52 protein-coding genes, 1 tRNA gene and 4 pseudogenes (2 of these 57 only partly in view) are annotated in these 56,310 nt (G+C 70.3%); 36 read left to right on the top strand and 21 right to left on the bottom strand.

Going from position 1 to position 56,310, the window contains the following annotated elements; all coding sequences use genetic code 11:
• Positions 1-410, top strand: the 3' portion of a protein-coding gene (locus tag DIZ27_RS10405; protein ID WP_109378051.1) for a SigE family RNA polymerase sigma factor. The gene continues 106 nt to the left of window position 1, outside the view; only the last 410 of its 516 coding nucleotides appear in the window; the start codon falls outside the window, past its left edge; the stop codon is at positions 408-410.
• On the top strand, positions 400-1,119 hold the full coding sequence (locus DIZ27_RS10400; protein WP_109378050.1) for a hypothetical protein: 720 nt from the start codon (positions 400-402) through the stop codon (positions 1,117-1,119). Before DIZ27_RS10405 ends, DIZ27_RS10400 begins: the two co-directional genes overlap by 11 nt.
• 122 nt (positions 1,120-1,241) lie before the next feature.
• Here DIZ27_RS10400 and DIZ27_RS10395 read toward each other — a convergent pair whose 3' ends face one another.
• Genes DIZ27_RS10395 through DIZ27_RS10385 form a run of 3 tightly spaced genes read right to left on the bottom strand, consistent with a single transcriptional unit; the run spans position 1,242 to position 4,389 of the window.
• A complete protein-coding gene (locus DIZ27_RS10395; protein WP_109378049.1) occupies positions 1,242-2,102 on the bottom strand; it encodes a carbohydrate ABC transporter permease in 861 nt (286 codons plus the stop codon).
• Positions 2,099-3,037, bottom strand: coding sequence for a carbohydrate ABC transporter permease (locus tag DIZ27_RS10390; protein ID WP_109378048.1), 939 nt, complete (start codon positions 3,035-3,037; stop codon positions 2,099-2,101). The genes DIZ27_RS10395 and DIZ27_RS10390 overlap by 4 nt, the downstream gene beginning before the upstream one ends.
• On the bottom strand, positions 3,037-4,389 hold the full coding sequence (locus DIZ27_RS10385; protein ID WP_258308319.1) for a sugar ABC transporter substrate-binding protein: 1,353 nt from the start codon (positions 4,387-4,389) through the stop codon (positions 3,037-3,039). The genes DIZ27_RS10390 and DIZ27_RS10385 overlap by 1 nt, the downstream gene beginning before the upstream one ends.
• Before the next feature lie 170 nt (positions 4,390-4,559).
• Between DIZ27_RS10385 and DIZ27_RS48410 the strand changes: the two are divergent.
• Positions 4,560-4,952 (top strand): annotated as a pseudogene (locus DIZ27_RS48410) (methyltransferase domain-containing protein); the annotation flags it as partial.
• A gap of 384 nt (positions 4,953-5,336) precedes the next feature.
• Here DIZ27_RS48410 and DIZ27_RS10375 read toward each other — a convergent pair.
• From DIZ27_RS10375 to DIZ27_RS46940, 6 genes and pseudogenes are all read right to left on the bottom strand, one after another.
• Positions 5,337-5,993 (bottom strand): dienelactone hydrolase family protein, encoded by a 657-nt coding sequence (locus DIZ27_RS10375; RefSeq protein WP_109378046.1) that lies wholly within the window; start codon positions 5,991-5,993, stop codon positions 5,337-5,339.
• A 28-nt stretch (positions 5,994-6,021) separates the two neighbouring features.
• A complete protein-coding gene (locus DIZ27_RS10370) occupies positions 6,022-6,363 on the bottom strand; it encodes a DUF6343 family protein (RefSeq protein WP_219933604.1) in 342 nt (113 codons plus the stop codon).
• Between the two features lie 12 nt (positions 6,364-6,375).
• On the bottom strand, positions 6,376-6,801 hold the full coding sequence (locus tag DIZ27_RS10365) for a CBS domain-containing protein (protein ID WP_109378045.1): 426 nt from the start codon (positions 6,799-6,801) through the stop codon (positions 6,376-6,378).
• Positions 6,802-6,914: 113 nt separating this feature from the next.
• Positions 6,915-7,169 carry a hypothetical protein gene (locus DIZ27_RS10360; RefSeq protein ID WP_109378044.1) on the bottom strand — a complete coding sequence of 85 codons (255 nt, stop codon included), beginning with the start codon at positions 7,167-7,169 and terminating at the stop codon, positions 6,915-6,917.
• Positions 7,170-7,273: 104 nt separating this feature from the next.
• A pseudogene (locus DIZ27_RS46945) lies at positions 7,274-7,369 on the bottom strand (DNA-binding protein); the annotation flags it as partial.
• Positions 7,358-7,437, bottom strand: a pseudogene (locus tag DIZ27_RS46940) (DUF899 domain-containing protein); the annotation flags it as partial. The pseudogenes DIZ27_RS46940 and DIZ27_RS46945, both read right to left, overlap by 12 nt.
• 183 nt (positions 7,438-7,620) lie before the next feature.
• Between DIZ27_RS46940 and DIZ27_RS10355 the strand changes: the two are divergent.
• Together DIZ27_RS10355 and DIZ27_RS10350 are read left to right on the top strand one after the other, a co-directional pair.
• The gene (locus DIZ27_RS10355) at positions 7,621-8,301 is read left to right on the top strand and encodes an endonuclease (RefSeq protein ID WP_109378105.1); all 681 of its coding nucleotides are present in this window, start codon (positions 7,621-7,623) and stop codon (positions 8,299-8,301) included.
• A 324-nt stretch (positions 8,302-8,625) separates the two neighbouring features.
• The gene (locus DIZ27_RS10350) at positions 8,626-10,167 is read left to right on the top strand and encodes a M28 family metallopeptidase (protein ID WP_109378043.1); all 1,542 of its coding nucleotides are present in this window, start codon (positions 8,626-8,628) and stop codon (positions 10,165-10,167) included.
• Positions 10,168-10,415: 248 nt separating this feature from the next.
• Here the strand turns inward: DIZ27_RS10350 and DIZ27_RS10345 are convergent, their stop codons facing one another.
• The 4 genes from DIZ27_RS10345 to DIZ27_RS10325 all read right to left on the bottom strand — a co-directional run bounded on the left by DIZ27_RS10345 (position 10,416) and on the right by DIZ27_RS10325 (position 14,029).
• Positions 10,416-10,772 (bottom strand): carboxymuconolactone decarboxylase, encoded by a 357-nt coding sequence (locus DIZ27_RS10345; RefSeq protein WP_109378042.1) that lies wholly within the window; start codon positions 10,770-10,772, stop codon positions 10,416-10,418.
• A 202-nt stretch (positions 10,773-10,974) separates the two neighbouring features.
• Positions 10,975-11,502, bottom strand: coding sequence for a hypothetical protein (locus tag DIZ27_RS45120; RefSeq protein ID WP_146228924.1), 528 nt, complete (start codon positions 11,500-11,502; stop codon positions 10,975-10,977).
• Positions 11,503-11,729: 227 nt separating this feature from the next.
• Positions 11,730-12,080, bottom strand: a complete 351-nt coding sequence (locus DIZ27_RS10335) for a DUF5958 family protein (RefSeq protein ID WP_219933603.1) — start codon at positions 12,078-12,080, stop codon at positions 11,730-11,732.
• Positions 12,081-13,294: 1,214 nt separating this feature from the next.
• Positions 13,295-14,029, bottom strand: a complete 735-nt coding sequence (locus DIZ27_RS10325) for a serine hydrolase (RefSeq protein ID WP_181383464.1) — start codon at positions 14,027-14,029, stop codon at positions 13,295-13,297.
• Positions 14,030-14,882: 853 nt separating this feature from the next.
• Here DIZ27_RS10325 and DIZ27_RS45635 point away from each other — a divergent pair.
• A pseudogene (locus tag DIZ27_RS45635) lies at positions 14,883-15,053 on the top strand (site-specific integrase); the annotation flags it as partial.
• A 91-nt stretch (positions 15,054-15,144) separates the two neighbouring features.
• On the opposite strand, the gene DIZ27_RS10320 reads toward DIZ27_RS45635, so the two are convergent.
• Positions 15,145-15,891 carry a hypothetical protein gene (locus tag DIZ27_RS10320; RefSeq protein WP_109378038.1) on the bottom strand — a complete coding sequence of 249 codons (747 nt, stop codon included), beginning with the start codon at positions 15,889-15,891 and terminating at the stop codon, positions 15,145-15,147.
• Positions 15,892-16,154: 263 nt separating this feature from the next.
• A tRNA-Arg gene (locus tag DIZ27_RS10315) sits at positions 16,155-16,226 on the bottom strand.
• A 114-nt stretch (positions 16,227-16,340) separates the two neighbouring features.
• Between DIZ27_RS10315 and DIZ27_RS10310 the strand changes: the two genes are divergently transcribed.
• The 26 genes from DIZ27_RS10310 to DIZ27_RS10185 all read left to right on the top strand — a co-directional run bounded on the left by DIZ27_RS10310 (position 16,341) and on the right by DIZ27_RS10185 (position 44,839).
• Positions 16,341-16,850 carry a response regulator gene (locus DIZ27_RS10310; RefSeq protein ID WP_109378104.1) on the top strand — a complete coding sequence of 170 codons (510 nt, stop codon included), beginning with the start codon at positions 16,341-16,343 and terminating at the stop codon, positions 16,848-16,850.
• A gap of 95 nt (positions 16,851-16,945) precedes the next feature.
• On the top strand, positions 16,946-18,031 hold the full coding sequence (gene nrtL / locus DIZ27_RS10305) for an ArgS-related anticodon-binding protein NrtL (protein ID WP_109378037.1): 1,086 nt from the start codon (positions 16,946-16,948) through the stop codon (positions 18,029-18,031).
• A 15-nt stretch (positions 18,032-18,046) separates the two neighbouring features.
• Positions 18,047-19,438 carry a diaminopimelate decarboxylase gene (gene lysA / locus DIZ27_RS10300; RefSeq protein WP_109378036.1) on the top strand — a complete coding sequence of 464 codons (1,392 nt, stop codon included), beginning with the start codon at positions 18,047-18,049 and terminating at the stop codon, positions 19,436-19,438.
• A gap of 168 nt (positions 19,439-19,606) precedes the next feature.
• Complete coding sequence (locus tag DIZ27_RS10295; RefSeq protein WP_109378035.1) at positions 19,607-20,899, top strand: homoserine dehydrogenase; 1,293 nt, start codon at positions 19,607-19,609, stop codon at positions 20,897-20,899.
• 6 nt (positions 20,900-20,905) lie between these two features.
• Positions 20,906-21,964 (top strand): threonine synthase, encoded by a 1,059-nt coding sequence (gene thrC, locus DIZ27_RS10290; RefSeq protein ID WP_109378034.1) that lies wholly within the window; start codon positions 20,906-20,908, stop codon positions 21,962-21,964.
• Between the two features lie 419 nt (positions 21,965-22,383).
• Complete coding sequence (gene thrB / locus DIZ27_RS10285) at positions 22,384-23,301, top strand: homoserine kinase (RefSeq protein WP_109378033.1); 918 nt, start codon at positions 22,384-22,386, stop codon at positions 23,299-23,301.
• Between the two features lie 401 nt (positions 23,302-23,702).
• On the top strand, positions 23,703-25,730 hold the full coding sequence (rho, locus tag DIZ27_RS10280) for a transcription termination factor Rho (protein WP_109378032.1): 2,028 nt from the start codon (positions 23,703-23,705) through the stop codon (positions 25,728-25,730).
• Positions 25,731-25,898: 168 nt separating this feature from the next.
• The gene (locus DIZ27_RS10275; protein WP_109378031.1) at positions 25,899-27,707 is read left to right on the top strand and encodes a trypsin-like serine protease; all 1,809 of its coding nucleotides are present in this window, start codon (positions 25,899-25,901) and stop codon (positions 27,705-27,707) included.
• A gap of 233 nt (positions 27,708-27,940) precedes the next feature.
• Entirely contained in the window at positions 27,941-29,047 is a 1,107-nt protein-coding gene (locus DIZ27_RS10270; RefSeq protein WP_109378030.1) for an LCP family protein, read from the top strand.
• A gap of 182 nt (positions 29,048-29,229) precedes the next feature.
• The gene (gene rpmE, locus DIZ27_RS10265; RefSeq protein ID WP_109378029.1) at positions 29,230-29,451 is read left to right on the top strand and encodes a 50S ribosomal protein L31; all 222 of its coding nucleotides are present in this window, start codon (positions 29,230-29,232) and stop codon (positions 29,449-29,451) included.
• Positions 29,452-29,561: 110 nt separating this feature from the next.
• On the top strand, positions 29,562-30,638 hold the full coding sequence (prfA, locus tag DIZ27_RS10260; protein WP_109378028.1) for a peptide chain release factor 1: 1,077 nt from the start codon (positions 29,562-29,564) through the stop codon (positions 30,636-30,638).
• A gap of 69 nt (positions 30,639-30,707) precedes the next feature.
• Entirely contained in the window at positions 30,708-31,547 is an 840-nt protein-coding gene (gene prmC / locus DIZ27_RS10255; RefSeq protein ID WP_109378027.1) for a peptide chain release factor N(5)-glutamine methyltransferase, read from the top strand.
• A gap of 55 nt (positions 31,548-31,602) precedes the next feature.
• A complete protein-coding gene (locus DIZ27_RS10250; protein WP_109378103.1) occupies positions 31,603-32,250 on the top strand; it encodes an L-threonylcarbamoyladenylate synthase in 648 nt (215 codons plus the stop codon).
• The gene (locus DIZ27_RS10245; RefSeq protein ID WP_109378026.1) at positions 32,247-32,924 is read left to right on the top strand and encodes a protein-tyrosine-phosphatase; all 678 of its coding nucleotides are present in this window, start codon (positions 32,247-32,249) and stop codon (positions 32,922-32,924) included. The genes DIZ27_RS10250 and DIZ27_RS10245 overlap by 4 nt, the downstream gene beginning before the upstream one ends.
• Positions 32,925-33,205: 281 nt before the next feature.
• Positions 33,206-34,450, top strand: a complete 1,245-nt coding sequence (gene glyA / locus DIZ27_RS10240; protein ID WP_109378025.1) for a serine hydroxymethyltransferase — start codon at positions 33,206-33,208, stop codon at positions 34,448-34,450.
• Between the two features lie 193 nt (positions 34,451-34,643).
• A complete protein-coding gene (locus tag DIZ27_RS10235; protein WP_109378024.1) occupies positions 34,644-36,020 on the top strand; it encodes an MraY family glycosyltransferase in 1,377 nt (458 codons plus the stop codon).
• A gap of 370 nt (positions 36,021-36,390) precedes the next feature.
• Complete coding sequence (locus tag DIZ27_RS10230; protein ID WP_109378023.1) at positions 36,391-36,840, top strand: hypothetical protein; 450 nt, start codon at positions 36,391-36,393, stop codon at positions 36,838-36,840.
• Positions 36,841-37,065: 225 nt separating this feature from the next.
• Positions 37,066-37,887, top strand: coding sequence for a F0F1 ATP synthase subunit A (atpB, locus tag DIZ27_RS10225; protein ID WP_109378022.1), 822 nt, complete (start codon positions 37,066-37,068; stop codon positions 37,885-37,887).
• 70 nt (positions 37,888-37,957) lie between these two features.
• Positions 37,958-38,188, top strand: a complete 231-nt coding sequence (atpE, locus tag DIZ27_RS10220; RefSeq protein WP_055695635.1) for an ATP synthase F0 subunit C — start codon at positions 37,958-37,960, stop codon at positions 38,186-38,188.
• A gap of 44 nt (positions 38,189-38,232) precedes the next feature.
• Positions 38,233-38,778 carry a F0F1 ATP synthase subunit B gene (locus DIZ27_RS10215; RefSeq protein WP_109378021.1) on the top strand — a complete coding sequence of 182 codons (546 nt, stop codon included), beginning with the start codon at positions 38,233-38,235 and terminating at the stop codon, positions 38,776-38,778.
• A complete protein-coding gene (locus tag DIZ27_RS10210) occupies positions 38,775-39,590 on the top strand; it encodes a F0F1 ATP synthase subunit delta (protein ID WP_109378020.1) in 816 nt (271 codons plus the stop codon). The genes DIZ27_RS10215 and DIZ27_RS10210 overlap by 4 nt, the downstream gene beginning before the upstream one ends.
• Before the next feature lie 182 nt (positions 39,591-39,772).
• Positions 39,773-41,365: a F0F1 ATP synthase subunit alpha gene (gene atpA, locus DIZ27_RS10205; RefSeq protein WP_109378019.1), complete on the top strand. Its 1,593-nt coding sequence runs from the start codon at positions 39,773-39,775 to the stop codon at positions 41,363-41,365.
• A 23-nt stretch (positions 41,366-41,388) separates the two neighbouring features.
• Entirely contained in the window at positions 41,389-42,309 is a 921-nt protein-coding gene (locus tag DIZ27_RS10200) for a F0F1 ATP synthase subunit gamma (RefSeq protein WP_109378018.1), read from the top strand.
• Positions 42,309-43,745 carry a F0F1 ATP synthase subunit beta gene (gene atpD / locus DIZ27_RS10195; protein ID WP_109378017.1) on the top strand — a complete coding sequence of 479 codons (1,437 nt, stop codon included), beginning with the start codon at positions 42,309-42,311 and terminating at the stop codon, positions 43,743-43,745. Before DIZ27_RS10200 ends, atpD begins: the two co-directional genes overlap by 1 nt.
• A gap of 110 nt (positions 43,746-43,855) precedes the next feature.
• Complete coding sequence (locus DIZ27_RS10190; protein WP_109378016.1) at positions 43,856-44,230, top strand: F0F1 ATP synthase subunit epsilon; 375 nt, start codon at positions 43,856-43,858, stop codon at positions 44,228-44,230.
• A gap of 162 nt (positions 44,231-44,392) precedes the next feature.
• Complete coding sequence (locus DIZ27_RS10185) at positions 44,393-44,839, top strand: DUF2550 domain-containing protein (RefSeq protein WP_109378015.1); 447 nt, start codon at positions 44,393-44,395, stop codon at positions 44,837-44,839.
• Positions 44,840-44,993: 154 nt separating this feature from the next.
• Here DIZ27_RS10185 and DIZ27_RS10180 read toward each other — a convergent pair whose 3' ends face one another.
• The 3 genes from DIZ27_RS10180 to DIZ27_RS10170 all read right to left on the bottom strand — a co-directional run bounded on the left by DIZ27_RS10180 (position 44,994) and on the right by DIZ27_RS10170 (position 48,803).
• A complete protein-coding gene (locus tag DIZ27_RS10180; protein ID WP_109378014.1) occupies positions 44,994-46,817 on the bottom strand; it encodes a glycoside hydrolase family 18 chitinase in 1,824 nt (607 codons plus the stop codon).
• Between the two features lie 127 nt (positions 46,818-46,944).
• A complete protein-coding gene (locus tag DIZ27_RS10175; RefSeq protein ID WP_109378013.1) occupies positions 46,945-47,586 on the bottom strand; it encodes a response regulator transcription factor in 642 nt (213 codons plus the stop codon).
• Positions 47,583-48,803 (bottom strand): sensor histidine kinase, encoded by a 1,221-nt coding sequence (locus tag DIZ27_RS10170; protein WP_109378012.1) that lies wholly within the window; start codon positions 48,801-48,803, stop codon positions 47,583-47,585. Before DIZ27_RS10170 ends, DIZ27_RS10175 begins: the two co-directional genes overlap by 4 nt.
• 163 nt (positions 48,804-48,966) lie before the next feature.
• Here DIZ27_RS10170 and DIZ27_RS10165 point away from each other — a divergent pair, with 163 nt between their 5' ends.
• Positions 48,967-49,560 (top strand): hypothetical protein, encoded by a 594-nt coding sequence (locus DIZ27_RS10165; protein WP_109378011.1) that lies wholly within the window; start codon positions 48,967-48,969, stop codon positions 49,558-49,560.
• A 52-nt stretch (positions 49,561-49,612) separates the two neighbouring features.
• On the opposite strand, the gene DIZ27_RS10160 is transcribed toward DIZ27_RS10165, so the two are convergent.
• Both DIZ27_RS10160 and DIZ27_RS10155 read right to left on the bottom strand, forming a co-directional pair.
• On the bottom strand, positions 49,613-50,185 hold the full coding sequence (locus DIZ27_RS10160) for a cob(I)yrinic acid a,c-diamide adenosyltransferase (protein ID WP_109378010.1): 573 nt from the start codon (positions 50,183-50,185) through the stop codon (positions 49,613-49,615).
• Between the two features lie 141 nt (positions 50,186-50,326).
• On the bottom strand, positions 50,327-51,061 hold the full coding sequence (locus tag DIZ27_RS10155) for a D-Ala-D-Ala carboxypeptidase family metallohydrolase (protein ID WP_109378009.1): 735 nt from the start codon (positions 51,059-51,061) through the stop codon (positions 50,327-50,329).
• Positions 51,062-51,362: 301 nt separating this feature from the next.
• On the opposite strand from DIZ27_RS10155, the gene DIZ27_RS10150 reads away from it, so the two are divergent.
• From DIZ27_RS10150 to DIZ27_RS10140, 3 genes are all read left to right on the top strand, one after another.
• Positions 51,363-52,211, top strand: a complete 849-nt coding sequence (locus DIZ27_RS10150; RefSeq protein ID WP_109378008.1) for a 3-hydroxyacyl-CoA dehydrogenase family protein — start codon at positions 51,363-51,365, stop codon at positions 52,209-52,211.
• Between the two features lie 197 nt (positions 52,212-52,408).
• Positions 52,409-52,732, top strand: a complete 324-nt coding sequence (locus tag DIZ27_RS10145) for an anti-sigma factor antagonist (protein ID WP_109378007.1) — start codon at positions 52,409-52,411, stop codon at positions 52,730-52,732.
• 299 nt (positions 52,733-53,031) lie between these two features.
• Complete coding sequence (locus DIZ27_RS10140; RefSeq protein ID WP_109378006.1) at positions 53,032-55,614, top strand: ATP-binding protein; 2,583 nt, start codon at positions 53,032-53,034, stop codon at positions 55,612-55,614.
• 100 nt (positions 55,615-55,714) lie between these two features.
• Here DIZ27_RS10140 and nucS read toward each other — a convergent pair whose 3' ends face one another.
• Positions 55,715-56,310: the 3' portion of an endonuclease NucS gene (gene nucS, locus DIZ27_RS10135; protein WP_109378005.1), read on the bottom strand. The gene runs 76 nt beyond the window's last position; the window shows 596 of its 672 coding nt (coding positions 77-672); the start codon falls outside the window, past its right edge; the stop codon is at positions 55,715-55,717.

The following is a 56,310-nucleotide window of genomic DNA, read 5'->3' as shown; positions in this document are numbered from 1 at the left end:
AGGAGGCGTTCGTACGGGCCTGGGACCGGCGTCACAAGCTCCAGGCCGACGGGGCGCCCGAGGCGTGGGTCCGTACGGTCGCCATGCGGCTGGCGGTCAGCCGCTGGAGACGGGCGAGGCGTTGGCTGGAGCTGGTGCGCCATTCCGCACCGCCGGAGTCGACCCCCGGCCCCGGCCCCGAACGCACCGCGCTGGTGGCCGCGTTGCGCCGACTGCCGGAAACCCAGCGCATGGCCGTCGTCCTCCACCATCTGTGCGACCTCACGGTCGAGCAGGTAGCCTCCGAGACCGGCGCGCCCGTGGGGACGGTCAAGACCCGGCTGTCCCGGGGGCGAGCGGCACTGGCCAGGGAGCTGGCGGTGGACGAGGCCGCTGACCCGGCCTGGAGGGAGGGCGGCCGTGTCGGATGAACTCGCCACCGCTTTGCGCGAGTTGGCGGCGGACCACGAAGCCCCGCCGCCCGTGCCGGCCGCCGAGGTGCGCATCCGGGCGCGGCGCCGCGCCCGGCGCCGCCGGACCGCGGTCGCGTTCGGCACGGTGACCACGGCGGCCTGTGTGCTGACGACGATCGGACTCACCGTGCACGCCGAGGAGCCCGGCCCGAACCGTCACATCCCGGCCGCCTCGGCCGGCGCCCAGGCATCCGGCACTCCGACGACCTCCGGCACGTCGGCGCCCACCCGCTCGGCCTCCGCCACGGACGGCTTCCTGGACCTGGGCCGCCGCACGCTCACGATCGGCGGCCACGTCATGCGTGTCGACTCGCACGCCGTCGCCGCGCTGCCTGCCGGCCACCGGCTGACCGTGCGCGCCAAGCACGAGGCCATGACGCTGCCGGGCGACCCGAGGGCCGAGAACCGCCGTGGCGCCAAGGTCCCGTACGTGGTGGAGCTGCGTACCGGCAACCGGATGCCGGTCTACGCGGGCGCCCTGGCCGGCGGCGCCAAGCACCTGGGCGCCCTCGGTGCGAAGACCGGCTGGCTGGGCCTGAGCGTCAAGGACGCACGGTGGTTCTACGCCCGCGTCCGGCAGGGCGAACTCATCGAGATCACGTCCACGCCCGTCCCGGAACCGGGTGCACCGGCCCCACCGACCCGGTCGGCGGCCCACGCCGGCTGAACGGCCGCAGTCCGGGCGGCCCGCCCGGTCAGCCCGCCAGGTGCCGGAGTCCGGAGCGGGCCGGCTCCCCGTGCCTGTCCCTGTCTGCGTTCCTGTCTCTGTTCTTGTTCTTGTTCTTTTCCCTATCCCTTGACCGCCCCCGACGTCAGCCCCCGGATGAACGAGCGCTGCAGTGCCAGGAAGGCGAGCACCGACGGCAGCATCGCCAGGAACGCGCCCACCAGCAGCACCCCGATGCCCACCTGGTCGTCCGAGCGCAGGGAGCGCAGCGCCAGCGGCAGGGTGTACTGGGCCGGGTCGGTGGCGACCAGCAGCGGCAGCATGTACTGATCCCAGATCATCGTGAACCCGAAGATGCCGATCACGCCCAGAGCGGGGCGGCAGAGCGGCAGTACGACCTGCCAGAAGACGCGGAACTCGCCCGCGCCGTCCAGCTTCGCCGACTCCTCCAGCTCCTTGGGGATCTCCTTCATGAACTCGGTCATCACCAGGATCGAGAAGCCCCACGCCGCCACCGGCACGATCATGCCGACCAGCGAGCCGACCAGACTGATGTGCAGCACCGGCAGGTCCGCCAGCAGCACCGACAGCGGTACGGCCAGCACCTCCTCCGGCAGCATCATCGTCGCCAGGATGAACACCAGCACCGCCGCCGAACCGCGGAAGCGCTTACGGGCCAGGGCGTAGCCGGCGAAGACGCTGACCAGGACCTGCAGGGCCAGCCCGCCGCCCACCACGATGAACGAGTTGAGGAGATGGTCCAGGACGTTCCGGTCGATCGCCCGTTCCAGGTTGTCCAGCGACAGCCGGTCGGGGAGCAGGGTGAACTGCGTCGGGTCCACGGTCGGGGTGAAGGCGCCGACCATCAGCGCCAGCAGCGGTCCCGCGAAGATCCCGAAGAGGACGGTGTACAGGACGAACCGCAGCGCCCGGGCCCACGGCCCGCGCGCCTCCTGCAGGCCGAGCGCGGTGTCGTTCCTCATCGGGTCTCCCTCCGGCGCAGTCGCGACGCGACGGTCAGCACCAGCAGCACCAGGAACAGCAGGACGGTTCCGGCCGCCGCGACCCCCAGCTCGTTGCGTTCCAGCCCGAGCTTGTACGTGAGTGTCAGCAGTACCTCCGTCGAGCCGTCGGGCCCGCCGTTGGTGAGCAGGAACACCTCGGTGAAGATCCGCAGCCCCCGGATCGCGGCCAGGGTCAGCAGAATCGCGAACACCGGCCGCAGCCCGGGCAGGGTGACGTGCCAGATCCGGCGGAAGCGCGAGGCGCCGTCGACCGCCGACGCCTCGTACAGCACCCGGTCCACGCCCGCCAGCCCCGCCAGGAAGATCATCATGTCGTACGGGGCGCCCCGCCAGATGCCCACGAAGGCGATGGACGCCAGTGAGCTGTCCGGCGAGTTGAGGAACTCGCTGGGCCCCAGACCGAAGAGGGAGAGCACCGAGTTCAGCGCACCGCCCTGGGCCGGGTAGTACATGACCCGCCACACCTCGGCCACCACCGCCATGGCCGTGACCACCGGCAGGAAGATCGCCGACCGGACGAACCACAGGGACCGGGTCCGGCCCTCCAGCAGCAGAGCCAGGACCAGTCCGAGCACGATCGAGCCGGCGGTCGTGGCCACGGCGAGCACCACCGTGTGCCACACCGCGGCCCCGAAGTCGGCGCTCCCCGCGATCTCGGAGTAGTTCGCGCCGCCGACATAGGTGTTACCGAGGAACGGCCGGACTTCCTCGAAGCTCATCCGCACGGCCTGGGCCATGGGAATGAACTTGAAGTAGAGGAAGAGCAGCAGGGCCGGGGCCAGGAAGAGCCATGGCGTCGCGGCCCGGCGCAACCGTGCCTTCACCGGTGGTCCCGTACGGAGCGGACGCCGGGTGTCGGGCCCTGGTGACGTCCGTGCCTCGGTCACCGTCATCAGCCCTTGGCCTCCTGCTTCTCGAGCTCCGCGTCGAACTCGTCGGCCAGGTCGCCCATCGCCTTGGTCACGTCGCGCGCGCAGTCGGAGACGACGCCGTTGAGGCCCTCGGCGGAGATCTGCCGGATGGTGGCCCAGTTGGGCAGGGCCGGCGCGTTGCGGCCGGACTCGTTGTAGACCTGCTGGAAGGTGTCCCAGCGCGGATCCTTCCGTTCGGTGGCTCCGTCCACCTTGGTGTTGACGGGCAGCCGGACGATGATGCCGCCGTTGTCGACCCCGAGGCCGATCTTCTGGCCCGCCGGGGAGGCGGCGAACTCGGCGAACTCCTGCTGGCCCTTCTCGTTGGCCGAGCCGGCCATCATGTAGACGTTCTCGCCCTCCGCCAGGACGGTCTCGCCGCCGGCGCCCGGCGGGGGCGCGACGACCTCGTACTTGTCCTTGCCGAGCGCCCCGTCGAAGCGCGGCAGCATGTAGGGGCCGGTCAGATAGATGCCGCCCTTGCCGCTTTCGAAGACGGTGTGCGTGGTGGAGGAGTCGGCGGTACTGGCGCCGGGCTGGGCGACCTTGGAGTCGCAGAACATCGCCTGCAGCTTCTCGACGGCCTTGACCGACGCGGGCTCGTCGATCGCGGGCACGTAGCCGTCGCCCTGCTTCTTGACGAAGTCGCCGCCCTCCGACCACAGCATGGTGGAGAACCACCAGGTCAGATAGCCGCGGGTGGTGGTCCCCGGTATCACCATGCCGGCGGTGTCGTCCTTGCCGTTGCCGTCCGGGTCCTCCTTGGTGAACTTCATGGCCAGCTCGGTGAGTTCGTCCCACGACCCGGGTGTCTCCGCGCCCACCTCCTCCCGCCAGTCCTTGCGTATCAGCAGCGCGAAGGCCTGTGAGTTGAAAGGCACGCCGTAGTACTTGCCGTCGTAGCCCTGCGCCGCCTCCCAGGCCCGGTCGGCGAGATCGGCGCTGCCGGCCACGCCCTCGCGGTCGACCTCACGGACCAGCCCCTGGGTCACCAGGTTTCCCAACTGACCGGTGTCGTTGATGACGATGTCCGGCAGGTCCTTCTGTGCGGTGCGCTGTTGGAGCTTGGTCTCGAAGTCCGTCACACCGACGGCGACCAGTTTCGCCTTGACACCGGTCTCCCGGGTGAACGCCTTGGTGAGAGCCTCGGCCGATTCCGCGGAGGGGCTGCCGGCGTCCTGCCGGATCCAGACCTCCAACGGCTGTGACTCGTCCTGCTGTTGGCCTGTCCCGCCCGAGGAGCACCCGGTGGCGGTGGCAGCGGCTACGGCAAGAACGGCGGCGATGGTGCCGAACTGCCGCCCTCCTCTTGGCTTACGGAGTTGTTTCGACACGGGTGGCTCCGTCCAGTCCGTACGGGCGAGGTGAACGGACTCTACGCACAGACACTCCGCTCATCAAGGCAGTGAACGCTATTTATATACATGAACTCCAGGGGTGTGACCGGAGGTCCGAGCGGGACGCCACGGACCGCCCGGACGCCTTGTGCGGCACCACGGAAGGTATGGCCGAGAACCGGGTCGTGATCACCCGTCAGTCCGAGGCGTGGAACGGCTACGAGGGCCGGCACCGGGCCGGACACCGGTCGCGCCACGACGCACTCAACGACCCTCGCCAACACCCTGCTCCTGGACGCCGCCCGCATCCAGGACACGGACAGGGTCCTCGACATCGGCTGCGGCACCGCACACCTGACCCGGCCGGCCGCCGCACCGCGGACCGTGCTGTCGGCGTCCACCTGTCCGCGCCCATGCTGGAGCGGACTCGCGCGAGCGTCGCCGCGGAACACCTCGACCACGTCTCCCCCCTCCAGGCAGACGTCCAGGTGCACCCGTTCGAGGACGCCGCCTCCGACGTCGCCCTGAGCCGTTTCGGAGTCATGTCCTTCGCCGATCCGGTCACCGTGTTCGCGCACATCGGACACGCCCTGCGGCCGGGCGGACGGCTCGCCTTCGTCCGCCCGCGGTCCTTCGACCGGACGGACCAGTCGGTGATCTTCGCAGCCGTCGCCGAGCACGTGCTCCTGCCCGATCCGTCCGAGGAGACGGAGGCCGGCCCCGCCTCCTTCGCGGACCCCGCACGCACCACACACGTCCTGCGTGACGCCGGCTTCGACGCGGCCGTCGCCGCGCCGGTCGAAGTGCCGCAGATGTGGGGCGGACGCGGAGGACGCCGCCGGCTTCCTCTTCGGCCGGGGGCCTGGGCGCCACTGGCTGCGCGACGCGGCCCCCGAAGCCGTCGACCGGGCCCGGATCCGAGGTGGACGGCTGTCCCGGGCCCCTCAGCCGGCCGCGGCCCGCAGCTGTTCGTCGCACCACCGGCGGGCGGCCTCGGCGACCTGTTCCAGCGCGCCGGGCTCCTCGAACAGGTGGGTGGCACCCGGCACGATCCGCAGGGTGTGCGGACCGCTCAGCCTGCGGGCCGCCTCCTGGTTGAGCCGTATCACCTGGTCGTCCCGTCCGCCGACGATCAGCAGGACCGGCATCCGTACGGCTTCCAGGGCGTCGCCCGCCAGGTCCGGCCGTCCGCCGCGCGACACCACGGTCAGCACCCGGGCGGGCCGCTCGGCGGCGGCGACCAGGGCCGCGCCCGCACCGGTACTGGCGCCGAACAGGGCGACGGGAAGGCCCCGGGTCTCGGACCGGACCTCGAGCCAGTCGATCGCGGCCACCAGACGGCGGGCCAGCAGGGCGATGTCGAAGCGATGCTCGCCGGTCGCCGTGTCACGCAGCTCCTCCTCCTCGGTGAGCAGGTCGATCAGCAGGGTGCCGAGCCCCGCGGTACGCAGTTCGGCGGCGACCGCACGGTTGCGCGGGCTGTGCCGGGAGCTGCCACTGCCGTGCGCGAACAGCACGACCGCCCGCGCGGGCGTCGGCACGTCGAGGTCGCCCGTCAGCTCGATGTCGTCGGCGGGCACCGTGCACACTCGGGAGAACATCCGCCTCACCCTTTTCCTCACTGCCCCGCTACCTTGAGGCGCCTGCTTCCCGCTCGCGCCGCAGCCGACGGATCACGACCCACAGATCGGCCGCCGCCGACAGGGCGAGCACACCGCATACGACCGTGATCACGACCAGCTCGCCGCGGCCGGGGCTGTCGCCGGGCCCGGATTCCGCCGCCCAGAGGCCGAAGAGCACGGCCGCCGCGGTGAAGAGCGGCAGGAAGGCACCCGCCAGCAGCAGCCGCAGCCGGAGCGGACTGCGGGCGGTGATCGGTTCGGTACCCGTTCGCGGCCAACGCCGGCCGATCGACCCGGAGCGCGCCCTCGGGGCCTCCCGTGTCGTCACGTCGGGCTCTTCGTCGCGCACGTTGCACCTCCGTCAACGGTTGGGGGCGGCCCTGCTGACATCCGCCAGGGCCGAGTGCGGGTCGTCGGTGGTGGCGAGGTCGCCGAGACTGACGATGCCGACCGGGCAGCCACCGTGCTCCACCACCGGCAGGCGACGCACGGCGTACTGCCGCATCAGTTCGATCGCGTGATCGGTGGTGTCGTCCGGCGCCAGGGTCACCACCGGCGGGCGGGTGCACACCGAGCCGACGGACGTGACGGCGGGGTCGAGGCCCTCGGCGAGGGTCCGGATCACGATGTCCCGGTCGGTGAGCATGCCGAACAGATCACAGTCGTACGTCACCAGGACGTCGCCGATGTCCTGCTCACGCATCAGCCGGGCGGCTCGCGCCACCGTGGTCATGGGCTCGACGGCGGCCGTGCCGGGCGACATCACGTCACGTATCCGCGTGGTCATGGGAACCTCCGGGTCCTGCGTCGGCGGTATGTCGCACCGCCCGCGTAGCCCGCACCGCCGACGGTAAACCGTTCGGGAGGGACGCGGTGCCGCCGCAGGAACTCACCCCTCCGTCATGAGCGCCGGTTCGAGCGTCGGCGCACGGTGAAGAGGCAGGCGAGCATGCCGAGGCCCCAGGCGATCAGGAGGGCGCCCCACAGCAGCATGGTCACCATCGGAATGAGAAGCCGGATCTCGACAGTCGTGCGGTTCTCGAAGATGAAGATCAGAGCGATCGCGGTGATCAGGACGAACGGCGTGAGGCGGCGGACGCCGGGGCGGGAAAAGAACGGTGTGTGCGCCTTGCGGCTTGTACTGGTCCGAGTCATGGGGTCTCTCCATCACGTCGCTCCTGCATCCAGCGTCCTCTTCCAGCAGGTGGTGCGCCACCGAACGATCCGCGAAGCCGTGCGACCCCTTCGGGATGTCGGCGTCAGACCATGATGACGGTGATGCGAGAGCCGCACGGGGCGATGGGATCCCCGGGGTCCGAGGTGAGAACCGTCGTCGGGCCCGGGGCAGCGAGGGCGTCGCCCTCGCGGGTGTGGCCTTCTCCCGGACCAGCAGCTCGTCCCGGAGGGACTGCCAGGTGGCCAGGTCGGCGACGGGCGGGCGGCGTCGTACGACGTCCTGTGACGCTCACCGGAACAGACCCGCGACCCGGCAGGAACTCATCGAACGAGGAGGGGTACTCGAACGAGGTGGGTGACGCCTCCCATGGGAAAGCCGGGGGACCGACTCACCGGTGAACCGCTGAACCGTCGAATGGGTGACCGGACGATGACTACGAAAACCACGGGGAAGGCCGGTGAAAAGACGGCCGGCGCGACGGACGAAGCCGTGGCGCGCGCACTGCTCGACCGGCAGCGGCGCACCTATGCGGCGCAGGCGGGCATCCGGCTGCGCAACACCCCGGCGCCGCTGTACCAGACGCTCGTGCTCGCGATCCTCCTCAGCGCTCCCATCAGGTCCGGCACCGCGGTGGCGGCGGCCAGGGCGCTGTTCGACGCCGGCATGCGCACCCCGCGGGCGATGGCGGACGCCTCCTGGCAGCAGCGCGTCGACGCACTCGGCGAGGGCGGCTACCGGCGCTACGACGAGCGGACCTCCACGATGCTGGGCAAGGGAGCCGAACTGCTGCTGGAGCGCCACGGCGGCGATCTGCGCCGGCTGCGTGAGGAACCCGACCCGAAGAAGGCCCTGATGGGCATACCCGGGATCGGGCCCACCGGGGTCGACATCTTCCTGCGTGATGTGCAGGGCGTGTGGCCGGAGTACGCGCCGTACATCGACCGCAAGGCACTGGACGGCGCCCGGCGGCTCGGGCTGCCGGCCTCGCCCGACAGGCTGAGCAGCCTCGTTTCCGCCCGCGAGATGCCCCGGCTGGCGGACGGCCTGGTCCACGCGGCCCTCGACAAGCCGCTGGCGGACGAGGTGCTCACCGCCGCCGGGGCGGCCTGACAGAACCCTCCGCAGGGAACAGGGCACGGCAACCGGGTGACACACCGCCACGGGGCGAACGTCGCCCGGTGTGGCACTGGCCGGTGCCGGTGACTTCCAGTCAACTTCGCCGGGCCGGCGGCCGATCGGTGCGTACGGGTGGTGTCGGCACCGAAGATTCCCGTCAACCCATTACCAAGCGTTTAGTGAGCAGATACCTTTCTCCTTGCCGGTGGCAGGGGCAGAGCGATCCAGCCATCCCTGCCTGTCCGGAGTACCGCCGCACGTCGTTCGGCCTGTTTCGGTTTTACGCCCATTTCTCATGGACCGCCGGAAGGAAGCGCTTTGAACGCTCGGAACCGCCGCACCACGGTAGTCGCCGTATCCGTCGCAGGGCTCATAACGCCGCTGCTGCTGATCGGTTCGGGCACCGCCTCCGCCCACAGCAACCCTGCCAAGGAGGCTGCCAAGCTCGCGAATAAGCTCGTCAAGAAGAGCGACGCCAAGGATGCCCACGAGCATCTGAAGCAGTTCCAGCGGATCGCCGACAAGAACGGGAACACCCGGGTGGCCGGGTCGGAGGGACACCGGAAGTCGGCCGAGTACGTCGAAGGCCTGCTGCGGAAGGCCGGGTACTCGGTGACCCGGAACGAGTTCGACTTCCCGTTCACCGAGACGCTGGCGCAGAGCATGCGGGTGGTGTCGCCGCAGCAGCAGGACGTCCCGGTGACCGCCATGACGTACTCCGCCAACAGCCCGGTGGGCGGCATCACCGCCCCGGTCGCGGTGGTGCCGGTCGACGACACCACCGGCTGCGAGCCGGGGGACTACGCCCCCGAGACGTTCACCGGCAAGATCGCGCTGATCAAGCGCGGCGGCTGCACCTTCGCGGAGAAGCAGGAGACCGCCGCCGGTGCGGGCGCGGTCGGCGCGATCATCTACAACAACACCGAGGGCGCGCTCAACGGCACCCTGGGAGACCCCGCCGTCGCCAAGATCCCGACAGGCGGCGTCACGCAGGCGGACGGCGAGGCGCTCGCGGCCAAGGCCGCTGCCGGCGCGGTGACCGTCAACCTGGAGATCCGCACCTTCTCGGAGACCCGGCGCACCTACAACGTGATCGCCGAGACCAAGGGCGGCGTCGCCGACAACGTGGTGATGTTCGGCGCCCACCTGGACTCGGTGGCGGACGGCCCGGGCATCAACGACAACGGCTCCGGCTCCGCCGGCATCCTCGAGGTGGCCCTGAACCTCGCCCACGAGAAGACCAAGAACAAGGTGCGCTTCGCCTGGTGGTCGGCTGAGGAGTTCGGCCTGCTGGGCTCGGAGGCGTACGTCGACAGCCTCTCGGCGGCGGACCGTGCGAAGGTCAAGCTGTACCTGAACTTCGACATGATCGCCTCGCCGAACTACGCCCAGTTCGTCTACGACGGCGACGACTCCGACCAGGTCGGTGCCGGCCCCGGCCCGGAGGGCTCGGCGCAGTTGGAGCGGCAGATCACCGACTACCTGGACAGCCGGCGCATCCCGCACGAGGGCACCGACTTCACCGGCCGGTCGGACTACGGGCCGTTCATCGAGGTGGGCATCCCCTCGGGCGGCACCTTCACCGGCGCCGAGGGCATCAAGACGGCCGAGCAGGCGAAGGCGTACGGCGGCAAGGTCGGTGTCGCGTACGACGCCTGCTACCACGCCGCCTGCGACAACCTGAAGAACATCGACATGAAGGCGTTCGACGTCAACATCGACGTCATCGCCAACGCGGCGGGCCAGTACGCCTGGGACACCAGCCTTCTGAGCAAGCCGGTGGCGCCGCGGAACACCAAGGGCTCGGCGGGCAGTGGCGGCGGCCTGCACGAGGGCCACGACCACGAGGTCACCGAGTAACTCCCGGCACACACAGGGGAGGGCCGGACAGTCCGGCCCTCCCCTCGCCGCTGAGACCCCTTGCGGTGGGAGCCCCGGCCGGGTGCTCCCACCCTGCGGCAGACGCACCGCACCCGCCACCACAGGTCCTTCGCACCCTCCACGGCAGGCAGCGCCGCGTCGGTCGGGTCGGTCGAATCGGCACGAAATCCCAGGCCACAGTCACCACCCGGAGTCTCGACCAAACCCGGAACGGTTCACGGGACCGTCTAGGAGGTGCTGCGGCTGTCGGCTTCGGCTTGGGCTATGGCTTCGGCTTCGCTGTCGGCCAGTGCGAGTGTGACACCGAACGCCCGGGCGATGTGGCCCGCCGCCGACATGACGCGCGCTGTCCCCACGACGGGGGCGATGGCGACGAGGAGGTCCTGCAACTGTTCGACCGTGAAGTCGGCTTTGATCGCGGGGTTGATGTGGGCCAGGTAGGAGACCGCCGGTGCGTCCATCGCCACAAGTGCGGCAATGCGAGCCTGGATGAGCGTTCGCTCGTCCATGTGGCAGTGCTCGATGGAATCGATCGTCATGGCGGCGATCGTGTCGAGTACAGGGGTCTCGGATGCAGTGGCCATGGCTGGACCGCCTTCTGGTGCTGTAGAGAGCTGAACCGCCACCCGCTCAATGCGGAACCCCCCGCCTGCCCGGCGGCTACCACTCAAGCGTAGGCACTCTCAGGTGGTGGCGCGCGGTGAGCCGGTCGGCCGTATCCGGCGTGCTGATCCTGCCCCACCGTGTCAGCGCGCCCCGTGTCCTCCTCCTCGATCGTGGAAGCATTCATTGATCGCAGGAAATCTCAGCCAACCATTCTGGGGTGTAGCACTCAGCGAACGACCACTTCTGGTCCGAGTAGCGGTCGTCCGTGCTGTCGGTGTACACCTCAAGCCTGCCTTGCGGCGTCAAGCGGTGGTACTCGCGAATCGGGTCACCCTCCACAGTGGGGTAAGTCACCTTCAGTTCTGCGCTCTCACCGCTCTTCAGAGCTCGCCGGAGACAGGCGATTTCCCGCACCGCCTGCTTCTGTATCTCCTCACCCTGAGCCAAGCTCACTTCGCCACAACTTGAAAGCTCAGCTCTGGACTCCCAGCGGTCCTCGACCGGATCGTCCAGCATGCCGCAACCTGCAGCCAGCAAGAACGTGGCCGCTACCGCGACGAGCCGCGCGCGGACCGAAACAGCCGCCACACAGCGACGACAGGCCCTACTCCGACCTGTCGTCCGCGCCGGGTCCGCCGGCCCCACCCGCCGCGACTGGTCCGCCACGTCGTCATCGAGGTACACGAGCGGATGCGTCTTCGCTCCCAAAGCCCCTCCCCGAACCCCATGCTTGATCGCGGCCGCACCATACCCGCCGGCTCCGAAATGAGATGCGCCGATTCCGCTCCTCCGGGCCGTCCCCGGGCCGTCCGAGGTCGCTCGCTACCACCCGACGGCGACCGACAACGACCATTTGTCCACGGGCCCACGCCTCCCCGACCGGCAAAGATCCAGCCCACTGAGACCGGGGACAAGACCCAGGGCGAGAAGTCACCTCAGGTTGCGCCCCGTGGCGGATCCGGCAGATTGTGCCGCGCGTGACCGCGTTCTCCGGCGCGGTACGGCGTCCGCCTGCGGGTGTCCGCGATGCTGAAGAGGGCGACGAGCAGGCGGAAGGACTCGGCGAGTTCGTAGGCCGGAAGTCCTTCCATCCCGAAGCACCACTTCGTGAGCCGCACCGCCGGCGTGTGAGTAGAGCGAATGCCGGAACGCGCAATGCTCTCCGGCACGTCCTCCTCGCAGGCGCGGGCCTTCCCGCAGACAGGCAGGTCGCGCCGAGTGCGTGTCCCACTGCGTGACAACGCAGATGAACAGCGGCGGACGAGCGCGGACGCCTGTGCACCCATCGCACCAGGTGAGAGGCGCTCCGGCCCGAGGTCGGAAGCCCACCCGAGTTGCTTCGGACGAAGAGGTCGCCGGGCCTTCCGCGATGATTGGCCGTCCGGTCGTGGCCGACAGTTTGAGCGGCACTCATCCAGCTCCCGCGGCCATCCTCTGGCCAAGACAGACCGGACCAAGTGAGTGAACCGTCCTGGCTGCGATGTCACCGTGGGTTCACATCCCACCGCCTCCGCGCGATGCACAGTGAGAACAGCCCCTGGCCTGGGTGTTCGGTCGGGGGCCGTTCTTGTGTCCGGCTACTGTGACTGCCCGGTGTTCCCCGTGGTTTCCTGCTGGATCGGGCACGCTGGGGCACGGGCGGCTCTCCTGGCTCTCCGGGGGAGGGAAGGCCAGGGGGGCCTCGTCGGGTCTAGGCGGCGGTCACGCGGTTGTCTGCGACCGTCGGGCTGATACCGCACTCACCGCAGAGCCGCAGACCAGGACTGCTGACAGCGCGATCAAGTTGGTCAGAACGTCTTGGATCTGTGCGACGGGGACGTAGACGACCACGATGACGACGAGGACGGCAGCCCAGTCTCGCAGCCGGGGGATTGAAAGTCGGTTTGCCGAGGTCACACTCATAGCAGTACCTCCTGGGTGCCCGCCCGCCGATCGCTGCTCGTGCCAGGAAGCCTGCGCAGCGATCGGTGGGCTTTCGGGTCGGGCCACTGTGATGTAGGTCTCCCCTCGGCGCGCAGTGAAGTAACGGTGCGTAAGGGTGATCTGACCCATGGTCACGAGGTGTGGGGGTGTGCGAAGTCACGACATCCGCGATGGGGGTGGCAAGGCTCGCCCGGCGGCCCGATAGTCGGATGTCTGTTCGATGACCGGACGGTGAGGTGCGCCCGACAAGGTCGACGGAGTCTCCATGGCCGAGTCAAGCCGACGGGGCGCCGCTCCTCGGTTGAGCGGCGCCCCGCCTGGAACAGGTTCGACCCTCATCCCCATCAGGTCGATCACGGGACGCTGCGGCCCCCGTAACCCGCTTCGGGCCCCTGCCGGCCAGCCGCTGATGTACTGCTGACCTCCCTCACTTACGCGGGCGGCTACGACCGGGCGAGTGGACACCGGTGCTCGTGAGGTCCGGTCCTGGCAGGGGAGAACGGCAAGACGACCGGCGCCCACCAGGCCCTCCTTCTCCATGGGCAGTAGATGCGGCCTCGGGTCGACAGGAAAGAGGTCAGTGGATGAGCGGGGACACAGGAGGGGCGGTACTGCGAAGGGCGTGTACGGCTGTTCGCGCTGCTCGCTCCACCGTGGAGATGCCGTGAGACATGCTCGGGCTGCCGTGAGAGAGGATGACGACGTAGAACGTGCTCCCGTGTGCTTCGACTCGGCCCATGCTGTTGATCACCCAGCGTTGCGATTGGGAGCGCTGCAGCCAGCCGTTCTTGAGTTGCCAACGGCTGCCTTCCGCAGACACTCCCCAGTCCTGATCGGCGTCGATCCGGCCCATGAAGGTCTGGATCAGGTGGCGTGAGGCTTTGCTGAGCGGTGAATGTTCGGCGAACACGTCGGTCAACAGGGTTAGTTGGTCTGCCGCAGTGGTGCGGGTGAGGCCCCATTGGGCACCTGGTCCTGCTTGGGTGGAGGTCAGCCCCAGGGTCTTGTTGGCGTCAGCGAGCCCTGGGCCGCCGCCGATACGTTGCCACAGGGCATCTGCGGAGTCGTTGTCGCTGCTCTGGATCATTGAGGCGGCGGTGGATGTCTCCCACGAGGTGAGCGACCGTCTTTCGCGCTGGGCACGCAGCAGCAGTGCGGCCAGGATGTTCACCTTCGCCACGCTCGCGGTGACGTGTGTTTGTGAGCCGTACACCGTCCGTCGGCCGGTCCTGGGCTCCAGAACGGCGACCGACACCTGAGTGCCGCTCTGTGCTCGAATCGGTTCGAGCAGACGAGTGAGCGCGTCGTTCACATCCGTCGGGGCCGGCGTCCGCGTGTCGGGGAGGCCTGGCGGCGCTTGGGCCGGCTTGCTGTTCGCCGGCGTCAAAGGTGCCTGGTTCTGTGCCGGGGGGCGTCCGGCCCGGTCACCGGTTGTGGTGTGACCGACAGCGAAGCAGCCCGTGAGCAGCATGCCCGCTGCTGAGCACGCCAGTACCAGATGTATCCGCTCCCGCCGCGCGCAGGCCTTGTCGTGTCCGCTCGGGCCGGGCGGGACAGGCTGGCGCCCCGTTCCGTGGGGTGGACAGGCGGCATGATTCGGATTCATCGGGAACCTCAATCGCACAAGCAGGAGACAATCGGAGGGAAAATCACGCCCACAGTCTTTTCCGGGGTGAGGCACGCCGCATCCCAGGGCGGTTTCCCCCTAAAGGCGTAACGCGCCCATGGCGGACGCCACCTGACGGGCCCTTGGAAATGAAGCGGAGGCCCGTCTCTCGCGGCCCTGCGCACCTGCCCCGCACCACCATGTCGTGCGACGCGCCACCCCCTGGCCCCCGGGTGCGGTGGCCTGCCCACGCCACTCTTCCCGGTGAGCACCTTGCAGCGTTTGGGGGAGTTGCGCGGCTGGCTGTGGGTGTCATCGAGGCCGGTCTGGGTGTGGAGTACGTCGGCTGTCCCAGGTGCCGGTGAGGCATGCTGTGCATGCGGGGTGCCTCGTTGCACCCTCACCGGCCTCAGCCGCGCTGCCGTCGTGTGTCGTCGACCGGAATCAGCCGCGGCGGTCGGCCCGTGGCGGCGGCTTCGGAGCCCTCAACTCGGGAAGCTTGGGTTCGTCGATGGGTGGCCGCTTGGCTGACCTGCGACGGAGCGGCCACGGGGCCTGCCGACACTCGGCGTTGCCGTCCTGGCCCAACTCCGGGGTGGATCCGACCGAGGTCGCCGAACGTGCGGGCAACAGCGTGGAGGCCCTGCTGAGCCACTACGCGAAGTGCCTGGACGGGCGGCAGGGCGTCGCCAACCGGCGCATCGAGGACCTGCTGCGCGAGTACGAGTGACGTCACCGGCCTCGGAACCGGAGCCCCTGGAGTCTTCTCCAGGGGCTCCGGTGTCACCTGGGGCCGTCCGTGGGGGACGGGTGCGGTCTCATCAGCCCCATCGGGTGGTGATGGCTTCCTCGACGCTGAAGACCGTGTCGCACTCGGCGCACTGTGCGTCGCCGAAGACATGGGTCACCTTGTGTGCGATGTCGGGGTGGCCATCCGCGAGCGCGCGCGAGTGAAGGGTTCGGGCCAGCCCGTCCAAGGCTTCGGAGGACCGGGGCTGCAACGGTACCTTTCTCGCTGCGGATTGCTTCATGTACATGCTGTCTGTGGTGGAGAAGAAGCCGTCCTCTCCGAGGACTATGAAGTTCTCCGAGGCACATGCAGGACAGGAGACCTCATACTCTCCCTCGTGCAATCCGTCGAGCTGCTCGCCCCAGACCTCGACACCCTGAAAACTCAAAAGCGTGGCCAGCAAATCGATGTAAGTCCCCGGGGCGTCAGCGAGTGTGGGGTCCTGAAGGGCTTCCTCGGTCAGTCGGATCAGCTCGGATATCTCCGAGGCGTAGGTCACCCGGGGATCTTTCCCGTCGTGAGGCCGGTCCGTGCTGACCATGATCGAGCCGGCCAGATACAGCGGCGCCTGACGATCCGGGGTCGACCATTGCCGCGCCATCTGGGTCAGAGCAGGCAAGGCTGCGTAGCTCGCCGAGTAGACAGTCTCCTGATGGCACAGCCGGGACCACAGTTCGTCCCAGGCGGGGCTCTGTGGGTCCGCACTCGCTCCATCGAGCAGGCCGGGGACGTCTTCTGCCGTGCCATAGGCGTGGTGGAGCCGAGACCAGTCAGTCATGCCGCTGATCTAAGCAGTCGACTGCCGTGTGACGGCGTGGCGGCCGGGGATACGGGATCGGCAGGCGCACCGTTGCAACGAGCATCGGCTGACCGTCCGCCGAAAGCGCCAGTCACCTGCGGCGATGCTCCAAGATCCCGTCCACGCCTCGTCCGCAGACCCCGACATAAGGCCGCTCCGGGCGGCACACGCCTGCACATACGCGAAGACCCCGTCCTCAGCGAAAGCGCTGATGGCGGGGTCTTTGGGCACCTCATGCAAGGTGCCCCCGGCAGGATTCGAACCTGCGCACACGGCTCCGGAGGCCGTTGCTCTATCCCCTGAGCTACGGGGGCGTGTCGGTTGCGGTGATCGCTTCGACGGGTAGAACAGTACCAGTTCTGGAGGGGTGGGGAGGAACCCGTTTCCCGGAGGGCGTCACCCTGGGTGCCCGCGGGGGCATCCTTGGGGTGGAAGTCGGGAAAACGCGGACGCGGTGGCCGGTCTCGACCTACTCTCGAGTTGTGCCAGGGGCGTCGCGCCGGGTCCTTGTTGTGGACGACAACAAGGTCATCCGGCAGTTGATCAGGGTCAATCTCGAGCTTGAGGGCATCGAGGTCGTGACCGCGGCCGATGGTGCCGAGTGTCTGGAAGTCGTCCATCAGGTGCGGCCCGACCTCGTCACCCTCGATGTCGCCATGCCGCGGCTGGACGGGCTCAGGACCGCGGCCCGGTTGCGTTCCGATCCCCGTACCTGTGAGCTTCCGCTCGCCATCATCAGTGCCTGTACCCGGTACGAGGTCGAGAGCGGGCTTGAGGTCGGGGTCGACGCCTTCCTCGCCAAGCCCTTCGAGCCCAGTGAACTCGTGCGGGTGGTCCGGGGGTTGGTCGAGCGGCGGCGGTGCGGAAGCGGTGGGGGCAGAGACGGTGGCCGTGGTGTCGGCGGTGCCGAGCGGGCTGCCGGGCACGCCGGGGGGTAGCGGGGACGGGTGGTCTGTCCGGCGGGGCGTCCACATGGCGGACTCCCGGTAAAGCGGCTCGCCCTCTCACCCCCCTCCTCCCATACGCTTGTCCCGTGACCCCCGTCGAGCTCTCCCGCACCGTGCTGTACGCGGTGCGTCGTGCCGTCGACGAAGGGGAGCTGCGGGTGACCGTTCCCGAGCGGGTCGCCGTCGTGCCGCCGGGGCCCGGGGGGTGCGGGGAGTACGCCACCAACGTCGCGCTCCAGCTGGCCGGCCCGGCCGGGCACACACCCCGGCATGTCGCCGAGGTGCTGCGGGCCCGGCTCCTTCAGGCCGGCGGCATCAGTGACGTCGTCGTCACCGGGCCCGGGTTCATCAACATCAGTCTGCGGGGGTCCGCTCCCGTCGCCCTCGTGGAGGAGATCCTGGGGGCAAGCGGCTCCGGTGGCGCTCCTTACGGGCATCTGGACGGGGGGAGGAGCGGGAGCCGGGAGCGGGTGCTGCTGCACGGGGCCGCCGAGGTGCGTGCCCTCGTCCAGGTCGACGCCCTCGCTCGCATCCTGCGGTCCCAGGGAGTGGTGGTGCGGACCAGCTGGGATCCACCGGTCTCCGCGCCCGAGTGGGACGCCGCTTCGGCCCTTCTCGGGGTCGTCCTCGACAGCAGCGAGAACGGCGGCCAGTACGACGCCCTGCGCGTCGACGTCCGGCCCGTGCCCGCTCCCGGCGACCCGCTGCCCCTCGGCCGGGACGCCGCGCGGTGGGCGTTGCTCCGGCCCGCGTCGCACGACCGGCCCCGGATCACCGGCGAGCACCTGGTCCAGCGGGAGAGCAACCCCCTCTTCCGGGTGCGCTACGCCCACGCCCGCACCCGTGCCCTCCTGCGCAACGCCGCCGACCTCGGGTTCGGGCCCGAGCCCGGCCCCGTCGGCGTGAGCGAAGCCCAGCCCCTGCTCGCCGCCCTCGCCGACCACCCCCGCGTCCTGGCCGCTGCCGCCCGGCACCGTGCCCCCGACCGGCTCGCCCGGCACCTCGTCACCGTGGCCGATGCCACGCAGCCCCTGCTTCCCGCCGTGCTGCCCCTCGGTGAGGAGAAACCCTCGGCCGCCCACCGCGCCCGGCTCGCGCTCGCCGAAGCCGCCGGGACGGTGCTGGCCGGCGGCCTGTCCCTGCTCGGCATCGACGCACCCGACCATCTGTGAAAGAGCACGCGAAGAATGAGCCGTTCCGCACACCCCGCCGGACCCCGTCACGCCGACGTCCTCCCCGAGGGGCACTATTTCGCACCGCCCGCCGATCTCAACGCCCTCGACCCGAAGGTGTGGGCGCAGACCGTCAGCCGTGACGAGGACGGTGTGGTCACCGTCGGCGGGATTCCCGTCACGCGGCTCGCCGAGGAGTTCGGCACCCCCGCCTACATCCTCGACGAGACCGACTTCCGCGCCCGCGCGCGAGCCTGGCGCAACGCCTTCGGGAGCGACGCCGACGTGTTCTACGCCGGCAAGGCGTTCCTCTCCCGGGCCGTCGTGCGGTGGCTCGACGAGGAGGGGCTGAACCTCGACGTCTGCTCCGGCGGGGAACTGGCCACCGCCCTGTCCGCCGGCATGCCCGCCGACCGGATCGCCTTCCACGGCAACAACAAGTCCGCAGCGGAGATCCGCCGGGCCGTCGAGGCCGGTGTCGGGCGGATCGTGCTCGACTCCTTCCAGGAGATCGTCCGGGTCGCGCACATCGCGCAGTCGCTCGGCACCCGGCAGCGGGTGCAGATCCGGATCACCGTCGGCGTCGAGGCGCACACGCACGAGTTCATCGCCACCGCCCACGAGGACCAGAAGTTCGGGATCCCGCTCGCCGGCGGGCAGGCCGCCGAGGCCGTGCGGCGGGCGCTCCGGCTGGACGGGCTGGAGGTCATCGGCATCCACAGCCACATCGGGTCGCAGATCTTCGACATGTCGGGGTTCGAGGTCGCCGCGCACCGGGTGGTCGGGCTGCTCAAGGACATCCGCGACGAGCACGGCGTCGAGCTGCCCGAGATCGACCTCGGGGGCGGTCTCGGCATCGCCTACACCAGCGACGACGACCCCCGCGAGCCGCACGAGATCGCCAAGGCGCTGACCGAGATCGTCACCCGGGAGTGCGAGGCCGCCCGCCTCAGCGTCCCGCGCATCTCCGTGGAGCCGGGGCGTGCCATCGTCGGGCCGACCGCCTTCACGGTGTACGAGGTCGGCACCGTCAAGCCGCTGGAGGGCCTGCGCACCTACGTCTCCGTCGACGGCGGGATGTCGGACAACATCCGCACCGCGCTCTACGACGCCGAGTACAGCGTCGCCCTCGTCTCCCGCCGCTCCGACGCCGAGCCGATGCTCAGCCGGGTCGTCGGCAAGCACTGCGAGAGCGGGGACATCGTGGTGCGCGACGCCTTCCTGCCGGGGGACCTGGCGCCGGGCGACCTGATCGCCGTACCGGCCACCGGGGCGTACTGCCGGTCGATGGCCAGCAACTACAACCACGTCCTTCGCCCGCCCGTCGTCGCCGTCGCGGACGGCGAGGCGCGGGTGATCGTCCGGCGCGAGACCGAGGAGGACCTCCTCCGTCTCGACGTCGGGTGAGGTAAGAACAGAGAACGCGAGGGGACGCGGGAGAGGGAGGCGGAAGATCTTCGGTTCTCGCGGGCTTCGCAACGAAATTGATGTCTCACGATCCGGACAAAGGGCAGAAACTTCCGTCCGGTGAGTGAGACTGGTGCAATCGAGACGGTAATCGGGAAACGAGGTCGGATGATGCGTACGCGTCCGCTGAAGGTGGCGCTGCTGGGCTGTGGAGTGGTCGGCTCAGAGGTGGCGCGCATCATGACGACGCAGGCCGACGACCTCGCGGCCCGCATCGGAGCCCCGGTGGAGCTCGCCGGGGTCGCCGTGCGGCGCCCCGACCGGGTGCGTGAGGGCATCCCGGCCGAGCTGGTCACCACCGACGCCACCGCCCTCGTCAAACGGGGCGACCTCGATGTCGTCGTCGAGGTCATCGGCGGGATCGAGCCCGCGCGGACGCTGATCACCACCGCCTTCGCGCACGGCGCGTCCGTGGTCTCCGCGAACAAGGCGCTGCTCGCCCAGGACGGCGCCGCGCTGCACGCCGCCGCCGAGGAGCACGGCAAGGACCTCTACTACGAGGCCGCCGTCGCCGGTGCCATTCCGCTGATCCGGCCGCTGCGCGAGTCGCTCGCCGGTGACAAGGTCAACCGGGTGCTCGGCATCGTCAACGGGACGACGAACTTCATCCTCGACGCCATGGACACCACCGGCGCCGGCTATCAGGAGGCGCTCGACGAGGCCACCGCCCTCGGGTACGCGGAAGCCGACCCCACCGCCGACGTCGAGGGCTTCGACGCCGCCGCCAAGGCCGCCATCCTCGCCGGAATCGCCTTCCACACGCGTGTGCGGCTCGACGACGTCCACCGCGAGGGCATGACCGAGGTCACCGCCGCCGACATCGCCTCGGCGAAGGAGATGGGCTGCACCATCAAACTGCTCGCCATCTGCGAGCGGGCCGATGACGGCGCCTCCGTCACCGCGCGCGTGCATCCGGCGATGATCCCGCTCACCCACCCGCTGGCCTCGGTGCGCGGCGCCTACAACGCCGTGTTCGTGGAGTCGGAGGCCGCCGGGCAGCTGATGTTCTACGGACCCGGCGCCGGCGGGGCGCCCACCGCCTCCGCCGTGCTCGGCGACCTCGTCGCCGTCTGCCGCAACCGGCTGGGCGGGGCCACCGGACCGGGCGAGTCCGCCTACGCGGCGCTGCCGGTCTCGCCGATGGGCGATGTCGTCACGCGCTACCACATCAGCCTCGATGTGGCCGACAAGCCGGGCGTTCTCGCTCAGGTCGCGACCGTGTTCGCGGAGCACGGCGTCTCGATCGACACGGTTCGCCAGCAGGGCAAGGACGGGGAGGCCTCCCTCGTCGTCGTCACCCACCGTGCGTCCGACGCGGCCCTCGGCGGCACCGTCGAGGCGTTGCGCAAGCTCGACACCGTGCGCGGTGTCGCCAGCATCATGCGGGTTGAAGGAGAGTAACCAGCAATGACCCACCAGTGGCGCGGAATCATCGAGGAGTACCGGGACCGGCTGCCGGTCGCCGACACCACGCCGGTTGTGACGCTCCGTGAGGGCGGTACGCCGCTCGTGCCCGCGCAGGTGCTCTCCGAGCGCACGGGCTGCGAGGTCCACCTCAAGGTGGAGGGCGCCAACCCGACCGGGTCCTTCAAGGACCGGGGGATGACCATGGCCATCTCCAAGGCCAAGGAGGAGGGCGCGCAGGCCGTCATCTGCGCCTCCACCGGCAACACCTCCGCCTCCGCCGCCGCCTACGGCGTGCGCGCCGGGATGGTCTCCGCGGTGCTCGTGCCGCAGGGCAAGATCGCGCTCGGCAAGATGGGCCAGGCCCTGGTGCACGGGGCGAAGATCCTCCAGGTCGACGGCAACTTCGACGACTGCCTCACCCTCGCCCGCGCGCTCAGCGACAACTACCCCGTGGCGCTGGTCAATTCGGTCAACCCGGTGCGTATCGAGGGGCAGAAGACGGCCGCCTTCGAGATCGTGGACATGCTCGGTGACGCTCCCGACATCCACGTCCTCCCGGTGGGCAACGCGGGTAACATCACCGCCTATTGGAAGGGCTACCGGGAGTACGCCGCCGACGGCGTGGCCACCCGGACCCCGCGCATGTGGGGCTTCCAGGCCTCCGGCAGCGCCCCGATCGTGCGCGGTGAGGTCGTCAAGGACCCGGCGACCATCGCCACCGCCATCCGGATCGGCAACCCGGCCTCGTGGCAGTACGCGCTCGCCGCGCGGGACGAGTCCGGCGGCCTCATCGACGAGGTGACGGACCGTGAGATCCTGCGCGCCTACCGGCTGTTGGCCTCGCAGGAGGGCGTCTTCGTCGAGCCCGCGTCCGCCGCGTCGGTCGCCGGTCTGCTGAAGGCCGCCGAGCAGGGCAAGGTCGACCCGGGGCAGAAGATCGTGTGCACCGTCACCGGCAACGGTCTGAAGGACCCGGACTGGGCCGTCGCCGGCGCCCCGCAGCCGGTCACCGTCCCGGTGGACGCCGCCGCGGCCGCCGAACGGCTCGGGCTGGTCTGACAGGGCTGAGGGGGCTGACGGGCCCGCGCGCCCCCGGCCCCCTCGGCGCCCTCCGCGCCCTGCAGCCGCCGCATCGGACGGCAGGAAGGGCGTAAGAGGGCGCTTGCCCGGGGAAGTTTCCCACGGGGGGTGCACAGGGGGCTTGCGACACGCCTCGTGCGCCTCCCGTGCGCCCTATGTCGACACGGAACCGTCCTTCGATAGGCTGTACTCAACCCACCCGCCGCATATGCCGCGGTACCGCGTCGTCCCCGTGGTCCGGAAGCGACCCCCGAAAGGCGCGGAAGGCGGCCGGCCACCCTGGTCGGCGGCGATCCCCGGGTTTCGTACGCCGTCGAATGTGATTCGACGGTCACCAGCTCAACCGACAGTCGCCCAGATCCAACGACAGTCACCAGCTCAAGGAGAGTCAACGAGCGATGGCCGGTCCCGCGTTCCGCGCCGCCGCCGTCCGGGTGCGCGTCCCCGCCACCAGCGCCAACCTCGGTCCGGGCTTCGACGCCCTGGGCCTCGCGCTGGGCCTGTACGACGACGTGGTCGTCCGGGTGGCCGACGCCGGGCTGCACATCGACATCGCCGGTGAGGGCGGCGAGACCCTCCCGCGCGACGAGAGGCACCTGCTCGTACGCTCCCTGCGCACCGCCTTCGACCTGCTGGGCGGACAGCCGCGCGGCCTGGAGATCGTCTGCGCCAACCGCATTCCGCACGGCCGGGGCCTGGGCTCCTCCTCGGCCGCCATCTGCGCCGGCATAGTCGCCGCCCGCGCCGTGACCATAGGCGCCGAGGCCAAGCTCGACGACACCGCGCTGCTCGAACTCGCCACCGAGATCGAGGGCCACCCCGACAACGTCGCCGCCTGCCTGCTGGGCGGCTTCAGCCTCTCCTGGATGGAGGGCGGTGCGGCCCGCGCGATCAGGCTGGAGCCCGCCGAATCCATCGTCCCGGTGGTCTTCGTACCGGGTAGGCCCGTCCTCACCGAGACCGCCCGCGGCCTGCTGCCGCGTACCGTGCCGCACGTCGACGCCGCCACCAACGCGGGCCGTGCCGCCCTGCTCGTCGAGGCTCTGACCAGGCGTCCCGAACTGCTGCTGCCCGCCACCGAGGACCGCCTGCACCAGGACTACCGGGCCCCCGCCATGCCCGAGAGCGCGGCCCTGGTGGAGCGGCTGCGCGCGGACGGCGTCCCCGCAGTGATCTCCGGTGCCGGGCCCACCGTCATGGCGCTGGCCGACGCCGACACCGCCGACAAGGTCGAAGCACTGGCCGGCGCCGACTGGGCCGCCAACCGGCTCCGTCTCGATCTGCAGGGAGCGAGCGTGCTTCCGCTTGCCGCCTGACACACGGTTGCCGGATGAGGAGAGGGGGAATGTTTGTTGGATCCGGTAGTGTTAACCTCAAGTCTGCACCCGACCCCACCACGGCGAGGTGCCTCGTGTCCCCGTTCGGGACAGACATTCTTCCGGGAGCTCCCCAAGCCACACCGTGTTCTCTGCGCCGTACGCGGACAGTGCGTCGCACGCGGACACTGAACGGCCCGCCGAGCACGCTCCGGAACCGGTGCGACCGCGCCACGTGACACTGGATGTCAAGGCTCGGCAAGCGCCATCACCAGAAATTTCTTCCGCCGTTCCGGCGGACAACCGCCCCGGCACGGTTCGCACAGTAAGGACCGAAGCCGGACAGCACAACCGGTCGCCGAGCCAGACAGGCCGACGTCCGCTCCAGGGAAGGACCCTTCGTGAGCGACACCACCGATCTGATGGGCGCACGTGTCGAGGAGACCGCTGCCGCGCCCGCCACGGACGCTTCCGCGCCTGCCAGCGGTGCCGGCTCCCGGCGGCGCCGCGGTACCGGCCTCGAAGGCATGGTGCTGGCCGAGCTTCAGCAGGTCGCATCGGGCCTCAATATCAGGGGCACCGCGCGTATGCGCAAGAGTCAGCTGATCGAGGTCATCAAGGAGGCGCAGGCGGGAGCAGGCGCCACCGCGCCGAAGAACGAGGCCCCGGCCGAGGCGGCGGAGACCAAGCCCAAGCGCCGCGCCACCTCCCGGACCCGTACGGGTGAGACCGCCGAGAAGAAGCAGGCCGCCGCCGAGGACGCCGCGGCCCAGCAGCAGATCGACATTCCCGGCCAGACGGCGCCGAAGGTCTCCGCGCCGGCCGAGCAGGCCCCCGCCACCGAGGCCGCCCCCGTCGAGCGCCGCCGTCGCGTCACCGCCGAGGCGGGTGCTCCGGCCGCCGCGTCGGAGAAGACCGCCGCCGAGGCGAAGACCGAGCCGCAGGACGAGTCGAAGACCGAGGCCCAGTCGCAGCAGTCGCAGGGTGACGCCAAGTCCGACCACGACGGCCACGACGGGCGCCGCCGCGACCGCCGTGACCGCGGCCGCAATGACCGGGGCGACCGGGCAGACCGCGGTGACCGTCGCCACAGGGGCGACGACCAGCAGCAGACCCAGAGCGGTCAGGGTGGTCAGGGGCGTCAGCAGAGCCAGCAGCAGGGCGGCGGCCGTCAGGACGACGGTTATGACGACGACGGTAGCGGCCGTCGCGGCCGGCGCGGCCGCTACCGCGACCGTCGCGGCCGGCGCGGGCGCGACGACGTGCAGGAGCCGCAGATCACCGAGGACGACGTCCTGATCCCGGTCGCGGGCATCCTCGACATCCTCGACAACTACGCGTTCATCCGGACCTCCGGCTACCTGCCCGGCCCGAACGACGTGTACGTCTCCCTCGCCCAGGTCCGCAAGAACGGCCTGCGCAAGGGCGACCACCTCACCGGCGCGGTGCGCCAGCCCAAGGAGGGCGAGCGCCGCGAGAAGTTCAACGCGCTGGTCCGCCTGGACTCCGTCAACGGCATGGCGCCCGAACACGGCCGCGGCCGCCCGGAGTTCAACAAGCTCACCCCGCTGTACCCGCAGGACCGCCTCCGTCTGGAGACCGACCCCGGTGTCCTCACCACGCGGATCATCGACCTCGTGTCGCCGATCGGCAAGGGCCAGCGCGGTCTGATCGTGGCCCCGCCGAAGACCGGCAAGACCATGATCATGCAGGCGGTCGCCAACGCGATCACGCACAACAACCCCGAGTGCCACCTGATGGTCGTCCTCGTCGACGAGCGTCCGGAAGAGGTCACCGACATGCAGCGGTCGGTGAAGGGCGAGGTCATCTCCTCGACCTTCGACCGCCCGGCCGAGGACCACACCACGGTCGCCGAACTCGCCATCGAGCGCGCCAAGCGCCTGGTGGAGCTGGGTCACGACGTCGTCGTGCTGCTCGACTCGATCACCCGTCTGGGCCGTGCGTACAACCTCGCCGCCCCGGCCTCCGGCCGCATCCTCTCCGGTGGTGTCGACTCGACGGCGCTCTACCCGCCGAAGCGCTTCTTCGGCGCGGCCCGCAACATCGAGGACGGCGGCTCGCTGACCATTCTCGCCACCGCGCTGGTGGACACCGGGTCCCGCATGGACGAGGTGATCTTCGAGGAGTTCAAGGGCACCGGCAACATGGAGCTCAAGCTCGACCGGAAGCTCGCCGACAAGCGCATCTTCCCCGCGGTGGACGTCGACGCGTCCGGTACCCGCAAGGAGGAGATCCTGCTCGGCAGTGACGAACTGGCCATCGTCTGGAAGCTGCGCCGGGTGCTGCACGCGCTCGACTCGCAGCAGGCGATCGAACTGCTCCTCGACAAGATGAAGCAGACGAAGTCGAACGCCGAGTTCCTGCTGCAGATCCAGAAGACGACGCCGACACCGGGCAACGGCGACTGACGTCGTTCTACCCCACCTCGGCTCCGCCTGGCACAAGGGCCGCTCCCCTCCGAGGGGAGCGGCCCTTTGCATGCACTCGGACAGGTGTACGATCACGCTGTTCCGGGCCGATCTTCACATCGCGACCCGAACTTCCGATCCCGAGGGGGGACTTGCGTGGGTACTTCCATGTCCGGGGGCGGTCGGCACAGACGCCGGGTCAGAATCGCGCTGCCCGTCGCCGCCGCCGGCGTCGCCGCGGCCGTCACCGCCGCACTGCTGACCTCGTCCGCCGGCGCCGCCACCGCGCTGCCGCAGCCGACCGCCGCCCCGGCGTTCAGCTCGCCGTCACCGGCCGAGCTGAAGAAGCGCGTCGCCGGCGCGCTCGCCGGTGACGACACCGCCGGCCAAACGAACCGGTCGTCGCTGAGCAAGAGCACCACCATCGGCGCCGGCAGCAGCGGCTCCGTCATCGACGCGAAGATCATCGGTGGCAGCACGACCAGCATCACCTCCGCGCCCTGGATGGCGCAGCTCCACTACTACGACGACCGGGGCACCAGCCGCACGAGCGACGACATCGGCTTCTTCTGCGGTGGTGCCGTCGTGGCCCCGACGAAGATCCTCACCGCCGCGCACTGCGTCAAGGGATACAACTGGAACGCCAACGGCGCCGTCGTCACGGGGACCGCGCAGCTCCCCTCGGCCGACGGAAACCTGAGCGGCGGCACCGTCTCCGGTGTCTGGCGTCAGTGGAACCACCCGTCGTACAACGCGACGACCATCGACAACGACATCGCGGTGCTCACCCTGCCCGGCCCCGTCAAGGCCACCCCGATCCGCATGACCACCTCCGGCGACACCGCCTCCTACGCCGCCGGAAAGAGCGCCAAGGTCTACGGCTGGGGCCGCACCAGCTCCACCAGCCAGGACGTCTCCGAGACGCTGAAGGCCGCCACGCTGCCCATCCAGTCCGACGCCACGTGCGCCCGCACCTACGGCGCCGACTTCGTCAAGGGCCACATGGTCTGCGCGGGCAAGCCCGCCTCCGGCACCGACAGCGGCACCACCTCCGCCTGCAACGGCGACTCCGGCGGCCCGCTGGTCGTGAACAACCGGATCGTCGGCGTCGTCTCCTGGGGTGTGAGGGACTGCGTCGAGAAGGGCGCCTACAGCGTCTTCGCCAAGGTGAGCAGCTACGTCGGGGCCGCCTACGCACGCGTCGACGACACCAACATCAGCGGCGACCACCGCGCCGACCTGTGGGTGCGCAAGTCCTCGACGGGGACCGGCTACTCCATGGACTCCAAGGGCTCCTCCTTCGCCGCCCGCGAGTCCTGGGGCAACTGGAAGGGCGTCAACGTCGTCCTGCAGACCGACCTCAACCGGGACGGGTACCAGGACCTGGTGTACCGGCGCAGCAGCGACGGCGCCGTCTACTGGACCCGGTACGTGATCTCCAGCGGCACCTGGTCCACCAAGCGCATCTTCGACAACTGGAAGTCCCGTACCCGCATCGTCACCCCCGGTGACGTCACCGGCGACTACCTGCCCGACCTGCTGTCCGTGGACTCCGCCGGTGTGCTGTGGATCTACCCGGGCAAGGGCAACGGCACCTTCTCCGCCCGCGTGAAGGTCGGCTCCGGCTGGAACCAGTACAACTCCGTGCGCGGCCACGGCGACTTCAACGGCGACGGGAAGACCGACCTGATCGCCCGCCACAAGAGCACCGGCGCGGTGTACCTGTACCGGGGCACCGGTAAGGCCGGCACCGGCGCCTTCTCCGGCCGGGTCAAGGTCCGCACCTGGAGCAGCAAGACGTACAACGCCTTCGCCACCGTGGGCGACGTCAGCGGCGACGGCAAGGCCGACTTCCTGGCCCGCACCCCCGGCGGCACCCTGTACCTGTACAAGGGCACCGGGAAGGCCACGAGCGGGATCTTCGCCGCCAGGATCTCCGTCGGTACCGGTTTCCAGCAGTACGGCATCTTCGGCTGACGGCGCGGGACACCGCAGGTGAGCGCCGTGCTCACCGCTCCTGAACGGAACACCCCGGGCCCGGCCGTGCAACGGCCGGGCCCGGGTGCCGTGCGGCCACGGACCGGTCCCTCCCTCCGGCCGGGCGGCGGAACGACGGGTACGGCGGGACGATGGTTGCTGTACGGGTCGTCATCCGGCCGGGTCCGGCACCGGAGGCAGGGGTGACCGACCGGGCAGGAGCTGAGGAGCGCATGTCCGCGGAGAGCACACCCGGGGCCGGCCCACCGGCCCGGAGAAGGCGCCGCACGCCGCACGGCAGGCGGCGCAGCGGTCTCAAGGCCATGGCGTGGACCGCCGCGGCCGTCCTCGTCCTGGGCGGCGCCGGCGCCGGATACGTGTACGTCAGACTCAACGGCAACCTCACGAGCATCGACATCGACCGCCTCCTCGGCACCGACCGGCCCGAGAAGGCCGGCGACGGCTCCGAGAACGTCCTCGTCCTCGGTTCCGACAGCCGCTCCGGGGGCAACCGGAAGCTCGGCGGCGGTGCCGACGACGGCGGCGCCCGCTCCGACGCCGCGATGATCGTGCACGTCCACGAGGGGCACCGGAAGGCGTCCGTGGTGTCCGTCCCGCGGGACACCGTCGTCGACCGGCCCGAGTGCACCGACACCGAGGGCGGCACCCACCCCGCCGCGAACGGTGTGATGTTCAACTCCGCGTACGCCACCGGCGGGGCCGCCTGCGTCGTGAAGACCGTCGAGTCGATGACCGACCTGCGCATGGACCACTACCTGGAGGTCGACTTCACCGGTTTCCGGAAAATCGTGGACGAACTGGGCGGCGTCGAGGTCACCACCACCGAGGACATCGACGACCCCGACAGCCACCTCGAGCTGGCGGCAGGCACCCACCGGCTCGACGGCGCACAGGCCCTCGGTCTGGTGCGCACCCGGCACGGCGTCGGCGACGGCTCCGACCTGGGCCGCATCCAGATCCAGCAGGCCTTCCTCAGGGCCCTGGTCCGGCAGGTGAAGGACGTCGGCCTCCTCACCGACCCCAGGAAGCTCTACGACATCGCCGACACGGTCACCAGGACCGTCACCACCGACTCCGGCCTGGGCTCGGTGAACTCCCTGATGTCCTTCGTCGACGGCCTGAAGGGCATCGGCCCCGGGGACATGGACATGGTGACCATGCCGGTGCGTTACGACCCCGCCGCCCCCAACCGCGTCCTGCCGTGGAAGGAGAAGGCGCGGCTGGTCTGGGAGGCCCTGAAGAACGACGGGCCGATCCCGCGCTCGGCGACGGCGGACACGGTCACGGGTGGGGCCGAGGGCGTCGTCAGCGCCTCTTGAGCACGCCTCGAGCGCCCCTCGGGCCCCGGCGTCTCGAGCCGGACCCGCTCCCGGGAACAAACGACGGCCGCCCCCGGTTTTGGGGGATGGCCCCAGTCCTGGCAGACTGGTACGTCGGCTCCGGTTCACGCTCCCGCATCCCGTGGTGGCGACCCGGCGCCCTCCCCGATCTAGGAGACACCTTGAAGCGCGACATCCACCCCGCGTACGTCGAGACGCAGGTCAGCTGCACCTGCGGCGCGTCGTTCACGACCCGCAGCACCATCGGGTCCGGCACCGTCCGGGCCGAGGTCTGCTCCGAGTGCCACCCGTTCTACACGGGCAAGCAGAAGATCCTCGACACCGGTGGCCGTGTGGCCCGCTTCGAGGCCCGCTTCGGCAAGGCCTCCGGCTCCAAGAAGTAGCGAGCCACCTATCGCCGGTCCACGGCAGCGCCTCCTCCTGGGGGCGCCCGCCGGGACCGGCGTTTTTGGTCGCCCGCCTTCCCCTTCCCACGCAGTAGCAGGAGCCCAAGATGTTCGAGGCCGTCGAGGAACTCGTCACCGAACACGCCGACCTGGAGACGAAGCTCGCCGACCCGTCGGTCCACGCCGACCAGGCCAACGCGCGCAGGCTGAACAAGCGGTACGCCGAGCTCACCCCGATCGTCGCCACGTACCGCTCCTGGAAGCAGACGGGCGACGACATCGAGGCCGCGCGTGAACTGGCCGCCGACGACCCGGACTTCGCCGCCGAGGTCAAGGACCTGGAACAGCAGCAGGGGGAGCTGACCGAGAAGCTGCGGCTCCTGCTGGTCCCGCGCGACCCCAGCGACGACAAGGACGTCATCCTCGAGGTCAAGGCGGGCGCGGGCGGCGACGAGTCCGCCCTGTTCGCGGGAGACCTGCTGCGCATGTACCTGCGCTACGCCGAGCGCGTCGGCTGGAAGACCGAGATCATCGACGCCACCGAGTCGGAGCTGGGCGGCTACAAGGACGTCCAGGTCGCCGTGAAGACCAAGGGCGGCCAGGGCGCCACCGAGCCCGGACAGGGCGTGTGGGCCCGGCTGAAGTACGAGGGCGGTGTGCACCGCGTGCAGCGGGTGCCGGCCACCGAGTCGCAGGGCCGTATCCACACCTCCGCGGCGGGCGTCCTGGTGACGCCCGAGGCGGAGGAGATCGAGGTCGAGATCAACCCGAACGATCTGCGGATCGACGTCTACCGGTCCTCGGGCCCCGGCGGGCAGTCCGTCAACACCACCGACTCCGCAGTGCGCATCACGCACATCCCGACCGGAGTCGTCGCCTCCTGCCAGAACGAGAAGAGCCAGTTGCAGAACAAGGAGCAGGCACTGCGTATCCTGCGCTCCAGGCTGCTCGCGATGGCGCAGGAGGAGGCGGAACGGGAGGCCTCCGACGCCCGTCGCAGCCAGGTCCGCACCGTCGACCGCTCCGAGAAGATCCGTACCTACAACTTCCCGGAGAACCGCATCTCGGACCACCGCGTCGGGTTCAAGGCGTACAACCTGGACCAGGTCCTGGACGGCGACCTGGACGCGGTGATCCAGGCCTGTGTCGACGCGGACTCGGCTGCCAAGCTCGCCGCAGCGTAACTCTCGTAGACAGCCCGGAGGACCAGCGTGCAGCAACCATTTGGGGGGCGCCCCCCGAACCCCCGCAGCGTGCTGCTCACGGAGGTGGCCCAGGCCACCCAGCGGCTCGCCGACGCCGGCGTGCCCTCGCCGCGCACCGACGCGGAGGAACTCGCCGCGTTCGTGCACGGAGTCAAGCGCGGCGAGCTGCATCAGGTGAAGGACTCCGACTTCGACGCCCGGTACTGGGAGGTCGTCGCCCGCCGCGAGGCGCGCGAGCCGCTCCAGCACATCACCGGGCACGCCTACTTCCGCTACCTCGAACTCCAGGTGGGACCAGGGGTGTTCGTGCCGCGCCCGGAGACCGAGTCGGTCGTCGGATGGGCCATAGACGCGGTACGGGCCATGGACGTCGTCGAGCCGTGCGTCGTCGACCTGTGCACCGGCTCGGGCGCGATCGCGCTCGCACTGGCCCAGGAGGTCCCGCGGTCCCGGGTGTACGCCGTGGAGATGTCCGAGGACGCCCTGGTGTGGACCCGCAAGAACATGGAGGGGTCAAGGGTCGAACTGCGCCAGGGGAACGCCCTGACGGCCTTCCCGGACCTCGACGGCCAGGTCGACCTGGTGATCTCCAACCCGCCGTACATCCCGCTCACCGAATGGGAGTACGTCGCCCCCGAGGCGCGTGACCACGACCCCGAGATGGCGCTGTTCTCCGGCGAGGACGGCCTCGACCTCATCCGCGGCCTGGAACGCACCGCGCACCGGCTGCTGCGCCCCGGCGGGGTGGTCGTCGTCGAGCACGCCGACACCCAGGGCGGCCAGGTGCCGTGGATCTTCGCCGAGGACCGCGGCTGGACGGACGCCGCCGACCATCCCGATCTGAACAACCGGCCCCGGTTCGCCACCGCCCGCAAGGCGGTCCCGTGAGCCCCCCGCAGACTTCACCCACCCCCAGCCGCACGTGTACGAGGAGGCCCGCCAGATGGCTCGGCGATACGACACCAACGACGCGACCGATCGCGCGACCGGTCTGCGTGAAGCCGCGTCCGCCGTCCGCCGGGGCGAGCTCGTGGTGCTGCCGACGGACACGGTCTACGGCATCGGCGCGGACGCGTTCACCGGGGAGGCCGTCGCCGACCTCCTGGAGGCCAAGGGACGCGGCCGCAACATGCCCACGCCGGTGCTCATCGGCTCGCCGAACACCCTGCACGGCCTGGTCACCGACTTCTCCGAGCAGGCCTGGGAACTGGTCGACGCCTTCTGGCCGGGCGCGCTGACCCTGGTCGCCCGGCACCAGCCGTCCCTCCAGTGGGACCTCGGGGACACCCGGGGCACGGTCGCCGTACGGATGCCGCTGCACCCGGTCGCCATCGAACTGCTCACCGAGGTCGGCCCGATGGCCGTCTCCTCGGCCAACCTGACCGGGCACCCCGCGCCGGAGAGCTGCGACGCGGCGCAGGACATGCTCGGCGACTCCGTCTCCGTCTACCTCGACGGCGGGCCCACCCCGGGCATCGTCCCCTCGTCGATCGTCGACGTCACGCGCCCCGTGCCCGTACTGCTGCGCGAAGGCGCCGTCTCCCCGGAGGAGCTGCGCAAAGTGGTACCCGACCTCGAGGTGGCGAATTGACGGCGCCCGAGTCGGGGCGTGGCATAGGCAACGGGGAGAGCGACGCGGAGGAGACGACCACCTTCGGGTTTCCGCGCGACAGCTTCCGCATCCTCCACGTCAGCACCGGAAACGTCTGCCGTTCGCCCATCACCGAGCGGTTGACCCGGCATTTCGTGAACCAGCGGCTGGGCATCCTGGGCTGCGGCCTGATCGTGGAGAGCGCGGGCACCTGGGGCCACGAGGGCGCGCCGATGGAGACGCACGCGGAGACCGTGCTGGCCGAGTTCGGCGCGGACGCCTCCGGCTTCGTCGGCCGTGAGCTGCTGGACGAGCACGTCATCCGCGCCGACCTGGTCCTGACCGCGACCCGGGACCACCGCGCCCAGGTCATCTCCATGGGCCACTCGGCGGGCCTGCGCACCTTCACCCTGAAGGAGTTCACCCGCCTGGTGAACGCGATCGACCCGGCGACGCTGCCCCCGCTGGACGACGGCCTGGTCATGCGCGCCCGTGCCCTGGTCCGCGCCGCCGCCGCGCTGCGCGGCTGGCTGCTGGCCCCGACCGCCGAGGCGGACGAGGTCTTCGACCCGTACGGGGCACCCCTGCCCCTCTTCCGCTCCATCGGCGACGAGATACACCAGGCCCTGGACCCGGTCGTCACCGCCCTCACCGGCGTCCCGACCCGGGCCTGACCGCTCCGCCCGGGTCGCGCGTCCGGCCGTCCTGCCCGGGGTGCGGGGGCCCTGCCCCGGGCGCCACGGTCCCGGGCCGTTCACACCGCCATCGTGTGGCGGGCCGTCCGGTCGTCCGGGCGGGCTCCGTACGGGCTGTCGGGGCGGTGGTGGCTGCGAGGCGACCGCCCGCCGCTCTCCGGGGGGCGTCCGGCACCCCCGGGAGAGCGCGGCGGCCGGGCGGCCCGGGGGTGGCGGGCCTACATTGGTCGTACGCCGGCGTCGACGTCCGGGAGCCCACCATGACGGTCACCCATGCCCTCGAGGGCGAGTTCGGGGTTCTGCGCCGACAGGACCCCGAGATCGCCGAGATCCTGCTCGGCGAGCGTGAGCGGCAGGCGACCACGCTGCAGCTGATCGCCGCCGAGAACTTCACCTCGCCGGCCGTGCTGGCCGCCCTCGGCTCACCGCTGGCCAACAAGTACGCCGAGGGGTACCCGGGCGCCCGCCACCACGGCGGCTGCGAGATCGTCGACGTCGCCGAACGCCTCGCCGTGGAGCGTGCCAAGGCGCTGTTCGGCGCCGACCACGCCAACGTCCAGGCGCACTCCGGCTCGGCCGCCGTGCTGGCCGCCTACGCCGCCCTGCTGCGCCCCGGAGACACCGTCCTCGCCCTCGGCCTGCCCCACGGCGGCCACCTCACCCACGGCTCGCCCGCGAACTTCTCCGGCCGCTGGTTCGACTTCATCGGCTACGGCGTGGACGCGGAGAGCGGGCTCATCGACCACGACCAGGTCCGCACCCTGGCCCGTACGCACCGGCCCAAGGCGATCGTGTGCGGCTCCATCGCCTATCCGCGCCACATCGACCACGCCTTCTTCCGCGAGGTGGCCGACGAGGTCGGCGCCTACCTCATCGCGGACGCCGCGCACCCCATCGGCCTGGTCGCCGGGGGAGCGGCCCCGAACCCGGTCCCGTACGCGGACGTCGTCTGCGCCACCACGCACAAGGTGCTGCGCGGGCCGCGCGGCGGCATGATCCTGTGCGGCGCGGAACTGGCCGAGCGCGTCGACCGGGCCGTCTTCCCCTTCACCCAGGGCGGGGCGCAGATGCACACGATCGCCGCCAAGGCGGTCGCGTTCGGGGAGGCGGCGACACCGGCGTTCACCGTGTACGCCCATCGGGTGGTGGCCAACGCGCGGGCGCTCGCCGCCGCACTGGCCGACGAGGGACTGGTCGTCACCACCGGCGGCACCGACACCCATCTGATCACCGCCGACCCCGCCCCGCTCGGCGTCGACGGGCGCGAGGCCCGCGGCCTGCTGGCGGGGGCCGGGATCGTCCTGGACTGCTGCGCGCTGCCGCACGCCGACGACCGCGGGCTGCGCCTGGGCACCGCGGCGGTGACCACGCAGGGCATGGGGGAGCCTGAGATGGCACTGATCGCGGGCCTGCTGGCGAGCGTCCTCAGGGGCGGCACCGAGCCCGCCCGGGCCCGTGAGGACGTACGGGAACTGACCGCGGCCTTTCCGCCGTATCCCGGCTGAGACGTGTCACCCGGCTCACCCGGCCGGGTTCTCGCACCCGTATCGGCGCGCATGCGGGGTAGGCGCACCCGCATGCCGGGCCGACCGCACAGTCACTCGTGCAACCATCGTCGCTACCCGGAAGTCCTCACCCGTATGCGTGCCTCGCTAGGGTGTGGGGCTGTGATGGCCAGCGAGACCTGTGGGGAAGCCCGTGCGTGAATACCTGCTGACGCTCTGCATCACGGCCGCGGTGACGTATCTGCTGACAGGGCCGGTACGGAAGTTCGCGATCGTGGCGGGGGCGATGCCGGAGATCCGGGCACGTGACGTGCACCGAGAACCCACTCCGCGGCTCGGCGGTATCGCCATGTTCTTCGGCTTGTGCGCGGGCCTGCTGGTGGCCGGCCACCTGACGAACCTGAACGAGCTCTTCGAGAGGTCCAACGAACCGCGCGCCCTGCTGTCAGGGGCCGCCTTGATCTGGCTGATCGGGGTGCTGGACGACAAGTTCGAGATCGACGCCCTGATCAAGCTGGGCGGCCAGATGATCGCCGCCGGTGTGATGGTCATGCAGGGTCTGACGATCCTGTGGATCCCGCTGCCGGGTGTCGGCACGGTGGCGCTCACCCAGTGGCAGAGCACGCTCTTCACGGTCGCACTGGTGGTCATCACCATCAACGCGGTGAACTTCGTCGACGGTCTGGACGGGCTGGCGGCGGGCATGGTGTGCATCGCCGCGTGCGCGTTCTTCCTGTACGCCTACCGCATCTGGTTCGGCTACAACATCGAGGCGGCAGCCCCCGCCACGCTCTTCGCGGCCATCCTCATGGGCATGTGCCTGGGCTTCCTGCCGCACAACATGCATCCCGCGCGGATCTTCATGGGCGACTCCGGCTCCATGCTCATCGGCCTGGTCCTCGCCGCCGGTGCGATCTCCATCACAGGCCAGGTCGACCCGGACGCGCTGAACCTGTACGCGGGTTCGGAGAGGGAGGCCGTGCACCAGACGGTGCCGGTCTACATCCCGCTGCTGCTGCCGCTGACGATCATCGCGGTGCCGGCCGCCGACCTGGTCCTGGCCATCGTGCGGCGCACCTGGCGCGGCCAGTCGCCGTTCGCGGCGGACCGGGGCCATCTGCACCACCGTCTGCTGGAGATCGGCCACTCGCACAGCAGGGCGGTGCTGATCATGTACTTCTGGTCGGCGCTGATCGCCTTCGGCGCGCTCGCCTACTCGGTCAACTCGGCGTCCATGTGGATCGTGCTGAGCGTCGTCATCCTGAGCGCCATCGGTCTGCTGCTGCTCCTGCTGCCCCGGTTCACCCCGCGCGCGCCGCGCTGGGCGGAGGCGTTCGTCCCGCCGCGCTACCGCCGCCGCAGGGCCCTGGTGACGCCGGAAGCGCCGGAAGCCTCCGGCGACCCCGCCACGGCGCGGTCACGGGCCGCCGATGCCCCCGAGGGCCCCGAGGAGGCCGCTGACGGCCACCGCGCCCCGGTCGCCGCCGGCGTCTCGGGCGTCAACGGCGCGACGGCCCTCGGCCACCGCGCACGTCTGGGCGACCGGGGGAAGGCCAGCAGCTCCCGCTGACGGGGCGTCACGACGGACGTCGGGGCGGGCGGCACGGTCAAGGTAAGAATCCGACTAGAGCATTGCCAAGTCGTGGGGCTGTGATGGGGCGCTCTTGGGGGTGCGAAGCACCCCAATATCAGACAAGTCACCCTCGCGCGCGCTCAGGCGTGCCGCTTCACTCTCGTGCGTGACGTTCTGCGCGCCCATTAGGTAAAGAGTCCATCAAATAGTTTGTGATACCGTTCACGAGTCTCACCGGAGAGAGCCGGCGGACCGTGGTGCAACGGTTCGACGGTGGGGAGGAAAACTCACTCCATCCGGGGGACTACGCTCGTCCCCGACGACATCTCATGTGCCTCATGCCCCCTGCTCAAAGCGGAGTTCCGTCATGCCGTCCAACGACGTCCGGATTCTGATCCAGGCTGCCGTCCCCACCGCTGCCGTCGGTGCGGTCGCGGTCGCGGTCGGTGGTGCCGTCGAAGGCGGCCAGGGGGTGATCGGAGCGGTCATCGGGGCGCTGCTCGTGATCCTGCTCATGGGCACGGGTCTGTACGTCCTGCAGTGGATCGCCAGGTCGATACCTCATCTGTTCCAGGCGATGGGGCTGATGATGTACATGACGCAGATCCTGCTGATCTTCGTCTTCATCGCGCTCTTCAAGGACACGACCCTGTTCCACCCGAAGGTCTTCGCCCTCTCGCTGCTCGTCTCCACCCTCACCTGGGTCGCCGCGCAGGCGCGGGCCACGATGAAGGCCAAGACCTTCTACGTGGACCCCGAGCCGGCGACGGCCAGGAACGCGGCGGAGAAGAAGGAATCCACGGAGCGGCCGTCGTGAGGCGTAGGGCCGGGATAAAGGCGCACGACGGACCCTGCTATCGTCCGGTGCCAACTGCGGCATCGCGGGCGCGGGCATCCGAGCTGACGCCTGTCACATCGCGAGGCGAGATGCCCCACTGCCGCCCCCACATCCGTAACACCAGTCCCGTGCCGAACCGCGGCCCCGTGCCGCGCCGACACCACGAGGTTGCCGAATCCATGCGCCACGCTGAAGGAGCCCGCGGTGAGTGCTGACCCGACACAGGTGCTCGCCTTCGAGACCGACTGCCACATCTTCGACGGCTGTGGCTTCCCGTCTCCCGGGCTGCACTCGTTCCTGTTCGAGCCCCTGTGGGGCGACGCCGACAGCAGCGTGTACTTCAACAAGACGATGCTGCTGGCGCTGCTCGGCTCGATCATCATCATCGGCTTCTTCTGGGCGGCGTTCCGCCGGCCCCAGGTCGTCCCCGGCAAGCTCCAGATGGTCGCCGAGGCCGGCTACGACTTCGTCCGCCGGGGTGTCGTCTACGAGACGATGGGCAAGCGCGAGGGCGAGAAGTACGTCCCGTTCATCGTCGCGCTGTTCTTCTTCGTCTGGATGATGAACCTCTGGTCGATCATCCCGCTCGCCCAGATGCCGGTGACGTCGATCTTCGCCTACCCGCTGGGCCTCGCGCTGGTCGTCTACATCGTCTGGGTCTCGCTGACCTTCAAGCGGCAAGGCTTCACCGGTGCCCTGAAGAACTTCACCGGCTACGACAAGTCGCTCGGTGCCGCGCTGCCGGTCGTCATGCTGATCGAGGCCTTCTCGAACCTGCTCGTGCGGCCCTTCACCCACGCCGTGCGACTCTTCGCGAACATGTTCGCGGGCCACATCCTGCTGGTGCTGTTCACCATCGCCAGCTGGTACCTGCTGAACGGCATCGGGATCGCCTACGCCGGCGTCTCGTTCCTGATGGTCCTGGTGATGACCGTCTTCGAGCTCTTCATCCAGGCCCTGCAGGCATACGTCTTCATCCTCCTGGCCTGCACCTACATCCAGGGCGCGCTCGCCGAGCAGCACTGAGCGTCCCGCACCGCCCCTATTCGACCGGTGGACCACCCCCACCGGCCCGTGAAGAAAAGGAAGAACCGGAATGTCCCAGACCCTTGCTGCCGTCCACGGCTCGATTGCTTCCATCGGCTACGGCATCGCCGCGTTCGGTCCCGGCATCGGCGTCGGCATCATCTTCGGCAAGGGCACCGAGGCCCTCGCCCGCCAGCCCGAAGCCGCTGGTCTGATTCGCGCCAACCAGATCCTCGGCTTCGCCTTCTGTGAGGCGCTCGCCCTCATCGGCCTGGTCATGCCGTTCGTCTACGGCACGTGATCATCTGATCCACGACCGGCCCACTAGACGAAAGGCACTCTGATATGAGCCCACTGCTCCATATCGCGGCCGAGGAGCTTCAGAACCCCCTCGTCCCGCCGATTCCCGAGCTCGTCATCGGCCTGCTCGCCTTCGTCATCGTCTTCGGCTTCCTCGCCAAGAAGCTCCTCCCGAACATCAACAAGGTTCTGGAGCAGCGTCGCGAGGCCATCGAGGGCGGTATCGAGAAGGCCGAGGCCGCTCAGACCGAGGCACAGAGCGTTCTCGAGCAGTACAAGGCCCAGCTCGCCGAGGCCCGGCACGAGGCCGCACGCCTGCGCCAGGAGGCGCAGGAGCAGGGCGCCACGCTCATCGCCGAGATGCGCGCGGAAGGCCAGCGGCAGCGTGAGGAGATCATCGCCGCCGGTCACTCGCAGATCGAGGCGGACCGCAAGGCCGCCGCGTCGGTGCTGCGCCAGGACGTCGGCAAGCTCGCCACCGACCTGGCCGGCAAGCTCGTCGGCGAGTCCCTCGAGGACCACGCCCGGCAGAGCCGCGTGATCGACCGGTTCCTCGACGACCTCGACCAGAAGGCCGAGGCCGCACGATGAACGGAGCGAGCCGCGAGGCCCTGGCAGCCGCACGTGAGCGTCTCGACGCGCTGACGGACTCCACGTCCGTCGACGCCGGCTCGCTCGCCGAAGAGCTGGCCGCCGTCACCGCGCTGCTCCACCGCGAGGTGTCGTTGCGCCGGGTCCTCACCGACCCGGCGCAGGCCGGCGAGGCCAAGGCGGAACTGGCCCAGCGCCTGCTCGGAAGCCAGCTCAGCGGCACCGCCGCCGACCTGGTGTCCGGCATGGTGCGCTCCCGCTGGTCGCAGTCCCGCGACCTGGTGGACGCACTGGAGGAGCTGGCCGACCTCGCCGACCTCACCGCCGCGCAGCAGGCGGGAGCGCTCGACGGTGTCGAGGACGAGCTGTTCCGGTTCGGCCGGATCGTCTCCTCGAGCAACGAACTGCGCGCCGCGCTGACCGACCGCAAGGCCACCACCTCCGCCAAGAGCGAGCTGCTGCACAGCCTGCTCGGAGGCAGGGCGCACGCGACCACCGAACGTCTGGTGACGCGTCTGGTGACCGCGCCGCGGGGACGTAGCCTGGAATCGGGACTCGAGTCCCTGTCCAAGCTCGCCGCCGAGCGGCGTGACCGCATGGTGGCCGTCGTCACCTCCGCGGTGCCGCTGAGCGACGTGCAGAAGCAGCGCCTCGGCGCCGGCCTCGCGAAGCTCTACGGCCGCCGCATGCACCTCAACCTCGCCGTGGACCCCGAGGTCATCGGCGGGATGCGGGTGCAGGTCGGCGACGAGGTCATCAACGGCTCCATCGCGGACCGGCTGGAGGACGCGAGCCGCCGACTGGCGAGCTAGCGCCGACGCGGCAGTCGTGCACGACGCGACAGACGTGACCGACGCAGCAACTGAACACCAAGAACGTACTTGCGGCCCTGGTTGGGCCGTGCAGAGGATTCACCTCTTCTGGGGGGAGTCCCGACTCGTGGAATACCCCCAAAGTGAAACTTCGGGCCCAACAAGGAGAGCAGGGAACTCAGATGGCGGAGCTCACGATCCGGCCGGAGGAGATCCGGGACGCACTGGAGAACTTCGTCCAGTCGTACAAGCCGGACGCGGCCTCGCGCGAGGAAGTCGGCACGGTCACCCTCGCCGGCGACGGCATCGCCAAGGTCGAGGGTCTTCCCTCGGCCATGGCCAACGAGCTGCTGAAGTTCGAGGACGGCACCCTCGGCCTCGCCCTCAACCTCGAGGAGCGCGAGATCGGTGCCATCGTCCTCGGTGAGTTCAGCGGCATCGAGGAGGGCCAGCCGGTCGCCCGCACCGGCGAGGTCCTGTCCGTCGCCGTGGGCGAGGGCTACCTCGGCCGCGTGGTCGACCCGCTCGGCAACCCGATCGACGGCCTCGGCGAGATCGAGACCGAGGGCCGCCGCGCCCTCGAACTGCAGGCCCCCACGGTCATGCAGCGCAAGTCGGTGCACGAGCCGATGGAGACGGGCTACAAGGCCGTCGACGCCATGACCCCGATCGGCCGCGGTCAGCGTCAGCTGATCATCGGCGACCGCGGCACCGGCAAGACCGCGCTGGCCGTCGACACGATCATCAACCAGCGTGACAACTGGCGCTCCGGCGACGTGAACAAGCAGGTCCGCTGCATCTACGTCGCCGTCGGCCAGAAGGGCTCCACCATCGCGTCGGTCCGCCGCGCGCTGGAGGAGAACGGCGCCCTGGAGTACACGACCATCGTCGCCGCCCCGGCGTCCGACCCGGCCGGCTTCAAGTACCTGGCGCCCTACACCGGCTCGGCCATCGGCCAGCAGTGGATGTACCAGGGCAAGCACGTCCTGATCATCTTCGACGACCTGTCGAAGCAGGCCGACGCCTACCGCGCCGTCTCCCTGCTGCTGCGCCGCCCGCCGGGGCGCGAGGCCTACCCGGGTGACGTCTTCTACCTGCACTCCCGCCTCCTGGAGCGCTGCGCCAAGCTCTCCGACGAGATGGGCAAGGGCTCGATGACCGGTCTGCCGATCGTCGAGACCAAGGCGAACGACGTGTCGGCGTTCATCCCGACCAACGTCATCTCCATCACCGACGGCCAGTGCTTCCTGGAGTCCGACCTGTTCAACGCCGGTCAGCGTCCGGCCCTGAACGTCGGTATCTCGGTCTCCCGCGTCGGTGGCTCCGCCCAGCACAAGGCGATGAAGCAGGTCTCCGGCCGACTGCGCGTGGACCTCGCCCAGTTCCGTGAGCTGGAGGCGTTCGCCGCCTTCGGTTCCGACCTGGACGCCGCGTCGAAGTCGCAGCTGGAGCGCGGTCAGCGCATGGTCGAGCTGCTGAAGCAGGACCAGTACCAGCCGATGGCCACCGAGGACCAGGTCGTCTCCGTCTGGGCCGGCACCACCGGCAAGATGGACGAGGTGCCGGTCGCCGACATCCGCCGCTTCGAGAAGGAGCTGCTGGAGTACCTGCACCGCAGCGAGCAGGGCCTCATGACCTCCATCCGCGAGGGCGGCAAGATGTCGGACGACACCCTCCAGGCCGTGGGCGACGCGATCGCGGCCTTCAAGAAGCAGTTCGAGACGAGCGAAGGCAAGCTGCTCGGCGAGGACGCTCCGGCCGCTGCCGCCAAGTGACGTTCAAGGAAGGGACCTGACTCATGGGAGCCCAGCTCCGGGTCTACAAGCGTCGCATCCGATCCGTCACCGCGACCAAGAAGATCACCAAGGCGATGGAGATGATCGCCGCCTCGCGCGTCGTCAAGGCGCAGCGCAAGGTGCGGTCCTCCACGCCGTACGCCCAGGAACTGACCCGTGCGGTCACGGCCGTCGGTACCGGTTCGGACGCCAAGCACCCGCTGACGACGGAGGCGGAGAACCCGACCCGTGCCGCGGTCCTGCTCCTCACGAGCGACCGCGGCCTGGCCGGCGCCTTCAACGCCAACGCGATCAAGGCGGCGGAGCAGTTGACCGCACGCCTGGAGGGCGAGGGCGTGGAGGTCGACACGTACATCGTCGGCCGCCGCGGGCTCGCGCACTACAACTTCCGTGAGCGCCAGGTCGCGGAGTCGTTCGCGGGCTTCACCGACGAGCCCACGTACGCGGACGCCAAGACCGTCGCGGCGCCGCTGATCGAGGCCATCGAGAAGGACACGGCGGACGGCGGCGTGGACGAACTCCACATCGTCTACACCGAGTTCGTCTCGATGATGACGCAGACCGCGGTCGACTCCCGACTGCTTCCGCTGCGCCTCGAGGAGGTCGCGGAGGAGACGGCGTCCACCAAGGACGAGATCCTTCCGCTGTACGACTTCGAGCCCTCGGCGGAGGACGTCCTCGACGCCCTGCTGCCGCGCTACGTGGAGAGCCGCATCTACAACGCGCTGCTCCAGTCGGCCGCTTCGAAGCACGCCGCGACGCGGCGCGCGATGAAGTCGGCCACCGACAACGCGGGTGAGCTGATCAACACGCTCTCTCGTCTTGCCAACGCGGCCCGCCAGGCCGAAATCACCCAGGAAATCAGCGAGATCGTCGGTGGCGCAGGCGCTCTGGCCGACGCAAACGCGGGGAGTGACAATTAATGACCACCACTGTTGAGACCGCGACGGCCACGGGCCGTGTCGCCCGGGTCATCGGCCCGGTCGTCGACGTGGAGTTCCCCGTCGACGCGATGCCGGAGATCTACAACGCCCTGCACGTCGAGGTCTCCGACCCGGCGAACGAGGGCGAGCTGAAGACGCTGACCCTGGAGGTCGCCCAGCACCTGGGTGACGGCCTGGTCCGCACCATCTCCATGCAGCCCACCGACGGTCTGGTCCGCCAGGCCGTGGTGACCGACACGGGCTCGGCGATCTCCGTCCCGGTCGGCGACTTCACCAAGGGCAAGGTGTTCAACACCCTCGGTGCGGTGCTGAACAGCGACGAGACCTACGACGGCGAGCGCTGGCCGATCCACCGCAAGGCGCCGAACTTCGACGAGCTCGAGTCGAAGACCGAGATGTTCGAGACCGGCGTCAAGGTCATCGACCTGCTGACCCCGTACGTCAAGGGCGGCAAGATCGGTCTGTTCGGCGGTGCCGGCGTCGGCAAGACGGTGCTCATCCAGGAGATGATCTACCGCGTCGCCAACAACCACGACGGTGTGTCGGTGTTCGCCGGTGTCGGTGAGCGCACCCGTGAGGGCAACGACCTCATCGACGAGATGAGCGAGTCGGGCGTCATCGACAAGACCGCCCTGGTCTTCGGCCAGATGGACGAGCCCCCGGGCACCCGTCTGCGCGTCGCGCTGGCCGGCCTCACCATGGCCGAGTACTTCCGTGACGTCCAGAAGCAGGACGTGCTGTTCTTCATCGACAACATCTTCCGCTTCACGCAGGCCGGTTCCGAGGTGTCGACCCTGCTCGGCCGCATGCCCTCCGCGGTGGGCTACCAGCCGAACCTGGCCGACGAGATGGGTCTCCTCCAGGAGCGCATCACCTCGACCCGCGGTCACTCGATCACCTCGATGCAGGCGATCTACGTCCCCGCGGACGACCTGACCGACCCGGCCCCGGCCACCACCTTCGCCCACCTCGACGCGACGACGGTGCTCTCCCGTCCGATCTCCGAGAAGGGCATCTACCCGGCCGTGGACCCGCTGGACTCCACGTCCCGCATCCTGGACCCGCGCTACATCGCGCAGGACCACTACGACGCGGCCATGCGGGTGAAGAACATCCTGCAGAAGTACAAGGACCTGCAGGACATCATCGCGATCCTCGGTATCGACGAGCTCGGCGAGGAGGACAAGCTCGCCGTCCACCGCGCCCGTCGCGTGGAGCGCTTCCTGTCCCAGAACACCCACGTCGCCAAGCAGTTCACCGGCGTGGACGGTTCGGACGTGCCGCTGGACGAGTCGATCGCCGCGTTCAACGCGATCTGCGACGGCGAGTACGACCACTTCCCGGAGCAGGCGTTCTTCATGTGCGGTGGCATCGAGGACCTGAAGAAGAACGCGAAGGAGCTGGGCGTCTCCTGAGCCTCGCGCTCGAGTCGGGGGGCGGGAACCGTCCCGCCCCCTGACCCCCGCCCATTAGACTTGTAACCAACACCCGGCGGACCTGCCGGGTGGTGACCCGAGGAGCCATCTTGGCTGCTGAGCTGCACGTCGCGCTGGTCGCGGCCGACCGAGAGGTCTGGTCGGGCGAGGCCACCCTGGTCGTCGCGCGCACCACGTCCGGCGACATCGGCGTCATGCCCGGTCACCAGCCGCTGCTCGGTGTGCTGGAGTCGGGACCGGTGACCATCCGTACGAGCGACGGCGGGACGGTCGTCGCCGCGGTGCACGGCGGTTTCATCTCGTTCGCGGACGACAAGCTGTCGCTGCTGGCCGAGATCGCCGAACTGTCGGACGAGATCGACGTCAAGCGCGCGGAGCGGGCGCGGGACCGTGCGAAGTCGGAGGCGGACGCCTCGGCGGAGCGGCGCGCGGACGTACGACTGCGCGCGGCGGCGGGGCACTGAACGACCCGAGGAGCCTCCCAGGCCGTCTAGGCTCTGGGGGAGCCGTGCAATGACGTGACTCAGCCGCGGCTGGGACCGGAGCGATCCGGACCCGGTCGCGGCTGAGGCAGATCTGGATGATTTTTCCGTTCCGTTACCTAGGAGACGAGGAGGTCGGTGTCGATGGTCCTCGCTCTGACTGTGTGCGGAAGTGTCGTGGCGCTCGTGGTGGTGGGCCTCTTCGTGTTCGGCCTGCGCCGCCGCTTCATCCAGCGTTCCGGCGGAACCTTCGACTGCAGCCTGCGCTGGGACGTCCCGGAAGCGGGCGACACCGGCGGCAAGGGCTGGGCGTACGGGGTGGCCCGCTACAACGGCGACCGGGTGGAGTGGTTCCGCGTCTTCTCCTATGCGCTGCGTCCGCGCCGAGTCCTGGAGCGCTCGGCGATCGAGGTGGCCGGCCGCCGGGTGCCCGAGGGCGAGGAGGAGCTGGCGCTGCTGTCGGACGCGGTGATCCTGGCCTGTCTGCACCGGGGCAGGCGGCTGGAGCTGGCGATGAGCGACGACGCGCTGACCGGTTTCCTCGCGTGGCTGGAGGCGGCACCGCCCGGCCAGCGGGTGAACGTCGCGTAGAGCGACGTTCAGGGCACCGCTGGATGGGGGTCCCCCCCCGGCAGCGGAGCTGTTGGGGGAGGGTGAACGTCGCGTAGACACGTGTGAACAGGACTGCTCCCCCGGACGAGGTCCGGGGGAGCAGTCCTGTCGTTCGCGGTCGGGTGCCGGTGGCCTACTTCAGGCCGTTGTGGATGGCGCCGACCAGTTCACCGCCCGCGGTGTCACCGCTGAACTCCCAGAAGAACGCTCCGCCCAGACCCTGGTTCTTGGCCCAGGCCATCTTGCTGTTGATGGTGGCGGGGGTGTCGTAGGACCACCAGTTGTTGCCGCAGTGGGCGTACGCCGTGCCGCCGACGGTGCCGGTGGCCGGGCAGCTGTTCTTGAGGATCTTGTAGTCCTCGATGCCGGCCTCGTAGGTGCCGGCCGCCGGGCCGGTGGCGGTGCCGCCGGGGGCGGCCTGGGTGACGCCGGTCCAGCCGCGGCCGTAGAAGCCGATGCCGAGCAGCAGCTTGCTCGCCGGGACGCCCTTGGCCTTCAGCTTGGCGATGGCGGCGGCGGAGTTGAAGCCGTCCTGCGGGATGCCGTTGTACGCGGTCAGCGGCGAGTGCGGGGCGGTGGGACCGGCCTTGTCCCAGGCGCCGAAGTAGTCGTACGTCATCACGTTGTACCAGTCGAGGTACTGGGCGGCGCCGCCGTAGTCGGCCGCGTCGATCTTGCCGCCGTTCGAGCCGTCCGCGGTGATGGCGGCGGTGACCAGGTAGTCCTTGCCGAACTCGGCGCGCAGGGCCTGGGAGAGGTTCCTGAAGGCCGCCGGACCACTGGTGTCGCAGGTGAGGCCGCAGGCGTTCGGGTACTCCCAGTCGATGTCGATGCCGTCGAAGACGTCGGCCCAGCGCGGGTCCTCCACGACCTGCTTGCAGGACTTGGCGAACGCGGCCGGGTTCTGCGCGGCCTGGCCGAAGCCGCCGGAGTAGGTCCAGCCGCCGAACGAGTACAGCACCTTGATGTGCGGGTACTTGGCCTTCAGCTGGCGCAGCTGGTTGAAGTTGCCGCGCAGCGGCTGGTCCCAGGTGTCGGCGGTGCCGCTGACGGACTGGTCCGCGGTGTAGGCCTTGTCGGTGGCGGCGTAGGCGTCGTCGAGCTTGCACTGGCCGCCCACGACGTTGCCGAACGCGTAGTTGATGTGCGTGATCTTGGCGGCGGAGCCGGACGTCACCAGGTTCTTGACGTGGTAGTTGCGGCCGTAGACGCCCCACTCGGTGAAGTAGCCGAGATTGACCTTGGCGCCGGTGGGCGGCGGTTCCTCGGTGTTGCCGGTGGTGCGGACCCGCACCGCGCCGCTGACCGGACCGGTCTGGTCGGCGGTGTCACGGGCCTGGACGGTGTACGAGTAGTCGGTGCCCTTGGCCAGCCCGGTGTCCGTGTACGAGGTGCCGGTCACGGTGGCGACCCTGGCGCCGTCGCGCAGGACGTCGTAGTTCTTGACGCCCTTGTCGTCGGTGGCCGCGGACCAGGACAGCCGCACGGAGGTGTCGGTGATGTTCGAGGCGGTGGGGGTGCCGGGGGCGGAGGGGGCCGCGTCGCCGGGGACGGAGGTGCCGTCGCAGCTGCCGCCGTTGAGCTTGCAGCCGGACGGGGAGCCGGAGCCGCTGCCGTTGAAGCCGAAGGAGATCGACGCCCCGGGAGCGAGGGTGCCGTTCCAGCCGACGTTCTTGGCGGTCCAGTGGTCACCGGAGTTGGTGACCGTGGCGTCCCAGGCGGAGGTGACCTTGGTACCGGAGGGGAAGTCCCACTCCACGGTCCAGGAGTTGATCGTCGTGGTGCCGGTGTTCTTCACCGTCCACTTGCCCTCGAAGCCGGAGCCCCAGTCCTGGGTCTTGGCGTAGGTGGCGGTCGCCGAGGTCGCGGCCTGGGCGGGGCTCGCGAGGGCGACGAGAGCGGAGAGGGGGAGGAGCAGGGTCGAGAACCCTGCCACGGCTCTGTGTCTGAAGCGCATGGCGCGCCTCCTTTGTGGGGTGGGAGATATCGCCGTGGACATGACTGAGCCTTCACACCCACGGTGCCGCGAGGATAGAAAGGTCTGGACCACGGGTCAATAGGTCTGGACCACCCGCTCGGTTCGGTCAGATCCCCAACTCCTGCGCCAGTACCGCCGCTTGCACGCGGCTGCGCAGCCCCAGCTTCCCCAGCAGGCGGCTGACGTGGGTCTTCACGGTGGCCTCCGCCATGTCGAGGCGCTCCGCGACGGCGGCGTTGGACAGGCCCTCGCCGAGACAGGACAGCACCTCCCGCTCGCGCCGGGTGAGGGAGTCCAGCACCGCCGGATCGACCGTGGACCCGCGGGCGGGCTTCGCGGCGAACTCCGAGATCAGCCGCCGGGTCACGGCCGGGGCGACGATCCCCTCCCCGCGCGCCACCGTGCGCACGGCCTCGATGAGGTCCTTCGCCTCCGTGTTCTTCAGCAGGAACCCCGAGGCCCCGGCCCGCAGCGCCCCGAAGACGTACTCGTCAAGGTCGAAGGTGGTCAGCACCAGGACGTCGGCGAGCCCTTCCGCGACAACCTGCCGGGTGGCCGACACTCCGTCCAGGCGCGGCATCTGCACATCCATCAGCACCACGTCCGGGCGCAGTTCACGGGCGAGCGCCACCGCCTGCTCACCGTCCGCCGCCTCACCCGCCACCTCGATGTCGGGCGCGCTGCGCAGGATGAGCACCAGCCCGGCGCGGACGGCGGACTGGTCCTCGGCGACCAGGACGCGGATCATTCGGTCCCTCCTCGGGGAACGTCGGTGACGGGAAGGGTGGCGCGGACGACCCAGAGCTTGCCGCCGGTGCCGTCCGCGGCGTTCTCCGGGCCGGCCTCGAAGGTGCCGTGCAGCAGCGCGGCACGCTCCCGCATCCCGACGAGCCCGGCCCCGGAGCCCGGCGCGCGCGGGGCGTCCCGGCCGCCGTAGGGGCTGGTCACCCGCAGGTCGAGGGTGCCGTCCAGTTCGCGCAGCCGCACCGTCACCCGCCCCTTCGCGGCGTGCTTCAGCGCGTTGGTCAGCGCCTCCTGCACGATCCTGTACGCGGCGAGCTCCACCGGCGCGGGGACGGGGCCGTGCGCGGCCTCGGGCAGGGAGTCGAGGGTGACCTCCAGGCCGTTGGCACGGGCCCCCTCCACCAGGGTGCCGAGACCGCCGAGGGTCGGGGTGGCGGTGGGCTCCCGGTCGTCGGCGTCGGAGCCGTCCCGCAGGATGCCGATGAGGCGGCGCATCTCGGACAGTCCCTGGACGCTGTTCTCCCGGATCACGGTGAGCGCCTCGCGGGAGGTCTTCTCGTCCTCCAGGGAGAGGGCGGCCGTGGAGTGGATGGCGATCGCGGACAGGTGGTTGGCGACCATGTCGTGCAACTCCCTTGCCATTCGGGCCCGTTCGGCCGCCACCGCCTGGGTGCGGTCCATCTCGGCGAGCAGCGCGGTCTGTTCGGCGCGCAGCCGGGCGGCCTCGGCGGCCTCCCGGTGGTTGCGCACGACCAGCCCGGTCGACGCGGGCGCGAACGCGACGACACCGACGGCCACCCCGACCAGCAGCGCCTCGGGCTCCCGCCACACCGCGTACGGCACCAGCGTTCCCACGAGCGTGAGCAGCGCGGTGATGCGGGGGATGCGGCGGGCGGTTCCGGGGGTGCCGTACAGAACGGCGGCGTAGACGAGGTCGGTGTACATGATGACCGTGGCCAGGCTGCCCTGGGTGAGGCCGTCCGCCACCAGCGCGGCCGTACCGGTGAGCAGCGCGGTGCGCGAGGCGGTCCGGCGCAGCAGCTCGCAGCCGGCGATCACGGCGAGCGGCAGCAGGAGCGGCCACCGGCCGTCGAAGATCACGTAGGCGGCGTCGGCGGGCCGCATGCCCAGCCCGATGCCCCACAGCAGCAGCCCGCCGAGCAGTCCGGCGAGTGACGCCCACACGTCGATGCGCTGGGGCCGGGGGAGTCGTAGGGCCATGAACCCCATCCAACACGGTGCACCCGGCCGTCGCCTGATGCCCCGGTACGTTCCTGCACGGCGCTGGACTGCATCTTTCGATGTACCCGAGGCTCGTCGGCGACGACGACGCGCCCGACCGGTCCGCACGGGAGCCTGAAAGGGTGACGGAGAGGAGCGAACCGTGATCGTCGCCTTGATCGCAGCATGCGAGATCGGCTTCTGGGTGCTGCTGGCCGCCGGAATGGCCTTCCGCTACCTGTTGAAGATGCCGGGCACCGGCCTGGCGCTGCTGCTGTGCGAACCACTGCTGGAGGTCGTCCTGCTGGTCGCCACCGCGCTGGACCTGAAGAACGGTGCCGAGCCGGGCTGGGCGCACGGTCTGGCCGCGCTCTACATCGGCTACACCGTCGGGCACGGCCACCGCACCGTGAAGTGGCTCGACGGCCATGCCGCCCACCGGTTCGGCGGCGCCCCGAAACCGGCCGGCCCGCCGCGCTACGGCATGGCCCGCGCCCGGCACGAGACCGGGGTGTGGCTGGGCACGCTGGCGGGGGCCGTCGTGGCCACCGTGCTGCTCCAGCTCGCCGTCTGGTACGTCGGCGACGCGAGCCGGGTGGGCTCCCTGGAGAGCTGGCGCACCACCGCCTGGAAGGTCGCCGGCATCCACGGCCTGATCGCCCTGACGTACTGGCTCTGGCCGAAGAAGGCCCCGGCGGGCGAGGGGCGGGCGGACCGGGACGATCTCGCCGGGTCGAAGAAGAGCGTCCGCCGTTGAGCCCGGCCGGGCCGTCGGGACGGACGCCCGGACGACCCGCTGCCGTCGCCCCTCAGCGCTCGCCGCCCGGTACCCACAGGATGTCGCCGGTCTCCTTGTTGGCGGTGCGGGCCAGGATGAAGAGGAGGTCGGAGAGGCGGTTGAGGTAGGTGGCGGTGAGGGGGTTCATGGTGTCGCCGTGCGCCTCCAGGGCCGCCCAGGTGGAGCGCTCCGCGCGGCGGACCACGGTGCATGCCTGGTGGAGGAGGGCGGCGCCCGCCGTGCCTCCCGGGAGGATGAAGGAGCGCAGCTTCTCCAGCCGTTCGTTGAAGTGGTCGCAGTCCGTCTCCAGCCGGTCGACGTAGAACTGCTCGACCCGCAGCGGGGGGAACTCCGGGTTCTCCACGACCGGCGTCGACAGGTCGGCGCCCACGTCGAACAGGTCGTTCTGCACGCGGGTGAGGACCTTGACGACCTCCTCGTCCAGGGCGCCCAGCGCGATCGCGGTGCCGATCACCGCGTTCGCCTCGTTGGCGTCGGCGTAGGCGGCGATGCGCAGGTCGGTCTTGGCGACCCGGCTCATGTCACCGAGGTTCGTGGTGCCCTTGTCGCCGGTCTTCGTGTAGATGCGTGTCAGCTTGACCATGCGGCCAGCCTAATGACGCCTCGGCCGTCCGGACACCGGTGTGCCGACCGTCACGGCCGGCCGTCGCGGCGGGCGGGTGGGGCCGGTGTGTGGGGGGTGGCCCGCCGTTATGGCCGGTCTCGGGTGGGGCGAAGTGACGTGTCAGATCCCGCAGGTGGGTGCGGACCAGTACGGTGACGGGTCGAAGGCCACGTGGGTGTGGTCGTTGTGGCCGGGGTAGCCGGGGCCGAGGATCTCGGAGAAGCCATGGACCCTGGACTGCTTGGCGAGGGTGCACAGGCTCGGCGAGCCGACGAGGTCGGCCGCGTCGCCGTAGAGATGACGGCTGGTCGACGAGCCGCCGACCGCGCTGTTGCAGGCGTAGGAGCGGAAGCCGCTGGAGATGGTGATCGGCACGTCACCGAGCGCGTGCCGCAGCGCCTCCAGCTTCCACATGGTCTTCAGCGCGTTCGCCTTGGCGGTGGCCGCCGGGACCGCGCCGCCCGACCAGGTGGAGTTGCACTTGTTGAGTTCGGCGTAGCTGAAGTGGACGGGCGTGCAGTCGGCGTCCTGGAGCGCGTAGATCTTGCTGAAGGTCTGCGGACCGGCGACACCGTCGGCGGGCAGTCCGTACGCCGACTGGAACTTCTTGACGGCGGCGGCGGTGCGGGCACCGTACTGGCCGTCGTAGGAGAGCCGCTCGCCCGAGGTCACCCAGCCGGCGACCCGGATCTGCAGCTGTGTCACATCGCTGCCGGAGGAACCCTGGGACAGGGTGCGGTTCCAGGTGTAGCACTCGTCGGCGTGCGCCGTGCCGGCGGTGGCGCCCACTCCGAGGACCATGCCAGCCATGACCATGACAAATGAAAGAAGGATGCGTGTCGCGCGTCTCAGCATTCCGGCCTCCCGACCGTCCGTCGCTGGATGGAACGGCGCCGCCCGCCCGAGCGGCACCCGTCGACCAGCGTGCGGCACAGTGCTACGCGCGTCAACAATCCGTGGATGAATACCTGGAGTTGACGGCGGGGAGGATCGGTGGCCGAACCCCGGGGGCCTCGGAGGCGCCGGGAGTGATGGGTGTCTCACTGCGTGAGACGTGACACGCATTACTAACCCCTCACACATCCGCTCACGAGCGCTAGTGTCCGCGAGTGACGTACAGGAACAGCGTGTGAGTGTTTCGAAGGGGAGTCGCACAGTGGCACGGAAGCTCGCCGTCATCGGGGCCGGTCTCATGGGGTCCGGGATCGCCCAGGTCTCCGCTCAGGCGGGCTGGGACGTCGTCCTGCGCGACGTCACCGACGAGGCGCTCACACGAGGTACCGACGGAATCAAGTCGTCGTACGACAAGTTCGTGAGCAAGGGCAGGCTCGAGGCCCACGACGCCGACGCGGCCCTCGCCCGGATCACCGCGACCACCGACCTGGACGCCTGCGCGGACGCGGACGTCGTGGTCGAGGCGGTCTTCGAGAAGCTCGAGGTCAAGCACGAGATCTTCCGCGCCCTCGACGGGATCGTGCGCGAGGACGCCGTGCTCGCCTCCAACACCTCCGCCATCCCGATCACCAAGATCGCGGCTGTGACGGAGCGCCCGGAGCGGGTCGTCGGCGCGCACTTCTTCTCGCCGGTGCCGATGATGCAGCTGTGCGAACTGGTCCGCGGCTACAAGACCAGCGACGAAACCCTCGCCACCGCACGGGAGTTCGCCGAGTCGGTCGGCAAGACCTGCATCGTGGTCAACCGCGATGTGGCCGGCTTCGTGACCACCCGCCTCATCAGTGCCCTCGTCGTCGAGGCCGCGAAGCTCCACGAGTCGGGTGTGGCGAGCGCCGAGGACATCGACCTGGCCTGCAAGCTGGGCTTCGGTCACGCCATGGGGCCGCTGGCCACCGCCGACCTGACCGGCGTCGACATCCTGCTGCACGCCACCGGGAACATCTACACCGAGTCCCAGGACGAGAAGTTCGCCCCGCCCGAGCTGATGCGCCGGATGGTTGACGCCGGTGACATCGGCCGGAAGAGCGGGCAGGGCTTCTACACGTACTGATCACCCCGAACGCCCCGGTGCTCATCACGCACCGGGGTGAATTCGGTATCGGTTCGCTTACGCGGGGCAACCTCTGCGGGCTCCACGCGGTCAGAGGGTGCATCACCGTCGTCAAAAACGTGAGAAGCCCGAAAATCTCAAAACTTTAAAGCCTGAAAACCTTAAAAACACGGAGCACGGCACGCACGGGAGCGCATATGCATATCAGGGGCGACCACGCCGAACTGGTCGTCGGGGGCCGCCTCGATGTCCGCAGCGCGGCGGACGCCCGTACGGTCCTGCACTCGGCCGTCGACGACGGGGTCGGCGATCTGCTGCTGGACCTGTCCGAACTGGACTCCTGGGACGCCACCGGACTCGGCGTGATCATGGGGGTCCACCGGCGGGCCGGCCGCCGCGGCCGGCGGCTGGTGCTGCGCGACGTACCGCCGCAGCTGCAGCGCCTGTTGGTGGCCACCCGGCTGCACCGGATCCTGGCGATCGAAGGGGGCATCGGGGTGGACACACTGCCCCGTGTGTGAGGTCGGTACGGGGATGAACCTGACGGACCTGGCGAACCTGACGACCGGCAGGGCCCGGCCGCCCTGACGAGAGACACCGGCGACCCGTGCGACGTGCGCACAATCCTCACGAGACTGTGATGTCCCGGACCGAGCGGTACCCCGGACTGTCGTAGATACTGGGAGAAGGTTTAGGGTTCGGCTGCCCGCTGCCTCACCAACCCTCGAACGGGCCCGGGCCAGGAGCGACAGCGCGGTGTGCAGCAAGGCCGGGAGGGCTTGGACCCAGGCACACGACGCTTTTGGGGGGCTAGGACCTTATGGACCCGAACAACCCGGGACCCGAGGAGTACGGTCGTGATGGTGACGGGCACGCGCCGCGCCAGCGCCCGCCCAGGGAATCCCTCACATCCGACTTCGGGCAGCCCGCGCCCGTGCTCGCCCGCACGGTGCAGCTCGTCTCCGGCGACTTCCTGCTCACCGTCAACCCCGTCGACGGCAGTGAGATAGAGCCCTGCCCGCCCGCCGAGCGGCCCGCCCGCCCCGTGAAGCTGACGGAAGCCGAGCGTGCCGAGACCGAGCGGGCCGCCAGGCCGCCCGTCCCGCCCGGCCCGGCCCTGCCCGAACTGCCGCTGACGGCCCGCCAGGACGAGCGCGAGAAGCTGGTCCGGCTGCTCGCCCGCGGCCGCTCCGTGCGCCTCACCGGTCCCGCGGGCTCCGGCCGTACCCGGCTGCTCGACGTCGTCGCCGAGGACTGCGCGGACCTCGCCCCCGACGGCGTGGTCCGCCTGGACGGCCACCGCCGCAGCGCCGACGATCTGCTGTACGACCTCTTCTACGCCGTGCACGGCGCGCCGCTGTACCGTCCCGGCCGGGACGAACTCACCGACTGCCTCCGTGAGGTCGGCGCGGTCGTCGTCCTCGACGACCTCGGGTTCGGCGGCGCCGCCCTCGACGAACTGCTCGACGCGACGCCCGAGTGCGCCTTCCTGCTCGGCGCCACCCCGGACGTGCCCGCCCCGTCGGCCGACTCCGCCGTGGAGGAGGTCGTCCTCGACGGACTCGACCGCGCGGCCGGTCTCGACCTGCTGGAGCGCACCGTCGACCGGGACCTCACCGAGGACGAGTCGAACTGGGCCGGGGACCTCTGGTTCGAGTCCGAGGGCCTGCCGCTGCGCTTCGTCCAGGCCGGCGCCCTGCTGCGGCAGCGCGACCGGCTGCGCGCCGGCACCAGCGCCGTCGACGAGTTCGGCGTCTTCGAGGACCTCTGGCCCGGCGACCTGTCCGACGAACTGCCCGCCGACGCCGTCGACGCCGTCGACGGTGACGAGATCCCGTTGCCCTCGCTCGGCGAGGCGGCCGCTCCCGCTCCGCTGCTCGCGGCACGGCTCAGCGCCTCCGCCCGCGCCACCCTGCGGTTCGCCGTCGCGCTCGGCGGCGAACTCCCGCACCAGGCGCATCTGCCCGCGCTGGTCGGCGACACCCACGCCGACGCCGCGCTCGGCGAACTGGCCGCCTGCGGGCTGGTCGCCCCGGCCGGCTCCCGCTACCGGCTCGCCGCCGGCGTCCCGGCCCAGCTGGAGGCCGCCGGTTACGCCGACGGGGCGCAGGCGCAGGCACGCACCGCCGCTCAGCACTACGCCTGGTGGGCCGGGCACCCCTCGGTCACCCCGGAACGGGTCTGCGCCGAGGCCGACGCGGTGCTCGCCGCGCTCGCCGTGCTGTCGCCGCTCGCCTCGGCCGCCGAGGAGGGCGAGGCGGACGTGGCGGTGCAACTGGCCCGCACCGCCGCACCCGCGTTCGCCGCGGGCCTGCACTGGAACGCCTGGGAGCGGACCCTGCGGGCCGGCGCGGAGGCCGCCCGGCTCGCCGGGGACGTGGCGGAGGAGGCCTACTTCCACCACGAGCTCGGCATCCAGGCCCTGTGCGCGGGGGAGCTGGACCGCGCCCGTGCCGAACTGGAGGCCTCCATCGGCCTGCGCGGGGCCGCCGCCGACAAGCGCGGCACCGTCGCCGGACGCCGGGCGCTGGCCCTGGTCAGCGACCGCTCCGGCATCCCGGCGGCGCTCGCGCCGACCGCGGGGGAGGAGGTGCCGGACGCCCAGTACGAGGAGTCGGCCTCGCCGCCCCGCGGGGTGCCGACGGCCTTCCCGGAGCTACAGCCACCCACCGACACCGGCCTGATCGTCCACCGCACCTCGCCCGTGCCGACGCCCGCACCCACGCCCAAGGCCGGCGTCGGGCTGAAGGGCCTGGCCCGGCGCAACCTCATGGCGGCCGGCGCGGGCGCGCTGCTCGTCGCCGTGCTGGGCACGGTGGTCACCCTCGGAGCCACCTCGGAGAACAACCCCGGTACCCCGTCGGAGAACGTCGACGTCAACCCGTCCGCGAGCCAGGGTGCCGACGACGGCAGCCTGGGTGCGGACCGGCGGACCGAGGAGGGCGGTGACACCGGTGACGCCACCAGCCGGCCGGCCGACCCCGGCCCGGACGGCACCCTCGGCACCTCCGACGACCCGACGCCGACGGCCACGGAGTCGGGCGAGGCCTCGGCCGATCCGAGTGACACCGGGAAGCCGGACGACTCGACGCCCACGCCCTCCACGCCGACGACGTCGTCGTCCTCGCCCGCGAAGCCGTCGACGACGACCAAGCCGAGCGATCCCACCGACGAGCCGACCGAGTCGCCGGACGAGCCGACGGACGAACCCACGGACGAGCCGACCACCCCGACGACGGGCCCGACGGACGACTACACCCCGCCGCCGGCCACGTCCGACTCGGCGAGCGGCCCCACCTCCTCCATCCCGACCCAGACGGAGTCGGGGGCGAGCAGTTCGGCGAGCGCCCCGCAGAGCAGCGAGGCGGGCACGCCGAGCAGCTCCGGAACGACGCTGATCTGACGCCCCGGGCGTCCGCGGACGCCCGGGAACACTTTCGGGCATGTGCGAAGGGCCGGGCCCCCGACGGGGGCCCGGCCCTTCGCACATGCCGTGACGCCGCTCAGAACAGGCGCAGTTTGTCGTCCTCGATGCCCCGCATGGCGTCGTAGTCGAGGACCTGGCAGCCGATGCCCCGGTCGGTGGCGAGCACGCGGGCCTGCGGCTTGATCTCCTGGGCCGCGAACACGCCGCGCACCGGGGCGAGATGCGGATCGCGGTTCAGCAGCTCCAGGTAGCGCGTGAGTTGCTCCACGCCGTCGATCTCACCGCGCCGCTTGATCTCCACCGCGACGGTCTGTCCCTCGGCGTCGCGGCAGAGGATGTCGACGGGGCCGATGGCGGTCATGTACTCGCGGCGGATGAGGGTGTAGCCCTCGCCGAGGGTCTCGATGCGGTCCGCGAGCAGCTCCTGGAGGTGGGCTTCCACGCCGTCCTTGATCAGGCCGGGGTCGACGCCCAGTTCGTGCGAGGAGTCGTGCAGGACCTCCTCCATCGTGATGATGAGTTTCTCGCCCGCCTTGTTGACGACGGTCCAGATCCCCTCCTCGTCACCGCTGCCCTCCTTGAGCGTGCAGGGCGGCGACATCCAGTTCAGGGGCTTGTAGGCCCGGTCGTCGGCGTGGATCGAGACACTTCCGTCCGCCTTGACCAGGATCA

The organism is Streptomyces sp. NWU339 (assembly GCF_003143855.1).
Taxonomy (GTDB): Bacteria; Actinomycetota; Actinomycetes; order Streptomycetales; family Streptomycetaceae; genus Streptomyces.
The sequence above is the reverse complement of the archived record's forward strand: the minus strand, read 5'-3'. Positions and strand labels throughout refer to the sequence as shown.

What these genes read in the sequence shown, in the direction of transcription:
- DIZ27_RS10395 (WP_109378049.1), bottom strand. Translation starts at nt 2,102, where the DNA reads ATGAGGAACGACACCGCGCTCGGCCTGCAGGAGGCGCGCGGGCCGTGG.
- DIZ27_RS10390 (WP_109378048.1), bottom strand. Translation starts at nt 3,037, where the DNA reads ATGACGGTGACCGAGGCACGGACGTCACCAGGGCCCGACACCCGGCGT.
- DIZ27_RS10375 (WP_109378046.1), bottom strand. Translation starts at nt 5,993, where the DNA reads ATGTTCTCCCGAGTGTGCACGGTGCCCGCCGACGACATCGAGCTGACG.
- DIZ27_RS10365 (WP_109378045.1), bottom strand. Translation starts at nt 6,801, where the DNA reads ATGACCACGCGGATACGTGACGTGATGTCGCCCGGCACGGCCGCCGTC.
- DIZ27_RS10360 (WP_109378044.1), bottom strand. Translation starts at nt 7,169, where the DNA reads ATGACTCGGACCAGTACAAGCCGCAAGGCGCACACACCGTTCTTTTCC.
- DIZ27_RS10355 (WP_109378105.1), top strand. Translation starts at nt 7,621, where the DNA reads ATGACTACGAAAACCACGGGGAAGGCCGGTGAAAAGACGGCCGGCGCG.
- DIZ27_RS10345 (WP_109378042.1), bottom strand. Translation starts at nt 10,772, where the DNA reads ATGGCCACTGCATCCGAGACCCCTGTACTCGACACGATCGCCGCCATG.
- DIZ27_RS10335 (WP_219933603.1), bottom strand. Translation starts at nt 12,080, where the DNA reads ATGGGTGCACAGGCGTCCGCGCTCGTCCGCCGCTGTTCATCTGCGTTG.
- DIZ27_RS10320 (WP_109378038.1), bottom strand. Translation starts at nt 15,891, where the DNA reads ATGACTGACTGGTCTCGGCTCCACCACGCCTATGGCACGGCAGAAGAC.
- lysA (WP_109378036.1), top strand. Translation starts at nt 18,047, where the DNA reads ATGAGCCGTTCCGCACACCCCGCCGGACCCCGTCACGCCGACGTCCTC.
- DIZ27_RS10295 (WP_109378035.1), top strand. Translation starts at nt 19,607, where the DNA reads ATGATGCGTACGCGTCCGCTGAAGGTGGCGCTGCTGGGCTGTGGAGTG.
- thrC (WP_109378034.1), top strand. Translation starts at nt 20,906, where the DNA reads ATGACCCACCAGTGGCGCGGAATCATCGAGGAGTACCGGGACCGGCTG.
- thrB (WP_109378033.1), top strand. Translation starts at nt 22,384, where the DNA reads ATGGCCGGTCCCGCGTTCCGCGCCGCCGCCGTCCGGGTGCGCGTCCCC.
- DIZ27_RS10275 (WP_109378031.1), top strand. Translation starts at nt 25,899, where the DNA reads ATGTCCGGGGGCGGTCGGCACAGACGCCGGGTCAGAATCGCGCTGCCC.
- DIZ27_RS10270 (WP_109378030.1), top strand. Translation starts at nt 27,941, where the DNA reads ATGTCCGCGGAGAGCACACCCGGGGCCGGCCCACCGGCCCGGAGAAGG.
- prfA (WP_109378028.1), top strand. Translation starts at nt 29,562, where the DNA reads ATGTTCGAGGCCGTCGAGGAACTCGTCACCGAACACGCCGACCTGGAG.
- DIZ27_RS10250 (WP_109378103.1), top strand. Translation starts at nt 31,603, where the DNA reads ATGGCTCGGCGATACGACACCAACGACGCGACCGATCGCGCGACCGGT.
- glyA (WP_109378025.1), top strand. Translation starts at nt 33,206, where the DNA reads ATGACGGTCACCCATGCCCTCGAGGGCGAGTTCGGGGTTCTGCGCCGA.
- DIZ27_RS10230 (WP_109378023.1), top strand. Translation starts at nt 36,391, where the DNA reads ATGCCGTCCAACGACGTCCGGATTCTGATCCAGGCTGCCGTCCCCACC.
- atpE (WP_055695635.1), top strand. Translation starts at nt 37,958, where the DNA reads ATGTCCCAGACCCTTGCTGCCGTCCACGGCTCGATTGCTTCCATCGGC.
- DIZ27_RS10215 (WP_109378021.1), top strand. Translation starts at nt 38,233, where the DNA reads ATGAGCCCACTGCTCCATATCGCGGCCGAGGAGCTTCAGAACCCCCTC.
- DIZ27_RS10210 (WP_109378020.1), top strand. Translation starts at nt 38,775, where the DNA reads ATGAACGGAGCGAGCCGCGAGGCCCTGGCAGCCGCACGTGAGCGTCTC.
- atpA (WP_109378019.1), top strand. Translation starts at nt 39,773, where the DNA reads ATGGCGGAGCTCACGATCCGGCCGGAGGAGATCCGGGACGCACTGGAG.
- DIZ27_RS10200 (WP_109378018.1), top strand. Translation starts at nt 41,389, where the DNA reads ATGGGAGCCCAGCTCCGGGTCTACAAGCGTCGCATCCGATCCGTCACC.
- atpD (WP_109378017.1), top strand. Translation starts at nt 42,309, where the DNA reads ATGACCACCACTGTTGAGACCGCGACGGCCACGGGCCGTGTCGCCCGG.
- DIZ27_RS10185 (WP_109378015.1), top strand. Translation starts at nt 44,393, where the DNA reads ATGGTCCTCGCTCTGACTGTGTGCGGAAGTGTCGTGGCGCTCGTGGTG.
- DIZ27_RS10180 (WP_109378014.1), bottom strand. Translation starts at nt 46,817, where the DNA reads ATGCGCTTCAGACACAGAGCCGTGGCAGGGTTCTCGACCCTGCTCCTC.
- DIZ27_RS10175 (WP_109378013.1), bottom strand. Translation starts at nt 47,586, where the DNA reads ATGATCCGCGTCCTGGTCGCCGAGGACCAGTCCGCCGTCCGCGCCGGG.
- DIZ27_RS10170 (WP_109378012.1), bottom strand. Translation starts at nt 48,803, where the DNA reads ATGGCCCTACGACTCCCCCGGCCCCAGCGCATCGACGTGTGGGCGTCA.
- DIZ27_RS10160 (WP_109378010.1), bottom strand. Translation starts at nt 50,185, where the DNA reads ATGGTCAAGCTGACACGCATCTACACGAAGACCGGCGACAAGGGCACC.
- DIZ27_RS10155 (WP_109378009.1), bottom strand. Translation starts at nt 51,061, where the DNA reads ATGCTGAGACGCGCGACACGCATCCTTCTTTCATTTGTCATGGTCATG.
- DIZ27_RS10145 (WP_109378007.1), top strand. Translation starts at nt 52,409, where the DNA reads ATGCATATCAGGGGCGACCACGCCGAACTGGTCGTCGGGGGCCGCCTC.
- DIZ27_RS10140 (WP_109378006.1), top strand. Translation starts at nt 53,032, where the DNA reads ATGGACCCGAACAACCCGGGACCCGAGGAGTACGGTCGTGATGGTGAC.